The sequence below is a fragment of the Microbacterium azadirachtae genome (assembly GCF_000956505.1).
Lineage (GTDB): Bacteria > Actinomycetota > Actinomycetes > Actinomycetales > Microbacteriaceae > Microbacterium > Microbacterium azadirachtae_A.
The window spans coordinates 1-55,646 of the sequence record NZ_JYIX01000021.1; the positions used below are offsets into that span (position 1 = coordinate 1).

Below are 55,646 nucleotides of genomic sequence, written 5' to 3' on the forward strand. Positions count from 1 at the left end.
CGCTGGCGCCGGTCGCGGTCACCGAAGACGGCCTCACCGCGCTCCCCGCCGCGGTCGCGGAACGACGCATCTGCGACACCGGAACCATCCCCGTCACCGTCGACACCTGTGGGAACCCCCTCGACGTCGGGCGGGAATCACGACTGTTCACCCCGAAACAACGCATCGCACTCGCTGTCAGGGACGGCGGGTGCCGGTGGACGGGGTGTGATCGCCCCGCGTCCTACTGTGAAGCGCACCACATCGATGAATGGGCCCGCGACGACGGCCGCACGGACATCGACCGCGGCATACTGCTCTGCCGGTTCCACCACATGCAACTCCACCACAGCCGACGGCACGTCACCCGCCACCGGAAGGACGACTTCATCCTGCACCACCCCGACGGGCAACGATCCGTGCTGCACCCGAGGCTCCCACTCCGCTACGCGTGGGGAAACATCGACCCACCACCCAAACGAATCCACCCCGCCGCCTGAACCCACTCCCAAAGAAGGGGCCGGGTCAGGCCGGGCCTGCGTGTCCGCAGCGCGGCGCCGTCATTCCGGAACCGCCGTCTCCGCCGTCGCCGCCGTCGCCGCCGAAGCCCCGCGAACTCAGGCCCCGGAAACGGCGTCGGGCGTATCGACCGCCCCACCGAAACGACGATCACGGGAGAGATAGACCCCGATCGCCCGCCACAGCTCCTCGCGGGAGAAGTCCGGCCACAGCGTGTCCAGGAACACCATCTCCGCATACGCCGACTGCCAGAGCAGGAAGTTCGACGTGCGCTGCTCCCCCGAGCTGCGCAGGAACAGATCCACATCCGGCATGTCCGGGATGTACAGGTGGCGACGGATCGCCTTCTCCGTGATCGCACTCGGGCGCATCCGCCCGGCCTTCACGTCCTCGGCGATCGATCGCATCGCATCGACGAGCTCGATGCGCCCGCCGTAATTGATGCACATCGTGAGCGTGAGCGTGTCGTTGCCACGCGTCAGCTCCGATGCGTACTCCAGCTCCTTGATGACGGAACCCCACAGGCGCGGCCTGCGCCCCGCCCACCGGATCCGCACACCCCACTCGTTGAGCTGGTCGCGACGACGGTGCAGCACGTCGCGGTTGTACCCCATGAGGAACCGGACCTCCTCCGGAGAGCGCGCCCAGTTCTCCGTGGAGAACGCGTACACGCTGAGGTGCTTGACACCGGCCTGGATCGCACCGGCCACGACGTCGAGCAGCACCTCCTCACCCGCCTTGTGCCCCTCGATGCGGTTGAGCCCGCGACGATTCGCCCAGCGGCCATTGCCGTCCATGACGATCGCGACGTGGTTCGGCACGGCGGGGAACGCCGGCGGCTGCACGCCGGTCCAGTCCAGCGGACGGTACGGGACGGCGTCCTTGTGCGTGTACGGCTTGGGGCTCAACGGGTTCCCTCCACGAGCGAGAGCGAGCGGATCCCCCGCTCGAGATGCCACTGGGCATAGGCGGCGATGACACCGGAAGCGGCCGCGGTATCGCGATCGGACGCGGAATCCACGCGTTCCCAGTCCCCCGCGATCAGGGCGCGGAGCACTTCGATCGCCGTCGAGGGAATGCGTGGGCTGCCCACGGGCGCGCACTCATCGCAGACGATGCCGCCCATCTGTGCGACGAACACCGAGTGCGGACCGGGCTTCGCACAGCGCGCGCAATCGTCGAACGACGGCGCCCAGCCCGAGAGCGCCATGACCCGCAGCAGATACGAGTCCAGGATGCTGCGAGCGACATGCTCACCGCGCGCGAGAGCGCGCAGCCCGCCCACCAGCAGCAGATACTGCTCGGGCGTCGCCTCGGAGTCGTTCAGCCGGTCGGCCGTCTCCACCATCGCGTTGGCTGCCGTGTAGCGGTCGTAGTGCAGCGCGATCTCGGCACCGTACGAACCCAGCGACTCGGCCTGCTGCACGATGTCGAGCGAACGCCCCTGATACAGCTGCACGTCCGCCACCATGAACGGCTCGAGCCGCGAACCGAACTTCGACGAGGTGCGGCGCACCCCCTTCGCCACAGCCCTGACCTTGCCGTGCGCGCGCGAGAGCATCGTGACGATCCGGTCGGCCTCACCGAGCTTGTGGGTGCGCAGGATCACCGCTTCGTCTCGGTAAGTGGGCATTCCTCGATCATCCCACTCCCGGGGACAATAGAGCTGTGACCGAACCGACCTTCACCATCCCGCTGTGGGCCGATCTGCTGGGCGTAGGCCTGGGCGGCGTGCAGGGTGCCATGTTCGCGAGCGGCTTCCGGGGCGAACGCCGCCTCGACCTGCTCGGCGTCGCCATCATCGGCATCATGATCGGCATGGGCGGCGGCCTCATCCGCGACATCCTCCTCGGCCAGCCGCCCGCCTCGCTGCACAGCAACTGGTACCTGCTCACCGCCGGCGGGGCTGCCCTCGTGGGCATGCTGCTCGCAGGTCTCTTCCAGCGTCTGAACGCCGTGGTCGTCGGGCTCGACGCCGTCGTGATCGGCATGTTCGGCGCGTTCGGCACGAGCAAGGCGATCGCGTTCGGCCTGCCAGAGGTGCCTGCGGTGTTCATCGGCGTCTGCGCGGCCGCCGGCGGAGGCGTGCTCCGCGACATGCTCATGGGCCTGCCGGTGTCGATCATGCACGTCGGATCCCTGTACGCGGTCGCCGCCGGCGCGGGCTGCGCATTCATCGTGATCGCGCACGGACTCGGCATGGGCATCGTGCCGGCCGCGATCATCGGCATCGTCCTGACCGCGATCATCCGCGTGCTCGCCGTGGCGTTCGACCTGTCCCTGCCGGAGCAGCGCGCGCTCTACCGTCGCCGCGTCGCCGCCGAGACCGGCATGATCCCGATCATCCGCCCCTGAAACACGTCCGCACCCCTGAAACACGTCTGCGCCTCGAGTCCGGCAGGTTCTGCCGGACTCGAGGCGCAGGCGCAGTCACGCGGACGGTTGCGCCGCGGACGGATCCTCCGCACACGGGGTGACGATGCGGAGAAGCTGGGGACAGCTCAGGCGGTGACGAGGTCCGCGTCGGCGGCGGCCCTGGCCCGGATGGAGCGGTTCACGCAGGACACGATGGCCTTGAGCGACGCCGTGGAGATGTCGCCGTCGATCCCGACGCCCCACAGCCGCTGGTCGCCGACCTGCAGTTCGACGTACGCCGCGGCCTGGGCGTCTCCGCCGGTCGAGAGCGTGTGCTCGACATAGTCGTACAGCGAGATCTCGAAGCCCCGCTCGCGCAGCACCTCGATGAACGCCGCGACCGGGCCGTTTCCACGCCCCTCGGCTTCGACGCGCTCTTCGTCATCGCGCAGCACGACATCGAGCGTGACATCTCCGGACATGTCGCTGTTCGTGCGAGTGCCGAGCAGCTCGAACCGACCCCACTTGGCGTCGTCGGCCGAGGCAGGCAGGTACTCGTCGTTGAAGATCGCCCAGATCTGCTCGCTGGTGACCTCGCCGCCCTCGGCATCGGTCTTGCCCTGCACGACTCCGGAGAACTCGATCTGGAGCTTCCGCGGCAGGTCGAGGGCGTGGTCCGTCTTCAGCAGGTACGCGACACCGCCCTTGCCGGACTGCGAGTTGACGCGGATCACGGCCTCGTAGGAGCGACCCAGATCCTTGGGGTCGACCGGCAGGTAGGGCACGCCCCACTCGATGTCGTCGACGGTGACGCCCTGCTCCTCGGCCCGCGCGGCCATCGCCTCGAAGCCCTTCTTGATCGCATCCTGGTGCGATCCGCTGAACGCCGTGAACACCAGATCGCCGGCCCACGGGCTGCGCTCCGGCACGGGCAGCTGGTTGCAGTACTCGGCCGTGCGCTTGACCTGGTCGATGTCACTGAAGTCGATCTCGGGGTCGATGCCCTGAGTGAACATGTTGATGCCCAGCGCGACGAGGTCGACGTTGCCGGTGCGCTCTCCGTTGCCGAACAGGCATCCCTCGATGCGGTCGGCGCCGGCCATGTAGCCCAGCTCCGCCGCCGCGATCGCGGTGCCCCGGTCGTTGTGCGGGTGCAGCGAGAGGATCACGTTCTCGCGGTGGTTCAGGTGACGGCTCATCCACTCGATCGAGTCGGCGTAGACGTTGGGAGTGGCCATCTCGACGGTCGCCGGCAGGTTGATGATCACCTTGCGGCCAGGGCTCGGCTGCAGGATCTCCAGCACCTCGTTGCAGACCTCGACGGCGTACTCGAGCTCGGTGCCGGTGTAGCTCTCGGGCGAGTACTCGTAGTAGACCTCGGTGTCGGGGATCCGCTTCTCGAACTCGCGGCACAGCCGCGCGCCTTCGAGCGCGATCTGCTTGACGCCCTCGCGGTCGGAGCGGAACACGACCTCGCGCTGCAGCACGCTGGTGGAGTTGTAGAAGTGCACGATGGCCTGCTTGGCACCCGCGATGGCCTCGTAGGTGCGCTCGATGAGGTGCTCACGGCACTGCGTCAGGACCTGGATCGTGACGTCATCCGGGATCAGGTCCTCTTCGATGAGCTGACGCACGAAGTCGAAGTCGGTCTGGCTCGCCGACGGGAAGCCGACCTCGATCTCCTTGTAGCCCATGCCGACGAGCAGCTCGAACATGACCCGCTTGCGCTCGGGCGACATCGGGTCGATGAGCGCCTGGTTGCCGTCGCGCAGGTCGACCGCGCACCAGCGCGGCGCCTTCGTGATCCGGGCGGAGGGCCAGGTGCGATCGGGCAGGTCGAAACGGATCTGCTCGTGGAACGGCCGGTACTTGTGGATCGGCATCGCGGAGGGGCGCTGGTTGTTCATCATGAGGGGTTGCTCTTCTCGTCGCTTCAAGTGTGGGGCGGGCCAACACGAACACCGCGACGAGTGGGGCCCTCAGAAACGGGACTCGTCGCGGCAGCTAAGAAGAAGCAGACCGCCTGCGCGCATGCGGCCATGCTAGCACGGCGTCATCCGGGCCTCGGGGCTGTGACGGACCTGCGAGAATCGATGCACGCGGATCCGCACGTCTACGAGCGGATCCGAGACGGCCGACTTTCGAGGAGCAGCTCGTGCAGTACATCTCCACCCGCGGTGGCGGGCAGCCGAAGACCTACAGCGAGGCCCTCCTGGAGGGACTGGCCGTCGACGGCGGCCTGCTCGTCCCTGAGCAGCTGCCGACGGTCGACGCCACGACCCTCGAGTCCTGGCGCGCACTCGACTACGCGCAGCTGGCGACCGAGGTGCTCGGCCTGTTCGCCACCGACATCCCGCGCGAGGATCTCGCGGCGCTCTGCGCGGCCGCCTACTCCCCCGCCGTCTTCTCGACGCCCGTGCCCCTCACTCCGATCGGCGACGGGATCACACTCGTCGGCCTCTCCGAGGGCCCGACGCTGGCGTTCAAGGACATGGCGATGCAGTTCCTCGGCCAGGCGCTCGAGTACGCGCTCGAGCGCACCGGTGGCGTGCTCAACATCGTCGGCGCCACCTCGGGCGACACCGGGTCGGCGGCAGAGCACGCGCTGCGCGGCAAGGACCGCATCAGCGTCTTCATGCTCTCCCCGCAGGGTCGGATGAGCCCGTTCCAGCGCGCGCAGATGTATTCGCTGCAGGACGCGAACGTGCACAACATCGCCGTCGACGGCGTGTTCGACGACTGCCAGAACCTGGTCAAGGACCTCGCCGGCGACCTCGACTTCAAGAACACCCAGCACCTCGGCGCGGTCAACTCGATCAACCTCGCCCGCATCACGGCGCAGGTGGTGTACTACTTCTGGGCCTGGCTGCGCGCGACCGACGACCTCGGCGCGGCAGAGCGAGAGGGCTTCGAGGTGTCTTTCGCGGTGCCGTCCGGGAACTTCGGCAACATCCTCTCCGGCTTCTTCGCCCGGGGCATGGGACTGCCGATCCGCCGGCTCGTGCTCGCCGCGAACGAGAACAACGTGCTGGACGACTTCTTCCGCACCGGCGTCTACCGCCCCCGCAGCGCCGCGCAGACGCTCGCGACGTCGAGCCCGTCGATGGACATCTCCAAGGCGTCCAACCTGGAGCGCTTCATCTACGACCTCGTGGGCCGCGACCCGCAGCGCGTCGTCGGGGCATGGGACGACCTCTCCCGCACCGGCGCCTTCGACTTCACCGCGGATCTGCCGCGCTTCGCCGAAGAGTTCGGGATCGTGAGCGGCACCAGCACGCACGCCGACCGGCTCGCCACCATCCGCGCCGTGCACGAGGCGAGCGGCACGATCATCGACCCGCACACGGCCGACGGCGTGAAGGTCGCGCGCTCGTTCGTGGAGGACGGTGTGCCGATGCTCGTGCTCGAGACCGCCAAGCCGGAGAAGTTCGGCGAGACGATCACCGAGGCGCTCGGCATCGAGCTGCCGCTGTCGGATGAGCTGCAGACCCTGCTCGCCGCCCCGCAGCGCGTCACCGAGATCCCGAACGACGAGGCCACGCTGCGCACGATCATCGAGACGAGCGCCCTGCACTGATCGACGCCTCGGCCCGCGGAGCACCAGAACGCCACGCACGGCGCAGAGGAGCTCGGCGCGAGGGCTGCGGCGGATAGTCTGGCTGGCATGACGGCTCGACTGCGCGCCCGGCTGCTCGCCCTGCTCGGCGCTCTCGCCCTCGTGCTGGCCCCGCTGCTCGCAGCCCCCGCCGCGCGCGCCGACACGAACGACTTCTCCTACGCGTCCTGGGATGCGCAGTATCAGCTCAGCCGCGACGCCGACGGCCGCGCGATGCTGGCGGTGACCGAGACACTCGTCGCGGATTTCCCCGAGTTCGACCAGAACCACGGCATCGTCCGCGGACTGCCGACCTGGTACGAGGGTGCGCCGCTGGGGCTGCACGTCGTCTCGATCACGGACGGCGCGGGCACGGTGCTGCCGTACGACGACAGCGAGACCGACGACGGCGAGCGTCAGCTGAAGATCGGCGATCCGGATGCCTACGCGCACGGGCGCACCACCTACGTGATCCGGTACACGATGCGAGACGTCGTTCACCGTCCCACCGACCGCGCGATCGACGAGTGGTACTGGAACCTGCTCCCGTTGAACTCCACGCAGCCGATCGCCCACTTCTCCGCCGAGCTGTCCTTCGCCCAGGACGTGGACGCCGCCATGATCGGCGCCCCCTCCTGCTACGCCGGTCCTGCCGGCTCCACCACTGCCTGCACGCTGTCCCCCGTCCCCGGGACCGGCGGGTTCTCCGTGACCCAGGAGAACATCCCCGCCGGATCCGGCGTCACCGTCGCCTTCCCGATGAAGGAGGGCACCTTCGCGCAGTCCCCGGCACGGCAGCCGGATCCGATGACGGATGTGGCGCCGTATCCCGTCGCGGGCTTCGCCGCGCTGCTCGCGATCGGCGGCCCGATCCTCGGAATCGGACTGCTGCGCCGGAGCGGACGCCGCAGCGGCCGGGGCATCGTGGTCGCCCAGTACGATGTGCCCGACACGCTTCCGCCCGTCCTCGCCGCCGAGATCGAGGGACGAAAGCCCGTCGCGGATTCCGCGGAGATGGTGCACCTCGCCGTCCACAAGGCGATCCGCATCTCGGACGGCGAGAGCAAGCCGATGCTCGAACTGCTCGACCCTTCCTTCGCCCCCGATGCGCTCGACGGGGAGGCGCTGCATGCGCTGTTCACCGGAGATCCGGTCGGCACGACCCTGCATCTCGAGGTGCCGAACGACGCCCTGGTCGCCCGGCTCAAAGCGCTCTCCGGCTCCGCGCACGTCGCAGCGTTCGAGCGCGGTCTGCTCGTGCGGCAGCGCTCCGTGCTCGCGGTGATCCTGAGCGTCATCGCCCTCGCCGCCGGCCTCGGCGCGGTCGCGCTCGCGGTCCCCGGCATGGCGGTGGGCCGGCCCGCCGCGATCGCGACCTTCGTGGTCGGGATCGTCGCATCGGCGATCGCGCTCGTCGCGCTCCTCGTCTCGCTGCCGCGCCGTGCAGTGCTCACACCGCAGGGCGCGGAGACGCGCGAGTACCTGCTCGGGGTGCGCGAATACATCCGGCTGGCCGAGGCCGATCGGATCCGCATGCTGCAGTCCTACCGCGGCGCGGAACGCCGCTCGGACGGCACGGCGGACGTCATCGTGCTGTACGAGCGGCTGCTGCCCTACGCGATGCTGTTCGGCATGGAGCGCGAGTGGGGCCAGGTGCTCGCCGTGCAGTACGAGCACGACGGCATCACGCCCGGCTGGTACTACGGCTACACGGGCGCGAGCTTCGCCGGATCGCTCAGCGGCATGAACAGCTCGCTCAGCCCGACCCCCACGCCGAACACATCGTCCAGTTCGAGCGGTTCCTTCGGCGGCGGATTCTCCGGCGGCGGTGGAGGAGGCGGATCCTCGGGCGGGTGGTGAGCCCGGAGTCGCGACGCCGGGCCGCTCGTCAGGGGATCAGCGCGACCTTGCCGCCGGGGTGGCCCTCGGCGAGGAAGCGAGTGGCCTCGACGGCCTCGGAGAGCGGATAGGTGCGGGCGAGGGGCACCACGAGACGTCCCTCATCGGCGAGTCGGACGAGCTCGCCGCGGATGCCATCGCGGAATGCGGTACTGGCGGGTTGCGTCCCTGCGATGGCCCCGAAGCCGTGCTCCGCGGCACGACCGGGCGCCGCGATCGTCACGATCCGTGCGCGATCCTCGATCAGGGCGAGGGACACGTCGACCGCCTCGTCCGTGCCGATCGCGTCGAGCGACGCAGCAACAGGGATGCCCGTACCGCGCACCCGGTCCAGGAGACCGTCGCCATACGCGATCGAGATCCCGCCGAACCCGCGCACGCGCTCCGCACCGGCGGCGCTCGCGGTCCCGATCACGCGGACGCCCCGCAAGGCGGCCAGCTGCAGCACCATGACGCCGACCGCACCCGAGGCGCCGTGCAGCAGGATCGTCTCCCCCGCGGCGGCGTGCACACGATCGAGCATCTCCGCCGCTGTGGTTCCGGCGAGCAGCAGGTTCGCCGCTTCGGCGTGCGACAGCGGCCCTGGTTTGCGGAACGCCTTCTCGGCGGGAATGGTGAGCGCGGTCGCATAGCCGCCTCGTACGCGGAACGCGACGACCTCGTCGCCGACCTGAACCTCGCCCGAGCCGATCCGGGTGCCGGGTCCGATCGCGAGGATCTCGCCGGAGATCTCGTAACCGATCGGCACCGGCAGCGCGACGCCGGGCCTCGGCGCGGCGACGTGCTTGTGGTCGGCCGGATTCATCCCGGCGGCGCGCACGCGGATCGTGACCTCGCCCTGCTGCGGATCCGGAGCCGTTGTGTCGGTCAGTCGCCACCGCTGCGGACCGCCCCAATCCGGGGCGATCCACTGCTGCGCGGCGACGCCCACGTCAGAACCCCAGCCGGCCGAGCTGCTTCGGGTCGCGCTGCCACTCCTTGGCGACCTTCACATGCAGGCCGAGGAACACCCGGGTGCCGAGCAGTTCCTCGATCCCCGCCCGCGCGGTCGCGCCGACCTCGCGGAGCCTGGCGCCCTTGCGTCCGATGATGATCGCCTTCTGGCTGTCCCGCTCCACGACGATCGAGGCGTGCACGTCGGTCAGGTCGGAGTCCTCGCGGGGCGAGATGTCGTCGACGACGACCGCGATCGAGTGCGGCAGCTCGTCGCGGACGCCCTCGAGCGCCGCCTCGCGGATCATCTCGGCGATGCGGTCCTCGGTGGACTCGTCCGTGACGATGTCGTCCCCGTACAGCGACGGCCCCTCCGGCATGAGGGAGAGCACCTCGTCCGCGAGCACGTCCAGCTGCACCCGCGTGAGCGCGGAGAGCGGGATCACGGCCGCCCAGTCCTCGCGCAGCGAGTCGACCTCCATGAGCCGTTCGGTGATCTCGTCGCGCTCTGCGATGTCGACCTTGGTCACGATCGCGATCTTCTTCGCCCGCGGGTACCCGTCCAGCGATGCGGCGATGCGCTTGTCGCCCGGGCCGACCTTCTCGGTCGCCGGCACGCAGAAGCCGATCACATCGACGTCGCCGAGCACCTGCCCGACGAGATCGTTCAGGCGCTCGCCCAGCAGGGTGCGCGGCCGGTGGATCCCCGGGGTGTCCACGATCACGAGCTGCCCGTCGGGGCGGTTCACGATGCCGCGGATGGCGCGCCGCGTGGTCTGCGGCTTCTCGCTGGTGATCGCGATCTTCTCGCCGACCAGCGCGTTCGTGAGAGTGGACTTGCCGACGTTCGGCCGGCCGACGAACGTCACGAACCCGCTGCGGTGCGGGGTCGGGGTCTCGGTGTCGCGCTCATCGCTCATCGTGGTTCTCCTTGTTCTGATCCCCCGCGAGCGGCTCCTCGGCCCGCTCGACGAAGACGTATTCGATGCCGCGCCCGCGGCCCCGCGAGGCGCCGCCGGTGAGGAGCAGCCCGCGCACGACGGCCGTCGCACCGGGAGTCGGGATGCGGCCGAGCTCCTTGCCCAGGAGCCCGCCGATGGAGTCGACGTCATCGTCCTCGAGCTCGACGCCGAACAGCTCGCCCACGTCCTCGAGGCTGAGCCGCCCGCTCACCCGGTAGTGTCCCGGCTCGAGCTCGACGACTTCGGCGCCGGGCCGGTCGTACTCGTCGGAGATCTCGCCGACGAGCTCCTCGATGAGATCCTCCATCGTGACGAGGCCGGCGATCCCGCCGTGCTCGTCGATCACGATGCACACGTGCACGGCCTCGCGCTTCATCTGCTGCAGGAGGGTCTCCGCGCGCATGGACTCCGGCACGAACACCGCGGGGCGAGCGAGGCGGCGCGCCGATGCGGCCCGCCAGCTGCGGTCGTCCCGATAGGCGAACTGCACCAGATCCTTGAGGTAGAGCACGCCGACGACGTCGTCGTCGGCTTCGTCGTCCACGACCGGAATGCGCGAGACGCCCCGGTCGAGGAAGAGGTCCATCGCCTCGGACGTGGTCGCTGTGGCGTCGACCGTGACCATGTCGGTGCGCGGCACCATGACGGCGCGCACGAACTGGTCGGTGAAGTCGAAGACCGAGTGGATCAGCTCGCGATCGTCCGCCTCGATGAGATCGTGCGAGGCCGCCTCGTCGACCATGCTGAGCAGCTGCGTCTCGGTCGCGAACGTGCTCCGCCCCGCCCCCGGAGTGACCCGGCTGCCGAAGACGGCGAGCCCCTGCGCGATCGGCCCGAGGATGACGCGCACCGCGCGGATCGTGGGGGCGCATGCGCGCAGCATGGCGTCGGCGTGCTGACGGCCGAAGGAACGAGGGCTCGCCCCGACGAGCACGAAGGTGATGCCCGTCATGATCACCGCGGCGGCGAGCATCGCCCACCAGATCTGATCGTCGAACAGCAGGACGAGGGCGACGGTGACGAGCACCGCCGCCGCCGTCTCCACGAACACGCGCATGAAGGCGACCGCGTTCGCGTGCGGTTCCGGATCCGCGGCGATCCTGGCGAGGGCCGGCGCATTGCGGCCCTCAGAGGCCATCTCCTCGAGATCCGCCCGGGAGGTCACCGAGAGGGCCGCATCGATCGCGGCCATGAGCCCGCCGAAGGCGACGAGGAGGATCGCGCCGGCGAGCAGCAGGAATGGAGTCATCGACCGTGGGAGCGCTCGTCCGCGGCGAAGCCGGCGATGAGCTCGCGCTGCAGACCGAACATCTCCTTCTCGTCCTCGGGCTCCGCGTGGTCGAATCCGAGCAGGTGCAGCAGTCCGTGGGTGGTGAGCAGGATCAGCTCGTCCATGAGCGTGTGCTTGGCCGCGGCGGCCTGGGTCTCCGCGACCTGAGGGCACAGTACGATGTCGCCGAGCAGTCCCGGCGGGGTGGGACGGTCGATCGTGCCGGGACGGAGCTCGTCCATCGGGAAGCTCAGCACGTCGGTGGGACCCGGCTCGTCCATCCACTGCACGTGCAGCGCCTCCATGGCGCCCTCGTCGACGAGGACGATGGCGACGTCCGCATCGGCGCTGACGTTCAGCTGGCCGAGGTTGCGCTCGGTGAGGCGCAGAAGCACCGTCTCGTCGATCGCGATCGCCGACTCATTGTTGATCTCGATCATTTCAGGCCTCGTTTCGGCATGCGGTCTCGTGGTCCGGGGCGCTGCTGCCCCGCGCGGCGCTCGGCACGGTTGGCGAACTCCGCCGCCTGCTCGCGCTCGGTGCGGGACGCGGTGCGCTGCTCGTCGTATTCGGTGTACGCATCCACGATGCGGCCGACCAGCGAGTGGCGCACGACATCGTCGCTCGTGAGCCGGGAGAAGTGGATGTCGTCGATGTCCTTCAGCACGCGGGTCACCACGCGCAGGCCCGAGGCCCCCAGAGGAAGGTCGACCTGCGTGATGTCGCCCGTGACGACCATGCGCGTGCCGAACCCGAGCCGGGTGAGGAACATCTTCATCTGCTCCGGCGTGGTGTTCTGCGCCTCGTCGAGCACGACGAACGAGTCGTTCAGCGTGCGACCGCGCATGTACGCGAGAGGAGCGACCTCGATCGTGCCGCTCGCCATCAGGCGAGGCACGATCTCCGGATCCATCATCTCGTTCAGGGCGTCGTAGAGCGGACGCAGATACGGGTCGATCTTGTCGGTGAGCGTCCCCGGCAGGAATCCGAGCCGCTCCCCCGCTTCGACGGCCGGGCGGGTCAGGATGATCCGCTCGACCTCCTTGCGCTGCAGGGCCTGCACGGCCTTCGCCATCGCGAGATACGTCTTGCCGGTGCCGGCGGGGCCAATGCCGAACACGATCGTGTTCTCGTCGATCGCGTCGACGTACTCCTTCTGGCCCAGCGTCTTCGGCCTGATCACCCGTCCGCGCGTGGACAGGATCGCCTCGCCGAGGACCTCGCTCGGGCGCACGCCCTCCCGCTCCAGCATGCGCGCGGACTGGGCGACGTCGCTGGGGGCGAGCGCATGCCCGGAGCGCGTCAGCTCGATGAGCTCGTCCACGAGCTTCTGCGCCGAGCGCACGGCGGCGGGCTCGCCGGTCAGGGTGACCTCGTTGCCGCGCACCATCACGTCGACCGCGGGATGCTCTTTCTCGAGCATGCGCAGCAGCCGGTCCTGCGGGCCGAGCAGCTGCACCATCGCGACTCCGTCCACCTCGATGCGGGCCGAGGTCATCGACTCCGCCATGTCGTCAGAAGCCAACGAGCTTGTTCTCCTCGAGATTGCCGAGCACGTGAGCGTGCACGTGGAAGACGGACTGCGCGACGCTCGCGCCGTTGTTGAAGATCAGGCGGTACTCGCCGTTCGCGTGCTCGTCCGCGATCTCCTTGGCCGCGGCGACCATCTTCGCCATGAGTCCAGGGTCGCCCGCGGCGAGCTCGGTGACATCGCGGAACTGCTCCGACTTGGGGATCACGAGCACGTGAAGCGGCGCCTGCGGGTTGATGTCGCGGATCGCGAAGACGTCATCGGTCTCCAGCAGGATCTCGCCGGGGATGTCCCCGTTCAGGATGCGCGTGAAGATCGAGGGTTCGCTCATGCGGCCCAGTCTATCGGCGCGGTGCTGCGCGACGGCGGACTACCAGCGCCCGCGCGCCACGTTCAGGACCGCGATCGCGGCAGGGCCTGCGGTCGAGGTGCGCAGCACGGTGTCGCCCAGCAGCACGCGCTCGGCACCGGCGGCGACGAGCCGCTCGATCTCCTCCGGTGCGATCCCGCCCTCCGGTCCCACGACCAGCACGAGGTCGCGCTCGTCCTGGACCAGGGCGGACAGCGCCGCAGGGGCCGTGGGATCCAGGATCAGCACGCGCTGCGTGGCCGCGCGGCGCACCAGATCCGCGGTCGTCTCGACGCCGGCGACCTCCGGGATCCAGGACCGGTGCGCCTGCTTGGCGGCCTCGCGCACGATCGTCGACCAGCGCTCCCGGCCCTTCGCCGCCTTGGCGCCCTCCCACCGGGAGACGCTGCGCGCGGCCTGCCAGGGCACGATCTCGTCGACCCCGAGTTCGCACGCCGCCTGCACCGCGAGCTCGTCGCGGTCGCCCTTCGCGAGCGCCTGCACGAGCAGGATCCGAGGGTCGGGACGGGGATCCTGCCGGCGCGAGAGGATGCGCACCTCGACGAGACCCGGTGCCGCCGAGGCGACCTCGCCCTCGAGCCAGGTGCCGGCCCCGTCGCCGAGCGTGATCGGCTCGCCGATCCGCACCCGGCGCACGACGGCCGCGTGCTTGGCCTCGGCCCCGGTGAGTGCCACGACGGATCCGGCCGTCGCCGCGGTCGCATCGTGCGTCACGAAGTGCAGGGCCATCGCGGATCAGCCCCGGAAACGGTCGCGCAGCTTGGAGAACAGCCCCTGGTGGAACTCGGCGAGCTTCGGCGCCGGCGCCTTGGTGCGCTGGGCGAAGTCCTCGATGAGCTGGCGCTCCTTGTGATCGAGCTTCGTCGGGGTGAGCACCTGCACGCCCACGCGCAGGTCGCCGCGCTGGCTGCCGCGCAGCGGCGTGACGCCGCGGCCCTTGATCGTCAGCACGTCGCCCGACTGCAGGCCCTGGCGGATCTCGAGATCCACGGATCCGTCCAGGGACTCGATCGTCGTCGTGGCGCCGAGGATCGCATCGCTCATCGCGACCTCGAGGGTCGCCAGCAGGTCATCGCCGTCGCGGCTGAACCGGGCGTGCGGAGCGACGGTGACCTCGACGTACAGGTCGCCGTTCGGGCCGCCGGCGCGGCCGACCTCACCGGATCCGGGCAGCTGCAGGCGCAGGCCGGTCTCGACGCCGGCCGGGATGTCGAGCCCGACCGTGCGACGCGAGCGCACCCTGCCCTGGCCGTTGCAGGTCTGGCACGGGAACGGGATCGTCGTGCCGAAGCCCTCGCAGGAGCCGCACGGCGCGGTCGTGATGACGTTGCCGAGCAGGCTGCGCACCTGCTGCTGGACGTGACCGGACCCTCCGCAGATGTCGCAGGTGACGGGCGAGGTGCCCTCCTGGCAGCAGGATCCCTGGCACGTCTCGCAGAGCACGGCCGTGTCCACCTCGATGTCCCGGTGCACGCCGAAGACGACGTCGCCGAGCTCGAGCGTGACGCGGACCAGGGCGTCCTGACCGCGCTCCCGGCGCGAGCGGGGACGCGCCGCGCGCGCCCCTCCGCCGCCGAAGAAGGTCTCGAAGATGTCGCCGAAACCGCCGAACCCTCCGAAGCCGCCGTTGCCGTTCTGGTCGCCGCCCATGTCGTAGCGGCGCCGCGAGTCGGCGTCACTCAGCACGTCGTAGGCGTGCGTGACGAGCTTGAACCGCTCCGCCGCATCCTCACTGGGGTTCACATCGGGGTGCAGCTGACGTGCGAGCCGCCGATAGGCCTTCTTGATCTCGTCCTCGCTCGCATCGCGCGAGACGCCGAGGACCTCGTAGTGATCCGTCACCATCGCCTTTCCGGGCCGCCAGGCGGCGGCGCGTGTGTTCTGCGGCCGCTCAGCGGCCGGACTCGTCCTCTTCGAGCAGCCTCGACAGGTAGCGGGCCACGGCCCGCGCTGCCGCGAGGTTGCTCGGGTAGTCCATCCGGGTCGGCCCCATCACGCCCACGCGTGCGGTGCCGCCGTGCGTCACGTAGTCGCTCGCCACGATCGATGCCTCGCCGAGGCCGAACGCGGCGTTCTCCGTGCCGATGCTCGCGGCGAGACCGTGCTCGTCGACGCGCATCTCGCTCATCAGCCGCAGCAGCGTCACCTGCTCCTCGATCGCCTCGAGGAGAGGGTGGATGCTGCCGCGGAAGTCGTGCTCGCGCCGGGCGAGGGTCGCCGCCCCCGCCATCACCAGGCGCTCCTGGCGGAACTCCGCGAGCTCCTCCGCGACGGCGCGCAGCACCGCGGCACGAGCGGCGTCGATCCGAGGGCCGTACGACGTCTCCGCCGCCGCCTCCACGCGCTCCGCGCCGCGGCGCACCGAGCGGCCGGTCAGCAGCTCGGTGATGACCGCGCGGAGCAGCCCCAGCTCGGCGTCGTCCAGCTCGACCGGCAGCGGCACGATCCGCTGCGAGACACCGCCCGCATCGGTGACGAGCACGATCAGCAGCCGGTTCGGGGCGAGGGCCACGAGCTCGACGTGCGTGATGTGGGCTCGGGCGAACGACGGGTACTGCGCGAGCGCGACCTGACCCGTGAGCCTCGTGAGCACGCGCACGGTGCGCACCATGAGGTCGTCGAGGTCGGCGGGATCCGCGAGGAAGGCCGTGATCGCGCTGCGCTGGGCCGCCGTGAGCGGCCGCACCTGCGCGAGGTGATCGACGAACACGCGGTAGCCCTTGTCGGTCGGCACCCGCCCTGAGGAGGTGTGCGGCGCCGCGATGAGGTCCTCGTCCTCGAGCTGGGCCATGTCGTTGCGGATCGTCGCGGCGGACACGCCGAACGCGTGCCGCTCCACGATCGACTTGCTGCCGACCGGCTCATTCGTCTCGACGTAGTCCTCGACGATGGCGCGGAGCACCTGGAGTCCGCGTTCTGAGACCATCGCTCCTCCTCACCGTTGGCACTCGTGCATCCTGAGTGCCAATCCTATCCTGCCGGGCCCTTCGACAGGCTCAGGGACCGGGGATGTCGAGGATGCGGCACTCCCTAGGATGTGGCCATGGACCAGGACATGGCGCGCACAAGGATCTCCTCCGGCGAGCTGATCGGCCGACGCAGAGACGGCATCGACCGGTATCTCGGCGTGCCGTATGCCGCCCCGCCCTTCGGCGAGGGCCGCTTCCGCTCGCCGCGGCCCGTCGAGCCCTGGTCCGCGCCGCGCGACGCCGCCGCGTTCGGGCCGACGGCTCCGCAGCTGCCCTATGCGGGAGCGACAGCCGAGATCCTCGGCAGCCTCCGCATCGACGGAGACGACATCCTCACGGCCAACGTGTGGACGCCGGCGGGCGCGGACGCCGCTCCGGTGGTGCTGTGGATCCACGGCGGCGCCCTCGAGCGCGGCACGGCGGCGTTGTCGATGTACGAGGGCACGGAGTTCGCGCGGGACGGACTCGTCTTCGTCAGCGTCAACTACCGACTGGGATCCGAGGGCTTCTCCGTGCTCGCGGATGCGCCGCGCAATCTGGGACTCCAGGATGTCGCGGCAGCCCTGCACTGGGTGCGCGACGAGATCGCGGCGTTCGGCGGCGACCCCGGCCGGATCACGCTCATGGGCGAATCCGCAGGAGGAGCACTCGTCGCCGCGCTCCTCTCCCGGCCCGACACCAGGGCGCTGGTGCGCGGCGGGATCGTGCAGTCCGGCCCGCTCGAGGCGCAGACCCCCGAGCGCGGCGGGCGCGTGACCCGCCAGCTCGCGAAGCGGCTCGGCGTCCCGGCGACGCGCGAGGCGTTCGCGGCGCTCGCCCCGGACGCCCTCCTCGAGGCGCGACGCGCCCAGGCCGCCGGATCCTCCCCGCTCGGCGGCGCCCCGGGTTTCCAGCTCGTGCGGGATCCCGAGTCGCTGCCGCAGTCGCCGCACGAGGCGCTCGTCGACGTCGATGCGCCCCTGCTGATCGGCACCAACACGGACGAGTACCGGCTCTGGTTCCCGCCGGAGGCTGTGATGGGGATCCGGCCGTCGAAGCTGCTGCTCGCGCGCCTCGCCCTTCGCATCCCCGCCGCGGCGGCCAGGGCGGTGCGCGCCGATCATCCCGGCGCGAGCACCGGGGAGGTCTTCGGCCAGCTCGCGACGGACCTGCTGCTGCGCGCGCCGGCCACCCGGGCCGCGCGCACCCGCACCGCCCCCACGTTCCTGTACGAGTTCTGCTGGCCCAGCCCTGTGCGCGATCTGCGCGCGGCGCACGCCCTCGAGCTCCCGTTCGTGTTCGACCGCCTCCACGATCCGGAGAGCGCGAAGATCGCGGGCTCCGCGCCACCCCAGGCCCTGGCCACCGCGATGCACGACGCCTGGGTGCGCTTCATCCGCGACGGCGATCCCGGCTGGCCCGCGTTCGATGCGCAGCGCACGGCGGCGCTGTTCGACGGCGCGGGTGCAGATCCCGTGGCCGGACCGCAGAGGCGGACGGCCGTCGTGGACCTGCTCCCGGCAGAGAAGGGCTGACGGCGGACGCCGCGCTCAGTCGGTCAGAGCGCGCACCACGGCATCAGCGAGCAGCCGTCCGCGGAGCGTCAGGACGAGGGTGCCGCGCAGGGCGGGCCCGGCGTCGACCAGGCCGTCCGCGATGAGCCCCGCGACCCTGGTGCGGGCGTCGGACGCGATCGCGTCGAGCGGCATCCCCTCCGACATCCGGGAGCGCAGCAGGATCCGCTCCAGCTGGGCGGCCTCGGCATCGGGGCGCTCCGTGGCCGCGGCCGGAGAGTCCCCCGCCGCGAGCCGCTGCGCGTAGGCGGCCGGATGCTTCACGTTCCACCACCGCAGGCCGGCGACGTGACTGTGGGCTCCTGGCCCGAAGCCCCACCAGTCCGTGCCGCGCCAGTACGCCATGTTGTGCCGGGAGCGCTGATCCCCGCCACCGTGATCCGCCGGGCGGCGGGCCCAGTTGCTCACCTCGTACCAGTCGAAGCCGGCCTCGCCCAGCAGGCCGTCGGCGAGCTCGTACATGTCCGCCTGCAGGTCGTCATCGGGAGCGGGCACCTCGCCGCGACGGATCTGGCGGGCGAGCTTGGTGCCGTCCTCGATGATCAGCGCGTACGCCGAGATGTGATCCGGTTCCAGGCCGATCGCGGTCGTCAGCGAGGAGCGCCAGTCCTCCAGCGACTCCCCCGGCGCGCCGTAGATGAGATCGACGCTGACAGCCAGCCCGGCGGCACGGGCCGCCTCGACGGCGGTGCGCACGTTCTCCGGCCGGTGCGTGCGGTCCAGTGCCGCCAGCACGTGCGGCACGGCCGACTGCATGCCGATCGACATGCGGGTCACGCCGGCCGCCGCGAGCTCCTCGGCGACCTCGGCCGTCACCGTGTCGGGATTGGCCTCGACGGTCACCTCGGCGCCTTCGGCGATGCCGAAAGCTCCGATCACCGCGCCGAGCATGCGGCCGAGGTCGCCCGCCGGCAGCAGCGTCGGCGTGCCGCCGCCGAAGAACACCGTGCTCAGCGGGCGCAGCGGACCGCGCTCGGCGAGCACGTCGCGCGCCAGGGCGATCTCCTGGATCAGCGTGTCGGCATAGGTGTCCTGACGCGCCCCGCGCAGTTCGGACGCGGTGTACGTGTTGAAGTCGCAGTAGCCGCAGCGCACACGGCAGAACGGCACATGCAGATAGGCGGAGAACGGGCCATCCGGGTCGATCCGCAGATCGGCGGGCAGACGGCCGTCCGCAGGAGCCGGATCTCCGAGCGGCAGGGGGCCGGCCATCAGGAGGAGACCATCAGACGGGCGTCGCGTACAGCGGGGAGATCGCGCGCAGATACCGTGCGAACAGCTCGCGCCGGCGGCGCTTCACCAGGTACGGGAAGCTGCGATACAGGAAGCTGTTCGGGCGGTCGAAGGCGCGCACGGTGAACCATACCTCGTCGGCGTCGTTCCACTCGATGTCGAACGACTCCTCGCCGCTCACGACGGATCCGGCGACCGTGCCCAGCACGAAGCCGATCCGGTGCGTCTGCTCGGTCACCGAGATCACCCGCAGTTCGGCGTCCGCGCGCATGCCCGAGACCCGTCCATGCAGCTTGAGGGTCATCCCCGGCCCCGCCCAGGGCGTGCCGTCCTCGTCGTAGCGCGGCTCGACCTCGGTATGGCTCGGGGCGATCGGAGCGCCCTCGGCGTCGAAGCTGACCCCGGCGTATCCGGGGGTCGAGGCCGGGCGCACGTCGGTGAGCTGAAGCCCTGCCGCACGCTGCGCCGTCCAGGAGAGCAGCGCGTCGCCGGCGGTGCGGAACCGCTCCTCGCCGCTGCCGAGCCGCCAGGACTCCTCCGCTGGGACGCTGCGCTCCGGCGGATACTGCATCAGGTCGGGCGCGTGGGTCGCCCCCACGGCGGCATAGTCCACCGTTCCTTCTCGGAATGTCCCGCGACGCATGACAACCAGACTACTGGCCGAGCCCGAAGGACTCATCCAGGTTCTCCTAAGGCTGGGATGCTGCTCGCGCGGGCGCGCGCGAGTCGGGCACCGGGTCGTCGGCGATCGGATCCGCCACCGGAGGTCGATCGTCGCCGAGTCGCAGCACCGAGGCCGCCGCCCCGAGCACGAGCCCGATCACGCCGGCCACGGAGAGCGGCTCCCCCAGCAGGATCAGCGCCGCGACGGCCGTGGCCGCGGGTATCACGCTGAACAGGATCGACGCCGCATCGGCGCCGACGGCGCGCACGAGCGCCGAATACAGCACGGTGCCGCCCAGGCCGATCGCGACGATCCCGCCGAGGAGCGCCCAGGATGCGAAGCCGGAAGGAGGACGCGCGGGCTCCGTCAGCGCGAGCGCGCCTGCGACGGGCGTGGAGACCACGACGCCGATCAGGGTGAACATCGCAGGATGGACCTCGCGCAGCGACCGCCCCTGCCAGAGCGCCCCCAGTGAGACCGCCACGAGCGATCCGCCCACAGCCAGGATCACCGGCCCGATCCGCGGATCGGCGAGCACGATCGGCAGGCATGCGACGATCACCGCCGCCGCTCCCAGCGCGGTCGACAGCAGAGCACGGCGCGAGGCGCGCCGACGCAGGATCAACCGGGACAGCAGCGCGGTGACGACCGGGTTCATCGCGATCACGAGAGCCGTGAACCCCGCGCCGACGCCGTGCCCGAGCGCCCAGTAGGTGCCGATGAACTGCCCCGCCTGCGACAGCAGCCCCGCGCCGGCCGCGACCGCAAGGAGACGACCCCGCGGGATGGGCGTGCGGAGCAGCGCGCACACCGCGAGCAGCACGAGCACGGAGAGCACGAAGCGCAGCAGGAGCAGCAGGAAAGGGCTCATCGTGCGCAGCGCGAGCGAGGTCAGCGCGTAGTTCACCGCGTAGAGCGTCACCATGGTGCACGCGGAGACGGCGATGGTTGTTCTGGTCATGTCGCCAGATTCGCCGCCCGCCGTGCGATTCGACGCGTCTCATCACGAATCCTGATGGATAGTGATGGGAGCTCGCCCCGGTGGCGCAGGATGGATCCATGAGCAGCATGGAGATCGCGGAGCTGCGCAGCCTCATCGCCGTCGCCGCGTTCGCGGGCGTCGGCCGGGCGGCCTCCGCGCTGCACCTCTCGCAGCCCACGGTCTCGGCGCACCTGCGCCGCCTCGAGGGGACGCTGGGCCTGCCCCTCGTCGAGCGACGCGGTCGCAGCATCGCATTCACCGTCGCCGGTGAGTCGCTCGTCCGGGACGCGCACCGCATCGTCGCTCTGCACGACGAGGCCCTCGACCGGATCGTCGGGACACCAGGGGACGACATCGTGGTCGCATCGACCGACATGGCCAACGCCTCGGTCCTGCAGACGGTGACCAGGGTGCTGTCCGTCCGCCACCCCGAGCGGCGAGTCCGGTTCCGGTTCCACCGCACCGACAGCCTGCGCCGGTTCGTCCGCGCACACACCGCCGACATCGTCCTGGGCTACGGAGACCTCGGCCCAGGGCGCATCGACATCGGCCCCGTCCCGCTCGCCTGGTTCGGTGCGGCAGGAGTCGCCGCCGACGCCGGACTCGTCGTCTTCTCACCGCCGTGCACCCTGCGCGATGCGATCCTCGCCGCCCCTGCGGGAGAGCGGCGCACGGTCGTGCGCGAGTGCCTCGACCTGTCCAGCGTGCTCGCGACCGTGCGCTCCGGTGCGGGGATCACGGCGCTGCCGGCGTTCCACCGGACCGAGTCGCAGCTCCGCGAGCTCGACCTGCCTGCTCCCCCGCCGCTCCCGCTGACGATGGTCGCCTCGGAGCGCATCCCCGCGGACACGCGGACCGCCCTCGTCGAGGAACTGCGCCGAGCCGTCGCAAGCGCCTGAGGCTGCCGCCTACTTCTTGTCCTTGCTCTCGACGTCTCCCGAGAGCGCGGCGATGAACGCCTCCTGGGGGACCTCGACGCGCCCGACCATCTTCATGCGCTTCTTGCCCTCCTTCTGCTTCTCGAGGAGCTTGCGCTTGCGGGTGATGTCGCCGCCGTAGCACTTGGCGAGAACGTCCTTGCGGATGGCGCGGATCGTCTCGCGGGCGATGATGCGGGCGCCGATCGCGGCCTGGATCGGCACCTCGAACTGCTGCCGCGGGATGAGCTTGCGCAGCCGCTCGGCCATCATCGTGCCATAGGCGTAGGCCTTGTCGCGGTGCACGATCGAGCTGAACGCGTCGACCTTGTCGCCCTGCAGCAGGATGTCGACCTTGACCAGGTCCGCCTCCTGGGAACCCGCGGGCTCGTAGTCCAGCGAGGCGTAGCCCTGCGTCTTCGACTTCAGCTGATCGAAGAAATCGAACACGATCTCGCCGAGCGGGATCATGTAGCGCAGCTCGACGCGCTCCTCGGAGAAGTACTCCATGCCCAGCAGCGATCCGCGACGGGACTGGCACAGCTCCATCACGGTGCCGACGTAGTCCTTAGGCAGCAGGATGGCCGCCTTCACCATCGGCTCGGAGACGGATCCGATCCTCCCGTCCGGGTACTCGCTGGGGTTCGTGACCGTGACCGTCTCGCCCGTGTCGGAGGTGAGGACCTCGTAGATCACGCTCGGAGCGGTCGTGATGAGGTCCAGCCCGAACTCGCGCGACAGCCGCTCGGTGATGATCTCCAGGTGCAGCAGGCCCAGGAAGCCGCAGCGGAACCCGAAGCCGAGCGCGACCGAGGTCTCCGGCTCGTACTGCAGCGACGCATCGGAGAGCTTGAGCTTGTCGAGCGCCTCGCGCAGCTCCGCGTAGTCGCTGCCGTCGATCGGGTAGATGCCGCTGAACACCATCGGCTTCGGGTCGGTGTAGCCCGCCAGCGCGTCGGTCGCAGGCTTGCGCGAGGTCGTGATCGTGTCGCCGACCTTGGACTGGCGCACGTCCTTCACGCCGGTGATGAGATAGCCGACCTCGCCGACGCCCAGGCCCTTGCCCGGCACGGGTTCAGGGCTGGAGACGCCGATCTCGAGCAGCTCGTGGTTGACCCCCGTGGACATCATCTGGATCCGCTCGCGCGGTGAGAGCTTGCCGTCCACCATGCGCACGTAGGTGACGACGCCGCGATAGGCGTCGTACACGGAGTCGAAGATCATGGCGCGGGCGGGGGCGTCCGCGTCGCCGACCGGGGCCGGGATCTCCTGCACGAGGCGGTTGAGCAGGTCCTCGACGCCGACGCCGGTCTTGCCGGAGACGCGCAGCACGTCGTCGGGGCTGCCGCCGATGAGATCGGCCAGCTCCTTCGCGTACTTCTCGGGCTCGGCCGCGGGAAGGTCGATCTTGTTGAGCACCGGGATGATCGTGAGGTCGTTCTCGAGCGCCAGGTACAGGTTCGCGAGCGTCTGCGCCTCGATGCCCTGCGCGGCGTCGACGAGGAGGATCGCGCCCTCGCAGGCGGCGAGCGAGCGGGACACCTCATACGTGAAGTCGACGTGCCCCGGTGTGTCGATCATGTTCAGCGCGAATACTTCGTCTCGCTCCGCTCGCTCAGCAACCGCCGATTTGACGGCCCACGGCATGCGCACTGCCTGGCTCTTGATCGTGATGCCGCGCTCGCGCTCGATGTCCATGCGGTCGAGATACTGGGCGCGCATATCGCGATCCGACACCACGCCGGTGATCTGGAGCATCCGGTCGGCAAGGGTCGACTTGCCGTGATCGATGTGGGCGATGATGCAGAAGTTGCGGATCTGCTGCGGGGGCGTGGCGGCCGGCAGCAGCGGAGTGAGGGCGCGAGGTGACATGGGGTCCTGAACGATGCGGGGTCCGGTGAACGGATCGGGCTGGCCCGGAGTGAACCGGGTATCCCGACGATTCTACGGGAGCGCCCGGCACGGCCGCCCCGCGCCTCCTTCGACCGCTGTCGAGGCACGCGGAGTGAGGCGTGCCTCATCCCCCATCGCGCCCGGCCGGTGATAGTCTCGCGAAGTTGCCGCGCCCCGGAACCGGGTGTCAGCGGAGACAGCACTCCGTCCCGCGCTGCGCGGGAGGGTGCACCGTGTCACCGGTTTCGGGTCGAGTTGATATGGCATCGACCCAGCGCTGCGTCGGAGATCCCGCGCGGCGTCTGTGACAAGAGAGAGAACACCATCTTGATCAAGTACCTGCTGCGCCGAGCTCTCGGCTGGCTCCTCATGATCGTGGTGGCGACCAATGTCACGTACTTCCTCGCGTGGGCCTTCCTCGATCCCCGCAGCAACTACGTCGGACGCAAGCCGCCACTCTCGCACGATCAGATCTCACGGTTGCTCGATCCCCGCAACCTCGACGACAGTTTTCCGCTCCTCCAACGCTGGTGGAGCTGGATCACTGACATCGTGTTGCACTGGAACTGGGGGGTGAGCCCAGTCGGTCAGTCCGTGAACGATCAAATCGCCTACCGCATGTGGGTCTCCGGCGAGCTCGTGCTCGGCGCGACGATCATCTCAGCCGTCCTCGGCATCGCGGTCGGCGTCTACACCGCGTCGCGGCAGTACAAGCTCGGCGACCGCGTCTGGCAGGGCATCTCGATCGTGACGATGAACGTCCCGATCATCGTGGCCGCGCTCGGTATCGTCCTGATCGCGATCGGCGTCAACAACGCGCTCGGTTTCCGCCTCTTCTACGTGACAGGGTCGAGCAGCGATGGTGTGAGCGGATTCTTCCCCTCGCTCCTCGACACTCTGCAGCACCTGGCTCTCCCTACCATCGCCCTGGTCTTCATCGGCTACGCGAGCTACCACTTCCTGCAGCGCTCTCTGCTGCTGGATAACATCAAGGCCGACTACGTGCGCACCGCCCGGGCGAAGGGGCTCACCAAGCAGCAGGCGATCCGCAAGCACGCGCTGCGAACCTCGCTGATTCCCGTCGCGACACAACTGGCGTTCAACATCCCCACGGTGTTCACCGGCGCGGTGCTGACCGAGACGATCTTCGCGTGGAACGGCATGGGCCGGTACTTCATCGACACGATCAGCAAGAACGATGTGCACGGAGTGGTCGCCATCGCCGCCTTCACCGCCGTGCTCACGGCGATCGGCGCGATCCTCGCCGACATCGCCGTGGTGGTCCTCGATCCGCGAGTGAGGGTGAGCTGACATGACTTCCGCAACCATCCAGCCCCCTGTGGGGCCCGACACCACCGCCGCGCGCATCCCGCGCAAGCGCATCGGCACGTTCCGGCTCTACTACCGCCGCTTCGTGCGCAATCGGCCGGCGGTCGCCGGGGTCTTCATCTTCGCGATCCTTGTACTGTTCGCGATCGTCGGTCCGCTCATTGCGCCTTTCACCTCGATCTACCTCGACTTCACTGCCCTCGGCACGCCGCCCGACGGCACCCACTGGTTCGGCACCGCGGCGGACGGAGGCGACCTGTTCGCTCAGACCGCCGTCGGTCTGCAGCGCTCCCTGATGATCGCCCTCACGGTCTCGATCGGCACCACGGTGATCTCCGCGATCGTCGGCACCGCCGCCGCCTACTTCGGTGGCACGACCGAGCGCATCATCCTGCTGATCATCCACTTCCTCATGGTCGTTCCCACCTTCCTGATCCTCGCGCTGATCTCCTCGAACGCGGGCGGCGACTGGCGTGTCATCTCGGTCGTGATGATCTTCATCGGATGGTTCTTCCCCGCGCGGGTCATCTGGACCATGGCGCTCTCGCTGCGCGAGCGCGAGTACGTGCACGCCGCGCGCTACATGGGCGTGCCGGGCATGAGGATCGTGGTCCGCCACCTGCTGCCGAACATCGGCTCGCTGCTGGTGATCAACTTCACGCTCGGCGTCGTCGGCGCCGTGATCTCCGAGACGGGCCTGTCCTTCATCGGCTTCGGCGTGAAGATCCCCGATGTCTCGCTCGGATCCCTCATCGGCATCGGCGCCAATTCCGTGTCCAGCGCTCCGTGGACGTTCTACTTCCCTGCGCTCGCGCTGACCATGCTGACCGTTTCGATGGCACTCATCGCCGACGGCCTGCGCGATGCGCTCGATCCCACCTCGGCGGCGGGAGGCCGCGCATGACCGCTCCTCTTCTCTCCGTCCGCGACCTGCATGTCAGCTTCGCCTCCGAGGCCGGCCGCGTCGACGCCGTCCGCGGCGTCTCCTTCGACCTCGAACCCGGTCGCACGCTCAGCATCGTGGGCGAGTCCGGCTCCGGCAAGTCCGTCACGTCGCTCGCGATCATGGGACTCCTCGACGACAATGCCAAGGTCTCCGGCTCGATCATGTTCGACGGCACCGAGCTCGTCGGCAAGAGCGACAAGGAGTTGTCCACGCTGCGCGGCAACGGGATCGCGATGATCTTCCAGGATCCGCTGACCTCGCTCACGCCGGTCTTCACGGTCGGCGACCAACTCGTCGAAGCGCTCACCGTGCACCGCAGCATGTCGCAGGCGGATGCCACCGCGCGCGCCATCGAGCTGCTGCGCATGGTCGGCATCCCGAGCCCGGAGCGGCGACTGAAGTCGTTCCCGCACGAGTTCTCGGGCGGGATGCGCCAGCGCGTCGTCATCGCGATCGCGATGGCGAACAATCCGAAGCTGATCATCGCGGACGAACCCACCACGGCGCTCGACGTCACGATCCAGGCGCAGATCCTCGATCTCATCGCCACGGCACAGCGCGAGACCGGCGCCGCGGTCATCATGATCACGCACGATATGGGCGTGGTCGCGAAGACCGCCGACGATGTGCTGGTGATGTATGCGGGCAAGCCCGTCGAGCAGGCGCCCGTGCGCGAGCTGTTCCACGAGACGCGGATGCCGTACTCGATCGGTCTCCTGGGGGCGATTCCCCGCGTGGACAAGTCGGAGAAGACCCCGCTGGTGCCGATCAAGGGCAATCCACCCCTTTTGGTGAACCTGCCGGACGAGTGCCCGTTCGTGGCACGGTGCCCGATCGCGACCGAGGCGTGCCGGGTCCGCGAGCCCGAGCTGCGTCCGATCGCGACGGCCGAGGGCGGCGCGCATCTGGTCGCCTGCGTCCGAGCGGACGAGATCGAGGACGGGATGATCGGCGGAGCGCCGGTGTACCCCGTGCCGGAGCTCCCGACGAGCGCGCTGGACCGCGTGCCCCGCGAGGACCGGCCCGTCACGCTCGACGTCCGGAACATGCAGAAGACGTTCCCGCTGACCAAGGGCGCCTTCCTCAAGCGCAAGGTCGGCGAGGTGCACGCGGTCAAGGGCCTCACCTTCGACATCCGCGAGGGCGAGACCATGGCCATCGTCGGCGAGTCCGGTTGTGGCAAGACCACGACCCTGCTGCAGATCATGGACCTCGTGAAGCAGACCGACGGCGAGATCACGATCGCGGGCACGCCCGTGTCGTCACTGCACGGCGGCAAGGCGGAGCGCGCCGTGCGCCGCGATCTGCAGATCGTGTTCCAGGACCCGATGGGCGCCCTCGACCCGCGTCTCACCGTGGCGGACGTCATCGCCGAACCGCTGCGCGCGATCGGCGTGCCTCGGGCCGAGGCCGACGCGCGGGTGGACGAGCTCATGGACCTCGTGGGCCTCGACCCGGCGCATGCGAGCAGGTTCCCTGGCGCCTTCTCCGGCGGCCAGCGCCAGCGCATCGGCATCGCCAGGGCGCTCGCGACAAACCCGAAGATCGTGGTCCTGGACGAGCCGGTGTCCGCCCTCGACGTGTCGATCCAGGCCGGCGTGATCAACCTGCTCGACGAACTCAAGGTCAAGCTCGGCCTGTCGTATCTCTTCGTCGCGCACGACCTGTCCGTGGTGCGGCACATCGCCGACCGCGTCGGCGTCATGTACCTCGGCGAGTTCGTCGAGCATGGCGACGTGGACGCGATCTTCGACGACCCCCAGCACCCGTACACGCAGGCGCTGCTGTCGGCCATCCCGGTGCCGGACCCCGACATCGAGCGCACCCGTGAGCGGATCGTGCTGCAGGGCGACCTGCCGAGCCCCACGGACCGTCGCGACGGCTGCTCGTTCACCTCGCGCTGCCCGCTGTACAAGATGCTTCCGCCGGAGCAGCAGTCGCGCTGCGAGACCGAGGCTCCGACCCTCAAGGGATCCGACGCGCACGCCAACGCATGCCACTTCCGTTGACATCGAATCAATAACGGTATCGAGCCCCTTCCGGCGAATCTGGTTCATGCCGGTTAACTGTGTCTGTCCCCAAAAGAGCCGAAAGGCAATAGAAGGAGAACCATGAAGAAGCTGCACAAGCTGTGGGGCGTTGTCGCCCTCGGCGGGGCGCTGGCGATCGCCATCAGCGGTTGCTCGGCGACCGGAGGCTCGAACAACGGCGGCGACAAGCCGGCCGAGACCAAGACCGCGGACTACAACCCGCAGCCGCGCGAGAACCTCAAGCAGGGCGGTGAGGTTCATTTCGCGATCAACGAGATCACTCCGCAGATGAACCCGTTCCAGGCCGATGCGTCGGCGGACACCACGCGTCTGGCGAACTGGTATACGCCTCAGGTTCTGTTCATCTCTCCTGACGGCAAGGTGACGCCGAACCCCGCCTACCTCGACAAGTGGGAGATCGGCGAGAAGGACGGCAACACCGTCATCACCGGCAAGATCAACGACAAGGCGGTCTGGAACGACGGCGCGCCGATCGACTGGACCGCGTTCGAAGCGACGTGGAAGGCCAACAACGGCACGAACGACGCTTACAAGGTGAGTTCCACCGACAACTACAAGAACATCGAATCCGTCGCCAAGGGCGCAACGGACAAGGACGTCATCGTGACGTTCAAGGGCAAGTTCGCCTGGCCCGAGGCCGTGTTCTCGAACATCCTGAACCCGAAGGTCAACTCGGCCGACGTGTTCAACACGGCGTACGTCGAGAACGCGAACCCCGAGTGGGGTGCCGGTCCGTACAAGCTCACCAAGTACGACTCGAAGGGGCAGAGCGCCACGTTCGAGCCCAATGAGAAGTGGTGGGGCGACAAGCCGCTGCTCGACAAGGTCACCTTCACCGGTCTCGACACGACCGCTCGTGTCAACGCGTTCAAGAACGGCGAGATCGACGCGGCCGAAACGCCGAACAAGGACACGCTCGCGCAGGTCGCCGGCATGAAGGACGTCGTGACGTACCGCGCTCAACGCACGTCCAAGACCGTCCTCATCGTCGACTCGGCGAAGCCGCAGTTCAAGGACATCAAGGTTCGTCAGGCGTTCTTCATGGGTGCCAACATCGACGAGATGAAGAAGGTCATCTGGAACGGCCTGGACTACTCCGAGCAGCCTGTCGGATCCATGAACCTGTACTCGTTCCAGGACGGCTACGCGGACTCCTTCAAGACGGCTGGCCTGAAGTTCGACGCCGCCGGCGCCAAGAAGCTCCTCGACGAGGCCGGTTGGAAGGAGGGCAAGGACGGCGTCCGCGAGAAGGACGGCGTGAAGCTCTCCGTTGTCTTCCCCAACCACAACGACTCGCCGACGACGATCGCGATGCTCAAGGCTCTGCAGCAGCAGGAGAAGGCGATCGGCATCGACGTCAAGATCGAGCAGCGCCCGTCGTCCGACTTCTCGACCGACTTCACCACCAAGAACTGGGATGCGTTCTCGCTGCAGTTCACGGATGGCGACCCGTTCGGACCGGCGTACTTCTGCCAGCTGTACTGCTCCGACAGCTCGCTGAACCTGTCGGGCACGAGCACGCCCGCGATCGACGAGAAGATCAAGAATGACGTCGAGTCGCAGACCACCGCCGAGGACTGGACCAAGGCAGCGATGAAGCTCGAGCCTGAGATCATCAAGGAGACCTGGGGCGTCATCCCGCTCTACAACGGTCCCTGGATCGTCACCGCGAAGAAGGGCCTCGCGAACCTGACCCCGGAGCCCTACGTGGGCCTGGACGGCTTCGGCGTTCAGCCCGTGCAGAACGTGGGCTGGGAGAAGTAAGCACCTGTTGTTCCGGAGCGGGGTCGGTGGTTCGCCACCGGCCCCGCTTCGTCGTCTGCGGATTCCTTTCCCGGCTAGGCGGATACCGTCCGCGCCTAGACTGACGCGCATGCGCCGCTCCCGCGATTCGGTTCCGCCGGTCTCGGTCGTGCTCGTGCACGGGATCCGCACGTCTGCGACGATGTGGCGCGCGCAGGAGGATTTCCTCACCGAGCGCGGCAACCCCGCGATCGCCGTCGATCTGCCCGGCCACGGCACGCGCAGGGACGAGCCGTTCTCGCTCGACGAGGCGATGCGCACGATCGACGCCGTGGTGCGGGATGTCGATGGGCCGGTGCTGCTGGTCGGGCACTCGATGGGCGGGCTGCTGTCGACCGCGTACGCCGGAGCGGTTCCCGCGCCGCCGATCGCCGGCTTCATCGGCGCCTCGTGCACCGCGCTCCCCCGCGGCGCGGGGCTCGCCGCCTATCGCATGCTGGCGGGCGCGCTGAACGCGATGCCGGATCGCGGGATGTGGCTGAGCCGGCAGGTGCTGGACGCGACGCTCCCCGCCTCGACGCGCGAGGACTTCGGTGCCGGCGGCTACGCCGTATCGGCGCAGGACGAGGCGCTGCGGTCGCTCGCCGAGCTGGATCTGGTCTCCGCGGTACCCCGGATCCGCGTGCCGACGTGGTTCGTGAACGGGCAGTTCGACCAGCTCCGCACGCACGAGACGCTGTACCGCCGGCTCGCGCCGGACGCCGAGTTCATCATCGTGCCCCGCACGACGCACCTCGTGACCGCGATGCGGCCCCGGGTGTTCAACGCGGTACTGCAGTTGGCGCTGGCGACGCTGGAGACGACGTCCTGACCGCGTAGGTCATCGCCGCGCCCACGACCGAGAGCACGGCTGCGGCGCCGAAGAGCAGCCAGAACCCGCCCACCAGGGCGACGAGGCCCGCCCCGAGCAGCGGCCCCAGCAGCTGCCCGAGCTGCGCGGAGACGTTGACGAGCCCGAGGTCGCGGGCGTGGTCGTCCGGATCCTTCAGCAGGTCCGTCGCGAATGCCAGGCTCACCGCCATGTACGCGCCGTAACCCGCACCCATGATCGCGGCCGCGACCGCGGTCATCTCGAACGAGGGGCTGATCAGGATCACGACGCCGGAGATCGCCTGCACGACCGCGGAGACCGCGGTGATGGTGCGGCGACGGCGCAGCGGGCTCGCCGACCCGCGATCGGAGAGGATGCCGGCGATGATCGAGGCGATCACGACGAAGACCGTGTAGATCACGATCAGGACGAGCAGGTCGTCCTGCGCCGCGGCCGACGGGACCCGGACACCGTAGAGCAGGAAGAACAGCAGCAGGGAAGTGCCGAAGGCGTTGCCGATGTTCACCACGAAGCGGCTGATGAGCAGCCACAGGAAATCGCGATCCCGCCACGACGCCGTGCGGGCGGCGTTGCGCGGAGCCGGAAGGGCGAGTTCGTGCGCCGGAGCGTCCGGCAGCAGCAGCGCGGTGCCCGACCCGATCACCGCGATGATCGCGGCGAGCAGGAAGTACGACTGCTCCACGTTGAGCCCGATCAGCACGACGGCTCCCACGCCGACCACGATGCCGACCGCCTGCGCCGAGCTCGCGGCGGCAGACGCCGCACCGCGCTGGGTGGTGAGCTGATCCGCGATCATCGCCGTGAGCGCCGCGGAGGCGACCGAGACCCCGACCGAGACCACGATCCAGGCGCCGCCGACGGCGACCGGGCCCGCCACCAGGCCCGTGAGCACGAGTCCGACGGCCGCGACCAGGGATCCGCCGATCGCCCATGGCCTCCGGCGGCCCCATCTCGAGCGGGTGCGATCGGACCAGCGGCCCGACACGGGAGCGGCGATGATGCCGACGAGGCCGCCCACCGACAGCACGACGCCCGCCCAGACGACGCCGGCGATCCAGTTTTCGCCCGGGGCGCCGGTGTCGAGCTGCAGCGGCAGCAGGAGCTGGATCGGTGTGAGCTGGACGGTCCAGATCGCGAGCCACGCGAGGGTGAACAGCGTCATCCAGAGCGGGCCGACCCTCTTCCCCGCGGTCACGGCGGGGGTGCTGGAGTGTTCGGTCACGAGCGGGCCTCCTCGATGAGCGCGCGATACCAGGCGTAGGAGGCCTTCGGAGTGCGCTCCCCCGTGGCCATGTCGACATGGACGAGCCCGAAGCGCTGCGTGTACCCGTCGGCCCACTCGAAGTTGTCCAGGAGCGACCACACCGTGTACGCGTCGATCCGCACCCCGGCGCGCATCGCCGCGAGCACCGCGGCGATGTGGCCGTGCAGATAGGAGATGCGCGCCGTGTCATCGATCGGAGCGTCCACGTGGTCGGGCTCCGGGAACGACGCGCCGTTCTCCGCGATCACGACCGGCGGCAGCGCCGCGCCGTAGCGCTCCCTCGCGTCGATGAGGAACGCGGTCAGCGCCTCCGGCACGATCGGCCACAGAGGACCGAATCCGGTGACGGGAGCGCCGGGCGTCGGGACGACCTCGAAGGGAACCGGTCCGGCGCTCGCCGCCACCGTGGTCGGGTTGTAGTAGTTCACTCCGTACAGCTCGCAGGGCGCGCTGATCAGCGCGAGATCGCCGTCCCGCACCGGCAGCGCGACGCCGAGCGGCTCCAGATCGGGATAGCGGCCGAGCAGCACGGGATCCGCGTACATCCTGTTGTGGATGAGGTCGTAGAGATACGCGGCCTGCTGGTCGGCCTCGGAGTCCGATGCGGGCAGCACCTGGGTGTGGTTGTTCACGATGCCGACGCTGGTCGCCCCGCGCGCATGCAGGATCCGCGCCGCGTACCCGTGCGCGAGCAGCTGGTGGTGCACGGTCGGCAGCGCGTCGAAGAGCAGCGCGCGCCCCGGCGCGAGCTCGCCGATCGCGTAGCCCTGGAGCGTCGTGGAGACCGGTTCGTTGATCGTGTACCACTGCCGGACCCGGTCGCCGAGGGCGTCGGCGACCACCTCGGTGTATTGCGCGAACCGCTCCGCGGTCGAGCGATTCAGCCAGCCGCCGGCCTCCTCCAGACGGGATGGCAGATCCCAGTGGTACAGCGTCGGCGTCGGCGTGATCCCGGCGTCGAGGAGGCGATCGACGAGGCGATCGTAGTAGGCGAGGCCCTGGGGACTCGGACGTCCGTCGGGGAGCACGCGCACCCACGACATCGAGAACCGGTATTCGTCGACGCCGAGCCGCGCCAGCAGCGCGACATCCTCGTCGGCGCGGTGGTAGCTGTCAGGGCCGGGATCCGCGGTGCTGCCGTCGCGCACCCGGCCGGGGGTCTCGACGAAGTCGTCCCAGATGGACCTGCCGGGTCCGTCCTCGTCCCTCGCCCCCTCGATCTGGAACGCCGCCGTCGCGGCCGAGAAGCGCAGTCGGCGCAGCAGCGCGCGGTCGAGCGGGGGCACGTCAGCGGTGACGGATTCGGGCATGGACGACTCCTTCGGGTCCTTCGCCAGCGTGCACACCTTACACCGACGCCTCACCCCGGACGCGACGCCGTGTCACGAGGAACGAGACCGCGTCCCACGATGATGCCGAACCCTCCGGGCCCGGATCCGCCGGTTCGGCATCAGGTCGGATCCCTGATAAGATCGGTGATTGGCTTGCGTGCCAGGTCCCACCCCTGCACGCTGCCGGAGGCGCCCCTCTACCGCCAGGCCGGCATGACCATCCATCACTCGAACGAAGGTTCCATCCGTGGCGAACATCAAGTCGCAGATCAAGCGCAACAAGACCAACGAGAAGGCGCACGAGCGCAACAAGGCCGTCAAGAGCGAGCTGAAGACCGCCGTCCGCAACACCCGCAAGGCCATCGCCGGTGGCGACAAGGCCGCCGCCGAGGCCGCGCTGAAGACGGCGTCGAAGAAGCTCGACAAGGCCGTCAGCAAGGGTGTCATCCACTCGAACCAGGCCGCGAACCGCAAGTCGTCGATCGCGAAGCAGGTCTCCGCTCTCTGAGCCGGATCCGACTCTGACGAAGGCTCGTTCCCTCTGGGGAGCGGGCCTTCGTCGTTCCCGGCCCCCTCGTCCGGGTCGCCGCTATCCGCGTCCCCGTCGTGCGCGTCACCGTCGTGCGCGTCATCGTCGTCCGGATTGAGCCCGTTCGGGGCGCACTTCTCCGTTTTGGGGCGCGTGCCGCCACGGACTCGTGGCGGGGCGCGCCCCAAAACGTGAGAACACGCCCCGAACCGTTCGAGGCGCCCTCCGGTGCTGCTCTCCCCTGAGCTAGAGCACTCCCCTGGGCCAGGGCGCTCCCCTGGGCTAGAGCACTCCTCTGGGCCGGAGCACTCCCCTGGGCTAGAGCACTCCTCTGGGCCAGAGCACTCCCCTGGGCCAGAGCACTCCTCTGGGCCGGAGCACTCCCCTGGGCTAGAGCACTCCTCTGGGCCGGAGCACTCCCCTGGGCCAGAGCACTCCTCTGGGCCGGAGCACTCCCCTGGGCCAGAGCACTCCCCTGGGCTAGAGCACTCCCCGCGTGAGGATCCTGCTCGGGGCTCTGGCCCTGATTCCGGAACCCCCGTTCGGGGCGCACTTCTCCGTTTTGGGGCGCATGCCGCCACCGATTCGTGACCGGGCGCGCCCCAAAACGTGAGAACGCGCCCCGAACGTGAGCAGGAGCGCGCCAGAACCGGTGAGGGCGTACCCGCGCAGGCGTCAGCGGACGGACTCGCCGTAGGGTGCACGGGTCGCGATCACGGTGATCATGCGCTCGAGCGCGAAGATCGGGTCGCGGGCCGCGCCCTTGACGTCGGCGTCCGCACGCGCGGTGGCCTGGATCGCGAGGCCCAGGCTGCGCTCATTCCATCCGCTCAGGTCGCGGCGGGCGCGGTCCACCTGCCAGTCCTTCATCCCGAGTCGGGACGCGAGAGCCGCATTGGACTCCCTGGATCCGGCCACCCGCGCCATCGACCGCAGCTTCATCGCGAACGCCGCGACCATCGGCACCGGGTCCGCGCCAGAGGCCAGCGCGTGCCGGAGCGCGATGAGCGCATCGCCCAGGCGTCCGGCGATGGCCGTGTCGGCGACGACGAAGGCGGAGACCTCGACGCGCCCCCCGTAGTAGCGCTCGACGACGTCGGGCGTGACATCTCCCTGCACGTCGTTGATGAGCTGCTGGCACGCGGCCGCGAGCTCGGTGATGTCGTCGGAGAAGGCGGAGACCAGCGCCCGCAGCGCCTGCGGCTGGATCCGGCGGCCGGCGGCGCGGAACTCCCCCGCGGCGAAGTCGGCCTTCTCGTCGTCGCGCTTGATGGCGGGGCAGGCGATCTCGATCCCGCCGCCGGTGCCCGCACGGATCGCGTCGAGCAGCTTCTTGCCGCGCACGGTCGCCCCGGTGTGCCGCAGCACGACCGTCGCCCCTTCCTGCGGGTGCTCGAGGTACGCGACGGCCTCAGCGAGGAACGCGTCGGTGCAGCGTTCGACCCCGGAGATGCGCAGCAGGCGCGGTTCGCCGAACAGCGACGGCGAAGCGAGCGCGAGCAGGCTGCCACCCTCGTAGTCATCGGCGCGCAGGTCGCTGACCTCGAGCGCCGGGTCCTCGGTGCGCAGGTAGGTGCGCACCCCCGCGATCGCGCGCTCCGCGCAGATCTCCTCCGGCCCCGACACCAGGACGATCGGCGCCGGCCGAGGCTCACGCCACGGCACCTGCGGGATGTTCGTCGCCTTGCCTCCCCGTCGTGCGGCGGAGGACGAGCGCGGTGCGGGCATGGATCCAGCGTACCGGCGGTCGCGGACGTTCGCCGTGCCTCATGGTCGGAGCAGCGCCTTTTCGGGCAGCGTCCGAAATTCCCCTTCCCTTCGACGCTCTTTTTCAGGTAGCCTGAAATTGAGGCAAGGTCGCCTCATGCCCCACACGAAGCGATGAAGCGAGAAGGAGTGCCATGACTGCTGCGGACGTCTCCGTGACCGTCGAGGATCTGCCCGGCCTTGAGGGTGCCGAGTTCGGCCCGTCCTCGTGGCGCGAGATCACCCAGGAGGAGGTGGATCTCTACGCCGCGGTGTCCGGCGACGACAACCCGATCCACATCGACGAGGATTTCGCCGCAGCCACGCCGTTCGGCACACGCATCGCCCACGGCCTGCTCACCCTGAGCCTCGTGGTCCCGCTCATGCGCCAGGTCTTCGAGGTCTCCGGCGCGAGCATGGGGATCAACTACGGCATGAACAGGGTGAGGTTCCCCGCCCCGGTGCCCGTCGGGTCCCGTATCCGTCTGCGCGGGCACGTGGCCTCCGTGACGGACATCGGCGGAGGATGGCAGCTGGAGGTGCCCGTGACGTTCGAGATCGAGGGCGGCGAGAAGCCCGCGTGCGTGGCCGAGCTGGTGCTGAGGTACTACCGATGAGCGGCGGGATCCGCTTGGACGGCAAGGTCGCGATCGTCACCGGCGCCGGTCGCAGCCTCGGGCGGGCCTATGCCCTCGCCCTGGCTGAGGCGGGGGCCGCCGTGGTCGTCAATGATGTCGATGCCGGAACGGCGGCTCAGACCGCTGCCGACATCGAGGGCGCTGGGGGACGCGCCGCGGTCGTGGTGGGGCCGGTCGGTCCCACCACGACCGCCGAAGAGCTCGTCGCCGCCGCGATCTCCTCGTTCGGGCGACTCGACATCCTCGTCGCCAACGCGGGCGTGCTGCGCGACCGGGTGCTGTGGAAGATGGACGACGACGACTTCGACGCCGTGATCGGAACGCACCTGCGCGGATCCTTCACCTGCGGACGCGCTGCCGCGGTGGCCATGCGCGAGCAGGGTTCGGGCGGGCGCATCGTGCTCATCGGCTCCCCCGCCGGGCAGTTCGGCAGCTTCGGCCAGACCAACTACGCCGCGGCGAAGGCCGGGCTGGTCGCGATGGCGCGCACGTGGTCCCTCGAACTCGCCCGCGCGGGGATCACGGTGAACGCTGTGGTCCCGACGGCCCTCTCCCCCATGACCGCGACGATCCCGGCGTACACGCAGGTGTACGAGGACTACGTCGCGGGCGGGGCGATCCCCGTCGAGTACCGGCGCGATCACGCGCTCGGCACCCCGGAGGATGTCGCCTCGCTGATCGTGTGGCTGGCCTCCGATGCGTCTGCAGAGGTCACCGGTCAGGCGATCGGGATCGGCGGCGACCGGGTGACGCTCTACGCCCACCCCGCCGCGCTGCGGACGCTCGACCACGACGGGGGCTGGACCGCCACGCAACTCGACGATGCCTGGCGCGAGGAGCTCTCCGCCGACGCCCAGCATTCCGGGCCGCCGCAGGGCTGATCGATGCGCGCCCACTACGCAGACCTCTGGCAGGCCGTCGCGCGGTCCCTGCCCGATCGCATCGCGATCCGCACCCCGCAGGACGCCTGGACCTACGAGCGCCTCGCCCGCGAGGCCGGGGCGCTCGCCGGCACTTTCGCGCGGCGGGGCCTGCGCTCCGGCGACGTCGTCGCGATCCTCCTGCACAACCGGCCGGAGTTCCTCATCACGCTCTTCGCGTGCGTCGCGGCGGGTCTCATCCCGGTGCCGCTGAACTTCCGCTTCCGCGCCGGGGAGATCGCGGCGCTCCTGGACGACTCCGGCGCCGCCGCGATGGTGCACCCGACCTCGCTCGCCTCCACCGCGCGGGACGCCGCTGCCCAGGCGGCCGGCGATGTTCTGCTGGTGAGCGTGCGGGACGACGACGGCGACGCGCCTGGACTGCCGTGGGCCGAATCGATCGCGGACGAGGTCCCCCTTCCGCCCGTAGCTCCCGAAGGCACGGAACTCTGGATCTACACCGGAGGCACGACGGGGCGGCCGAAGGCGGTGCGCTGGGCGGAGCTGGATCTCTTCGAGGGCCAGATGTTCCCGACGTACTCGATGTGCGCCATGCCCTGGCCGAGCACGAGCGAGGAGGCCCTCGATATCGCGGTCGACCCGACGACTCCGCACCCGGTCACGCTCCCCCTGGCGCCGCTCATGCACGGCACCGCGCTCACGATGTCGATGAACACCTTCACTCTGGGCGGGACGGTGCTGCTCACCTCCTCCGCGCACCTGGACGCGGAGAGCGCCCTGCGCTTCGCGGGTGAGCACGGCGCGACGCGGATCGTCGTCGCGGGGGACGCCGTCGCCCTCCCTCTCGCCGAGGCCGCGGAACGCGCCGGCGGATCCCTCGGCGCCGTGACGTCGATCATGAGCTCTGGCATGCGGTTCAGCCCCGACACCAAGCACCGGTTGCACGCCCTCGGCGAGCTCACGATCTTCGATCTGCTCGCCTCCTCGGAGGGCGGCGGCCTCGCGGTCACCGTCACAGCGGGCGTCTCCGACCTGCCGGGCCGGCCGAGACTGCTCCCCACCGCGGTCGTGCTCGACAACGAGCACGCAGAGATCCAGGATCTCCCCGGGGCACTCGGCGTCCTCGCGCAGCGCGGGGCGCTGCCGCTCGGATACCACGGCGACGAGGAGAAGACCCGGGCGGCGTTCCCCGTCATCCGCGGGGTCCGCCATGTGATCCCCGGCGACTGGGTGCGCGTCGAGGACGACCGCCACGTCGAGTTCCTCGGGCGCGGCAGCGCGGTCGTCAACACCGGCGGCGAGAAGGTCTATCCGCTCGAGGTCGAGGAGGCGCTCCTGACCCATCCCGCCGTCGCCGATGCCGTCGTGCTCGGCGCCCCCGACCCGCGGTTCGGGGAGATCGTCACCGCCGTGGTCGAGCGCTCGACCGACGTCACGGCCGAGGAACTGCTCGCGCACGTCGACGGCCTGCTGGCGGGCTACAAGCGCCCCCGGCACATCCTGTTCCGGACGTCCATGGATCGCACCCCGACGGGGAAGGTCGATCTGGTCCGCCTGCGCGAGGACATGATCCGCGATCGCGGAGAGGGGGCGTCCTCATGACGGCGCTCGAGGGCATCCGGGCGATCGACACCCACGTCCACATCCAGATCGACGACGCCGGCCGTTTCGGCGCCTCCGCGGAACAGCGCGAGGCGATGGATCGCTATTTCGGCACCACGGATCCGGCGAAGACCGTCGACGAGACCGCCTCGTACTTCCGCGAGCGCGACATGATGGCGGTCGTGTTCACAGTGGACGCGACGACGAACACCGGTCATGCTCCGAACAGCATCGACGACATCGCCTCGGGCGCCGCGCGCAACCCTGACACGCTGATCGCGTTCGGGTCCGTGGATCCGCTGCAAGGTCCGGCGGCGCTGCGCGAACTCGAACGGCAGGCCTCCCAGCTGGGCGTCCGCGGCTTCAAATTCCACCCGACTCTTCAGGGCTTCGACCCCTCGGCGGAGGAGTTCGATCCGCTCTTCGGCGCGATCGAGGATCTCGGGCTCCCCGTCGTCGTGCACACCGGGCAGACCGGCGTGGGCGCGGGAGTCCCCGGCGGACTCGGGCTGCGGCTGGGCCTGTCCAATCCGATCCTCCTGGACGACGTCGCGGCGCGGCACCCGCGCCTGCAGATCGTCATGGCCCATCCCAGCGTGCCCTGGCAGGACGAGGCGCTCTCGGTAGCGACGCACAAGGCGAACGTGTGGATCGACCTCTCGGGGTGGTCTCCGAAGTACTTCAGCGCCGGACTCGTGCGCGCGACCCGCACCTATCTGCGCCACAAGATGCTGTTCGGCTCCGACTTCCCTGCCCTGACCCCCGACCGGTGGCTGAGCGACTTCGCGGCCCTGGGGCTGCCGGAGGAGGTCGAGCGCCTCGTGCTGCGGGAGAACGCGATCCGCCTGCTCGGGCTCGACGGCGGAGCGGCCTGATGCGCGTCGCGCACGGCGACAGCGCCCCCGCCTTGCAGATCGAGGGTCTCAGCGTTCGATACGGACGATCCGTCACGGCTCTGCGCGATGTCTCGCTCACGGTCGCGGACGGCGAGGTGGTGACGCTGATGGGCCTGAACGGCGCCGGCAAGTCCACCCTTGCACGTGCGATCACCGGACTCCTGCCGGCTCAGGGCGGGTCGATCTCCGCGGGCGCGATCACGAGCTTCGGCGCGCCCCTGACCCGCCGCTCCCCCCGTGCGATCGTCCGCCACGGCGTCGCCCAGGCGCTCGAGGGGCGGCGGATCTTCGGTGCGATGACGGTCGCGGAGAACCTCGACATGGGCGGGACGACCGTGGGCGCGAACGAGCTCAAGGCCAACCGCAGCCGGATGATGGAGCTGTTCCCCCGGCTCGCCGAACGGCACGATCAGGCGGCTGGGCTGCTCTCGGGCGGAGAGCAGCAGATGCTCGCAGTGGCCCGCGCCCTCATGTCGTCGCCGCGTCTGCTCATCCTCGACGAGCCGACGCTCGGCCTCTCCCCCAAGCTCGTCACCCACGTGAGAGACACCATCCGCGCCATCCGGACCGCCGGCACGAGCGTGCTGCTCATCGAGCAGAACGCCACGATGGCCCTCGCCGTCGCCGACCGTGGCTACGTGATCGAGCACGGCCGCATCGTCCACGAGGCCACGGCCGCGGAGCTGCGCGCGGACACCGGCCTGCAGCGGCTGCTGCTCGGACTGGGATCGGAGGACGCCGCATGAGCGCCCCCGTCGCACCGCTGCTCGAGGTGCGCGACGTCGAACTCCGGATCGGCGGCCTGCACATCCTCCGCGGCGTCACCTTCGACGTACGCGAGAACGAGTTCTTCACCGTCATCGGCCCCAACGGCGCGGGGAAGACCTCGCTGCTGAACGTCCTCAGTCGCATCTACCACCCGACCGCCGGATCCGTGGCCTTCGACGGGCGATCCCTGCTGGAGGTGCGCCGCACAGGGCTGGCCGATCTGGGCATCGCGCGCACCTTCCAGAATCTCGCGCTCTTCGAGCACATGGACGTCATGGACAACGTCGTCCTGGGCCGCCAGCGCCTCATGCGCTCCGGGGTGCTGACCGGCGCGGTCTGGTGGGGCCGCGCCCGCCGCGAGGAGGCGGAGGCTCGGCAGGCGTGCGAGCCGCTCATCGACCTGCTGGGGCTCGGCGACTTCCTGAACCGCCCGATCCGCGATCTTCCCTACGGCATCAAGAAGCGGATCGAGCTCGCCCGCGCGCTCGCCGTCGAACCGCGACTGCTGCTGCTCGACGAGCCCGCCGCCGGGATGAACGACGAGGAGACAGAAGAGCTCGCGGACTGGATCCTCACCGCCAAACAGGAACTGGGTGTCACGGTCGTCATGATCGAGCACGACATGGGCATGGTCACCCGTCTCGGCGACCGCGCCCTGGTGCTCGACTTCGGAACCGTCGTCACGATCGAATCGCCCCGCGCGGCGATCGCGGACCCGCGCGTCATCAGTGCCTATCTCGGCGACGAGACCGAGGAGGCGGACGACCCCACGGCGACGGGGACCATCGCCGTGGGCATCCCTCTCGGCCAGGACCGGAAGGCGAAGCACGCATGACCGACTTCCTCCAGACGCTGACCTCCGGCATCGCGCTCGGTTCCCTGTACGCCGTGCTCGCGCTCGGCTTCGTGATCGTGGCACGGGCGTCCGGCATCCTGAACCTCGCGCAGGGCAGCTTCGTCGTGCTCGGCGCCTACCTCGCCTACGCGCTCATCCATCAGGCCGGCCTCCCGTTCTGGGCGGGTGTGATCGTCGCGATGGCGGCCGTCGCGCTGTTCGCCGTGCTCCTGGAGGCGTTCGTCCTGCACCGGGTCACCGATCACTTCGCCGCCCTTCTGGTCACGTTCGGAGTGACGATCGCCGTCGCACCCGTCATCACGGGCATCTGGCCGGGCGACTCCCTGAACCTCGGCGATCCCTGGGCGCTGAACGTCCTGCGCATCGGCGGCATCGGCATCACGGCGCGCGATGCCACCCTCATCCCGATCACCGCGATGCTTCTGCTCGGATTCTTCCTGTTCTTCCGCTACACCCGCATCGGGCTCAGCCTGCGCGCGACGGCGATCGACAGCGAGGCCGCCATGGCGCAGGGCGTCAGCACCCGGTTCGTCTACGGCGTCTCCTGGGGCATCGCCGGCGCCCTGGGCGCCTTCGGGGGCATCGTGCTCTCGACGACCGTCGGCGGCGGCGTGCGCCCCGGCCTCGAGGTGTACGCCTTCCTCGCCCTTCCCGTCATCATCCTCGGCGGTCTGGAGTCGCCGCTCGGAGCGGTCGTGGGAGGCCTCATCATCGGCGTCGTCCAGCAGTTCGCCGTCACCCTGGTCCCGGAGAGCTGGGGTTCGGGGTTCTCCGAGGTCGTGCCGTATCTCGTGATGCTCGCGATCCTGCTCATCCGCCCCGCCGGACTGTTCGGCCGACGAGAGGTGCGCCGCGCATGACCATGACCGCTCCCGGATCCGCCCTCGCACCGCGCACACGCGCACGGGCGCCGCGGCTCTTCGACACCCCGCCGAAGAAGATCCTCGCGATCGCGTTCCTCGTCGCGATCATCGCGATCCCGCTCAATGTCGCCGACAGCTACCTGCTCACCGTGCTGACGACCGCGGCCATCGCCGCGATCGCCGCGACCGGCCTGAACCTGCTGACCGGATACGCCGGGCAGATCTCCCTGGGGCACGCGTTCTTCGTCGGCGCCGGCGCGTTCTGCGGGCAGGTCCTCGGCGGCCAGCTCGGTCTGCCGTTCCTGCTCTGGCTCCCTCTGTCCGCATTGTTCGCCGGCGCACTCGGAGCGGTCGTCGCCCCCTTCGCCCTCCGGCTCAAGGGTCCGTATCTGGCGATCGTGTCGCTCGGACTCGTCTTCATCGGCATCTACGCGGCACGGAACCTGCCCGCCCTCACCGGTGGCCTCAACGGAACGGTCGTCACCGCGCCGGTCTCGATCGGCCCGCTCGACTTCGCGGCGCTCAGAGTCGGCCCGTTCCTGCTCTCCCGCGAGCAGGGCATGTTCATCCTCTGCTGGTTGCTCCTCGCGGTGATCCTCCTCGCGGTCGCCAACATCGTGCGCTCCCGGTCAGGACGGGCCATGCAGGCGTTCCGGGACCACGACCTCGCCGCCGAGGTGCTCGGGGCGCGCCGGCTGCCGACGATGATGAACGCCTTCATCGTGTCCTCGGCGCTGGGCGGCCTGTCGGGAGGGCTGCTCGGCGTCGAGCTGCAGTACATCCGGCCCGAGAACTTCGGTCTGGACCTCTCGATCCAGTACGTCGCGATCGTGGTCATCGGCGGACTCGCGAGCATCTGGGGGCCCGTGCTGGGCGCGCTCTTCATCGGCCTGGTGCCCGTGATCGCGATCCGGCTCGCCGACGTGCTGCCCTTCATCTCGAAGCCCGGCGAACAGGGCGGCGTGAGCGTGTCCGGGTTCGGGCTCATCGTCTACGGCGTCCTCATCGTCGTCTTCCTCCTCTTCCGGCGCGGCGGACTGATCTCGTTCTTCCGCCGCCCCGGTCGCCGACGCCCTGTCGCGTCGCCCCAGACGCAGGCCGCGCCCGCGGCCTCGCCACCCGACCCCGCACCGGGGATCACGACACACGAGGAAGGACACAGCCTGTGAGATATCGCACTCCTGGCGCCATCGGCATCGTCGCCGCTGCGGCGCTGCTCCTCACGTCCTGCGCCGTTCAGACCGCTCCGACCGCGCCCAGCGGCGATTCCAGCACCGCTTCGAAGACACTGGCATCGGTGCCGGGCTTCAGCCTGTCCGACGGCGTCATCCACGTCGGCGAGATGACCGCTCTCAGCGGGCCGATCGCACCCTCGGCCAACGAGCAGGTCGCCGGGCAGCAGGCGTACTACGACATCGTCAACGCGAAGGGCGGCATCGCCGGAAAGTATCCGGTGAAGGTCACCACCGCGGACAACCAGTACAACCCGCAGCTCGCCGTGCAGGAGTACCAGCGGATCAAGGACCAGGTGGTCATGCTGTCGGGCATCCTCGGCGATGCCTCGACCGAGGCGCTGCTGCCGATCCTGAAGCAGAACAAGGCCGTCGCCCTTCCGTCGACCCAGAGCTCGCGCTTCACCGCGCAGGAGAACCTGGGGATGACCTTCACGTCCTACCAGTCGAACGTGTGGAACGCGCTGTCGTACCTGTTCGAGAAGGGCAGGATCAGCAAGAGCTCCACCGTCTGCTCCATGGTCCAGGCCGACCAGTCCGGGCAGGCCCGCCAGGACGCCCTGGAGCATGCGGGGAAGGAGCTCGGCTTCACCGTGGGCCCGAAGACGGAGTTCGCGCCGACGGACACCGCGTTCACCGCGCAGATCCAGACGCTCAAGACCGCGAAGTGCGACCTCGTGGTCTTCGGTGGCGCCAACGGCAATGTGCCCAACGTCGTGGCGGCGGCGACCCAGCTCGACTACGCCCCGATCTGGGAGACCGAGTTCTTCTCGATCGCCCAGTCCTTCAAGGACACGGACATCGCGACCTACCTCAAGGACAATTTCGTGATCACGGGCCTCGCCGGCGACCTCGACGACACGTCGATCGAGGGCATCAAGCTGCTGACCGAGAAACTCGGCAAGACGCCGACGATGCAGAACGTCTACGGCTTCATGCAGGCGATCACCGCGACGACGATCCTCGAGAAGGCCGTACAACTCGGCGATCTTTCGGGTGCCGGCCTCATGAAGGCGATGGATGGGATCGAGAAGATCGAATACCTCGGCCTGAACGGCGACATGACCTACGGCCCGGTCGCGAAGCGCCTGCAGCCCGACACCTCGTCGATCTTCTCGTACGACCCGACTGCGCCCGGCAGCCTCAAGGCGCTCACCGCCCAGTACGTGGCGCCGAAGGGGCGCGGCCCCGGGTTCTGAGTCTCACGCGGATCTCGCACGAGAAGGGCCCGTCCGCGTTCACCGCGGCGGGCCCTTCTCGCGCGCCGGATGTCAGTCCATCGTGCGCAGCAGGGCGATGACGCCCTCCAAGTGGGTGCGGGTGGCCGCCTCGGCAGCATCCGGATCCTGCGCGAGGACGGCATCGATGATCGCGGTGTGCTCGGGCGCCGAGGTCGCGGCACGGCCCGGCAGGAAGCCGAGGCGGAACTGGTGCCGCGCCGACTGCGCCTGCAGCCGCTCCAGCAGCTGCGTCGCGACCTCGTGGCCGCTCAGCGCACGCAGGAGCCGGTCCAGATCCTGATTCAGGCGAGAGTATCCGACCAGGTCCCCGGTCGACACCGCGGTCTCGAGCGCGGCGCGAAGGGCACGCAGCTCCTCCGAGCCGTCCTCCGTGAGGTTCTCCGCGGCCTTGCGCGCGCACAGCGATTCCAGGCCGACGCGCACCTCGACGATCTCGATCGCCTCGCCGATGCTGATCGCGCGCACCCGCGCGCCGCGATGGGGGAGCCGCTCGATCAGTCCCTCGCCCGCGAGAGTGAGCAGCGTCGTGCGCACCGACGCCCGGGTCGCACCGAACTGCGCGCAGATGTCCGCCTCGACAAGGCGCTGATGCGGCGCGAACTCCGCGTTCAGGATCGCGTCCCGCAGCTGCGCGGTCAGGTCGGGGCGCGCGCGGGCGTTCTGCTCGGCTACCGTCATGACTCCACGCTCCTGCCCGCGCCGCCTCGGCACAGGGCGACCCGCTTCGCCCCGAAGACTATCGTCCGGGGCGAAGCGGGTACGGGCCGGGGTCAGCGTGTTCCGATGTCCTTCCGCCGACGCCGGGCCGCCTCCAGGAGGAGCAGGCCTGCGAGCACTCCGCCGCCGGCGAGGAGCGATACGAGCCACGGGCCCTCGGCTCCCGTCGCCGCCAGTCGGCCGGACGCGGCGGGGTCGCCGCCGGATCCCATCGAGCCGCCGGACGCGGGTGCCGGCGTCTGGTTCGTCGTCGGCGAGCTGCTCGGGACGGGGCTCGGCGACGAGCTCGGGGCTCCTGGGCCGCCGGGTTCGGTCGGTTCGCCGGCTGCCTTGCGCGTGATCCGCCCCTCGATCACCGGAGCCACTGGGCTCTGCGCGACGATGTAGTCGCTGAGCATCTCGGTCACGCCGGGGTACTCCGCGAGAACCGTCCCCTCGAAGCCGCTCGCGACGCCGGTCGTCGTCACGACCGTATAGCTCGCGTCCGGGTCCAGCGGCTTCCCGGCCACCTGCGCCCGATGCACCTTGGACGTCGTCCCGTTCGGATCCAGGACGACCGACAGCCCGCTCACCTGCGCGAAGGATCCCGAGGACGTCGGGAAGCTCGCGTAGAGCGAGTTCAGGAGCCGGAGCAGTTCGGCGCCGGTGAAGACCTTCTTCGTGACCGAGGTCGGAGCTCTGGACAGGGTGAGGACGTCTCCGCGAGTGATCGGCCCCGGCTCCATGCGTCCTCCGACGTATCCCGCGGGCAGGAGGGTGATCTCCGTGCCGGTGGCGGCGGTGATCGCGTCTGCGAACATGTTCCCCAGGGCGGTCTCCTGCGTGCGGACGATGTCGCGGGTGCCTTCGAGCAGCACGGAGGTGCTGCCGATCGGCACGGCGAAGTACGCATCCGACACGGTCCGGAAGGCCTCCACCGCGGCCTTGGTCTCCGGCTTCTCGGGAACGTCCGCCATCGCGGCGCGCGACACGAGCCGCGCGGCCGCGCTCGTCACCATGCCGTCCACGATGCTCAGATCCACGACGCCCAGGTTGCGCCCGAACTCGCCCGTCTGCACGATCAGGGTGCCGTTCTGCAGGCGCCCCTGAGGCAGCGCGGTGTGACTGTGCCCGTCGACGATCAGGTTCATGCCGGTGACCGCGTCGGCGACCTTCAGGCTCGTCATCGTGGGATCTTGATCGCCCAGGTGCATGAGCCCGATCACGAGATCCACGCCCTGACCGGTGACCTCGTCGACGAGGGCCTGGGTCGTGGCGATCGCATCCCGGTAGCCGACGTCCTGGGAGCCCATCGTCGCCGAGGCGGGCGCGGAGATCCCGATCACCCCCGCCTTCATTCCGTTCGGCAGCGTGACGATCGCGTATCCGGGCAGGACCGGCTGCCCCGTGGCCGAGTAGACGATGTTGCCGGCCAGCATCGGGTGGTCGAGGCGCGACGCGAGCTCCTGGAGATACGGAGAACCGTAGGAGAACTCGTGGTTGCCCGCGGCCATCGCGTCGATCCCCAGCGTGTTCACGATCGGCACGATGCTCGCGCCGCGGTCGATCGCCGTGTACTTCGATCCGGAGAACGTGTCACCGGCGTCCAGGAACAGGGTGTTCGGATTGTCCGTCCTCAGCTGGTCGACGTAGCCGCCGATCCTGGCGTAACCGATCTCGGTCGCGGTCTCGAAGACGTTGCCGTGCACGTCGTTCAGATGCGCGATCGACACGGTGCCGGTGAACCCGGACGCCGCGTACGCGGGTGACGCGAGCGCGCCGCCGGCCCCCAGACCGAGCAGGACGGTGAGCCCGATGACCAGGACTCCGTGGATTCTTCTTCTCATACGCTTCATCGCGTTCTCTTCCCCAAGGAACGGATCCTCCGCACTGAGGATCCGGGATGGTACGGACCGGGCCGCGGGATGCAGCCGGTCGCGGTTCGCTCGAACGCTGTCAGCGCTCGAGCACGACGGCGAGTCCCTGCCCGACGCCGATGCAGATCGCCGCGACGGCGACGCCGCCGCCGCGGAGGGCGAGCTCGTGCGCGGCGTGACCGATGATCCGCCCGCCCGAGGCTCCCAGCGGGTGCCCGATCGCGAGCGCGCCGCCGTGCCTGTTGACCTTCTCCGGATCCAGCTCCGGCCACCCCTGCACGCAGGCCAGCGCCTGCGAGGCGAAGGCCTCGTTGAGCTCGACCACGTCGACGTCGGCCCAGGTGCGGCCCGCCCTGGCGAGCGCCTTGTTCGCGGCCTCGATGGGCGCGATCGGGAAGTCGTCTGGATCGACCCCGTGTGCGGCCCGCGCGGCGATCCGGGCCAGGGGCTCGGCATCCAGGGCGCCTTCCGCGCCGATGAGCACGGCGGAGGCGCCGTCGTTGATGGGTGAGGAGTTGCCCGCCGTCACCGAGCCGTCCGCGGCGAAGAGCGCCCTCAGCGCCGCGAGGCGCGGCACCGAGGTGTCGTCGCGGATGCCCTCGTCCCGGCGCAGCTCCGCGCCGGGGACCTGGACGACCTCGTCCGCGTAGACGCCTTCGGCCCACGCCTGTGCCGCGAGCCGATGCGAGCGCACGGCGAAGCTGTCCTGATCCTCGCGCGAGATGCCCCGCTCACGGGCGATCTTCTCGGCGGAGGCGCCATTGGAGATCGTCCAGTGCGCGGGCAGTCCGGGGTTGACCATGCGCCAGCCGATCGCCGTGTTCCACAGCGTCTGGTTGCCGACGGCCGGCCACGCCTTCGCCGACTTCTCCATCACGAACGGCGCACGGCTCATCGACTCGACGCCGCCGGCGAGCACGATCTCAGCATCGCCGGCCTCGATGGCCCTCGACCCCTGCACGACGGCCTCCACCGACGATGCGCAGAGACGATTGACCGTCGTCCCGGTGACCGAGGTCGGAAACCCCGCGAGCAGAGCGGACATGCGTGCCACGTTCCGGTTGTCCTCACCCGCCTGGTTCGCATCGCCGAGGATCACGTCGTCGATGCGGGCGGGGTCGAGCCCGGCACGCTCCACGATCGCCCGCAGCACGACGGCGGCCAGATCGTCCGGGCGCACGCCCGACAGCGCCCCGCCGGCGCGGCCGAAAGGCGTGCGGACCGCGTCGTAGACGAAGGAGGCCGTCATCGCAGCACCAACCCGGTGATGTCGCTGAGCTCCGCTATCGTGGCACCGAACGTCTCGCGGACGACGAGACCCTCCGCGGTCACGTCGAACACCGCGTGGTCGGTGTAGATCCGGGTCACGCAGCCGACACCTGTCAGCGGGTACGTGCACCGCGCGACGAGCTTCGACTCTCCGGAGCGCGTCAGCAGATCCGTCATCACGTACACCTGCTTGGCTCCGATCGCGAGATCCATCGCGCCGCCGACGGCGGGGATGGCGTCCTCCGCGCCGGTCGACCAGTTCGCCAGGTCGCCGGTCTCGGAGACCTGGAAGGCGCCGAGCACGCACACGTCCAGATGACCGCCTCGCATCATGCCGAAGGAGTCCGCATGATGGAAGTACGCGGCGCCCGCCAGCGCCGTGACGGGCTGCTTGCCCGCGTTGATGAGGTCAGGGTCGATGCCTCCGTCGACCGGGGCCGGGCCCATGCCCAGCATCCCGTTCTCGGTGTGCAACACGACCTCCCGCCCCTCGGGGAGGAAATCGGCGACCAGGGTCGGCGCGCCGATCCCGAGGTTCACGTACGAGCCCTCGGGGATGTCGGACGCGATCCGCGCGGCCAGCTCCTCTCGGCTGATCCGGATCACGAGGCGGCCCGCCCTTCCCGATCGACCCCGCCGACGAAGACGCCATCGTCCAGCCATGCCCGCTCCCCCACGGACACCACCCGATCGACGAAGATCCCGGGGGTCACGATGCCCTCGGGATCGAGAGCCCCGAGCGGCACGATCTCGTCCACCTGGGCGATGGTCGTCGTCGCCGCCGCGGCCATCACCGGGCCGAAGTTGCGCGCGGTCCCTCGGTAGACGAGGTTCCCCCAGCGGTCGCCCTTCCGCGCCGAGACGAGGGCATAGTCGGCCCGGATCGGGTACTCGAGCACGTATTCGCGGCCGTCGATCACCCGGTGCTCCCGTCCTTCGGCGAGCTGCGTCCCCACGCCCGTCGGCGAGTAGAACGCCCCGACTCCGGCGCCTGCCGCGCGAATGCGCTCCGCCAGATTGCCCTGCGGCACGAGTTCGAGCTCGATGCGTCCTGACCGGTACAGGTCGTCGAACACCCACGAGTCGGACTGCCGCGGGAACGAGCACACGATCCGCCGTACCCGTCCGGCGGCGAGCAGCGCCGCGAGCCCGGTGTCCCCGTTGCCCGCGTTGTTGTTCACGATGGTGAGGTCGCCCGCGCCCTGCGCAATGAGGGCGTCGATCAGCTCGACCGGCTGCCCCGCGCGCCCGAAGCCGCCGATCATCACGGTCGCGCCGTCCGGGATGCCGGCGACGGCTGCAGCCGCATCCGGAACCGTCTTGTCGATCACGGCGCCTCCTCCGCGAGAACCCCTGCCGCGATGCGGAAGGCGGTGTTGGCGGCCGGCACGCCCGCGTACACGGCCGACTGCAGGATGACCTCGCGGATCTCGGCGACGGTGAGGCCGTTGCGCCGTGCGGCGCGCACGTGCATCGCGAGCTCCTCATCGTGCCCGAGGGCGATGAGACTCGACAGCACGGCGATCGAACGCGACCGGCGATCGAGCCCTGGGCGGGACCATACCTCTCCCCACGCCACCCGCGTGATGAAGTCCTGGAAGTCGGCGGTGAAATCGGTCGTGCCTGCGATCGCCCGGTCGACATGCGCGTCCGAGAGCACTTCCCGTCGCACGGCCATGCCCTGCGCGCGGCGCTCCGCGTCGGTCGTTCCGGTCATCTCGGGGTCCTCTCGGGGGTCAGGAATCCACTCAGCAGCCGGATCACCGCAGTCGGATCATCGACGGGCGCGAGGTGCGAGGCGGCGGGGATCCCGCTCGCCTGGCCAAGGCGCACGCCGTCCGCGATCTCGCGTGCCGAAGCCTCGGGCGTCACGCCATCGTGCGCGCCCCAGACCGCCAGCACCGGAGCGTCGATCTCGCGGAGGCGGTCTCGCACGTCATAGGCGGCGAGGGCCTCGCACGCCAAGGCGTAGCTCTCGTCATCGGCGTTCTGCAGCGCGTGCAGGAGCCGGCCGGCGAGCTCGGGATGCTCCGCGATCGAGTCGGGCGCGAACCAGCGCTGTGCGGATCCGATGACGAGCGAGGAGGTCGACTGGGCGCGCACCTGGGCGGCCCGGTCGTGCCATCCCTCCGGCGTGCCGATCACGGCGCCGGAGCAGAGGATCGCGGCACGGCCGACGCGCTGCGGGTGCCGCAGCAGGAGCTCGAGGCCGACGGCCCCGCCGAGCGAGACCCCCGCGTAGTCGAACCGCGCCCCGCCGAGGGCGTCGGCGAGGGCGCGCACCAGGGAATCGGCCAGATCCGCGACCTCGAAAGGTTCCCGCGCCGGCGCCGAGGCACCGTGGCCGGGCAGATCCCAGGTGATGACCCGATGGTCGAGAGCAAGGGAGGGCCACACCGCCTCCCAGAGGATGCTCGTCGTTCCGAGTGACGGACCGAGGACGAGCAGCGGCGCCTGCTCCGACCCGACGGCGGCGGACACCGCGACGTCGATCATCGGATGCCCTCATCCCGGGCAGCGCGGACGGCCTCATCGACGAGGGCGCCGGAGCGACCTGTGTACCGGGCTGGATCGAGCAGGTCGTCGACGTCCCCCTCCGCGGCCTCCGGCAGCGCACGCAGCAGCTCGGCGAGCGGGGTGCCGGCGGCAGTCCGGTCGATCACCTCCGCGAACCGGGCGGCGCCGATGCGGGGCTTCAACACGAACGCGAGGCGTTCCGACACGATCAGCCCGTCGCTCAGAGCGAGGTTCGCCCTCGCGCGCTCCGCGTCGAAGGTCAGGGCCGCGCAGAGGTTCCGCGTGCGAGCGGCCGCGCCGACCAGCAGCCGCAGCAGCTCCTGCAGCGCCGGCCATTCGGCGTGCCAGGCGCCGTCCGGGCGCTCGTCCCCGGCGAGACCCGCCGCATTGTGGAGCTGCCCGATCAGGGCCGGGGCGCGCATCGCGGCAGAGCGCACGAGCACGGCGTCGACCGGATTGCGCTTCTGCGGCATCGTGCTGGACCCACCGCCGCGCTGAACAGACGCCTCCGCGATCTCGGGGCGGGTGAGGGTCACGACATCAGTCGCGAGCGTGCCCATCGCCGCGATCGCCAGACCGGCCGCATGGGCGAGGTCCAGGATCGGGTACCGGTCGGTGTGCCAGGGCGCGGGCGGCGCCGCAAGCGCGGTGGCCGCCGCGAAGGCGGACGGCAGCCGCGCCGCGAGTTCGGATCCGAAGAGCTCGACGAACGACGCCTGGGTTCCCGCGGCCCCTCCGAGCTGCGCCGGCAGGGTCGCGGCAACGTCGAGGAGCGTGCGACGCGCCCGCACGATTGCGCGCAGCCGGCCGGCGATCCGCGCCCCGACGGTGATCGGTACGGCGTGCTGTCCGAGGGTGCGCGCGGCGGCCGGGGCGTCGCGGTGCGCGAGCGCGAGCGCGACGAGATCCGACGCCGCGACGGCGAGGTCCTCGACGGCTGCGGCGATGCCATCCTTGGCGACGAGCATGAGCGCCGTGTCGAGGATGTCCTGACTCGTCGCGCCGCGATGGATCCAGCTCGCCGCCTCCGGATCTTCGGTGCATCGCCGCAGTTCCTCGACGAGCGGCACGACCGGGTTGCCGGTCTCGAGGGCGGACGACGCGAGTGCGCGCACGTCGGGGCGGAAGCCCGGCGCGACTTCTGCCGCAAGGGCGCGGGGCAGGACGCCGAGCTCGGCGTACGCCGTCAGCAGCCCCCGTTCGGCCCGCACGAGTGCGGCGACGACGTGCGCGTCGCCGCCGATCCCCGCCCCACCGTCCGGGCGCACGCCGGCGGCGGAACCCGCGAGGACCGGATCCAGCAGGCCGAACACGCCCGACCCGAGCGCGCTGTCGATCGCGTCGTCAGTATGCAAGGAACACCGTCTCCTGATCCCCCTGCAGCCGGATGTCGTGGCGCAGACTCCCGTCCGCGTCCCGGGTCGCGACGAGGGTCGCACGCTCGTCCGAGGACAGGGACGCCAGGAACGGGTCGCCCTCGGCGCCGGGCAGGTAGATGCGGGTGTGCAGCTTGTCGGGCAGACCCCGCGCGTACACGATCGCCGCGAAGAAAGGTGCGCCGGGTCCCGAGGGTCCCGGCTCCCGGGTCCAGAACTCGTAGTGGCCGTCATCCGTCGTGAACGAGCGGCCGAAGCCCGTGAAGGTGTGGTCGTCGCGCCGGAACGCACCACGGGAGCGCGAGACCGTGCCGTCGGCGTCGGCGCCCCAGATCTCCACCATCGCGTCGGGGATGGGCGCGCCGGCCCCGTCGTAGACCGTGCCGGAGAGCACGATCGATCCGGGGCTGTGCGGGAAGGCGACCTCGTGCATCCGGTCGTATTCGGTGCCGTAAGCGAAGAACGGCCCGACGGTCTGTCCCGCCGTGGGCTCGAGAGCGGGTTCGAGAGTCACTGGTCCTCCTCCTGCTCGGACCACGTCGCATCGGGTCCGTCCACGACGATGTCCCAGCGGTAGCCCATCGAGAACTCCGGGACCGTGGCGTCGTGGTCGTACGCCGCGATCATCCGCTCACGGTCCGACGCGCGCCGGATCGAGTTGTAGATCGGGTCGAGCGCGAACAGCGGATCCCCCGGGAAGTACATCTGGGTGACGATGCGCTGGGTGAAGGCGCGGCCGAACACCGAGAAGTGGATGTGCGCCGGGCGCCAGGCGTTCACATGGTTCTTCCACGGATACGGCCCTGGCTTGATGGTCGTGAAGAGGTACTCGCCCGCATCGTTCGTGATCGCGCGTCCCGCCCCCGTGAAGTTCGGGTCGAGGGGCGCCGGATGCTGGTCGCGCTGGTGGATGTAGCGCCCCGCGGAGTTCGCCTGCCAGACCTCGATGAGCTGGTTCGCGAGCGGCCGCCCCCAGGAGTCCAGGAGCCGTCCCCGGACGGTGATGCGCTCGCCGAGCGGCTCTCCGATGTGCTGCAGGGTCAGATCGGACTCGATCGCGGCGACGTCGCGCTGGCCGAATGCGGGCGAGAGCAGTTCGATCGTCTCCGGATCGACGAGCTTCGGGTTCTTCGTCGGGTGGCGGAGGACGCTCGACCGGTATGGCGGGAAGTCGTGCATCGTGCGCGACAGGATCTCCCCCTCGGCCTCCCGCCGCGCGTACTCGGCGTGCGCGGCCTCGATCTCGGCGGTGATCTCCCCCTGCGTGAGCTGGTCGGGCGCGGCGAGCAGCGACTCTGGTGCCGCGGCGGTGTCGTACATCGTCGTCTCCTTCGACCGTTCGGGAACAGCAGAATCGTGCGTCGTGGCCGCGCCGCGTGGCCATCGATTCCCACCCAATGGGAATCCTCTCGGGACAGTGGCATCCTGGGTCCATGGCCAACTCCTCCTCCGGCGACTCGGTGACCGACCGCCTGCTCCGCGTGCTCGAGACTTTCACCCCGACCCGCACCGTGCAGACGGCCGCCGAGATCGGGCGCAGGGCCGGTCTCCCGCCTTCCACTGCGCACCGCGTGGTGGGTGAGCTCGTCGCGGCGGGCCTCCTGGAGCGCGACGAGGACCGCCGGATCCGCATCGGCATGCGGCTGTGGGAGCTTGCGACCCGCTCCTCGCACGCGCTGCGCCTGCGCCAGGCGGCGATGCCGTCGATGGAGCGGGTGCAGAGCCGCCTGCGCGAGCACACGCAGCTCGCCATCCTGGAGCAGGACGAGGCGCTCTTCCTGGAGCGCCTGTCCGGCCCGGAATCCGGCGCGAACGTCACGCGGATCGCGGGACGGCTGCCGCTGCACGCCTCGTCCTCCGGCCTCGTGCTCCTGGCCTTCGGCACGCGCGATCTGCAGGAGCGGATCCTCGCGGGGCCCCTCGCCCCCGTCACGAGGGAGACCATCACGGAGGCGGGGGCGCTGCGCCGTGCGCTCGCCGACATCCGGCGCCTCGGACACGTCGTCGCACCCGGGTACATCGAGGACGTCTCGACCGGCGTCGCCGTGCCGATCCGGGACGAGACCGGCGCCGTGATCGCCGCGCTCTCCGCCGTGCTCCCCCGCGACGCGCAGACCGACATCGCGCTCTATGAGCTGCACGCCGCGGCCCGCGACATCGAGCGGTCGCTCGGCTTCCGTCGCTGAAGTCAGAATCCCGTTCAACGGGAACTGTCGAGCGCACGTCGGGGTGCATCCGGGAGGCTATCGCCGTCGAAGGAGACCCCATGACCACCACAGTCCGCACCCGAGTCGCCATCGTCGGCGCCGGCCCTGCCGGCCTGCTGCTCTCGCACCTGCTCGCCGCCGCCGGGATCGGATCCATCGTGATCGACCGCCGTGAACGCGACGAGATCGAGCGCACCGTCCGCGCCGGCATCCTCGAGCAGGGCACGGTGGATCTCCTCGTCTCCTCCGACGCGTCGACCAGGGTGCTGGCGGACGGCCACCGCCACGACGGGATCGAGCTGCGCTTCGACGGCGCCGGCCACCGCTTCGACTTCCCCGCCCTCACCGGGCGCAGCGTCTGGCTGTACCCGCAGCACGAGGTGCTGACGGATCTCATCGCGGCGCGCCTCGCGGACGGACAGGACCTCCGTTTCGGCGTCACCGCGACGGCGGTGCGCGATGCGGCGTCGTCGCGACCCACCGTCGTCGCGGTGGACGCGGACGGCGCCGAACTCGAGATCGAGGCGGAGGTGGTCGTGGGCGCCGACGGATCGCATGGCGTCGTCCGGAAGACGGTGAGCCCGACCGGCGGTCACTTTCGCGAGTATCCGTTCGCGTGGTTCGGGATCCTCTGCGAGGCGCGGCCCAGCAACGACGTTCTCGTCTACAGCAGCGCGGATGCCGGTTTCGCCCTCATCAGCCAGCGCAGCGAGAGCGTGCAGCGGATGTACTTCCAGTGCGAGCCCGACACCGACCCCGCCGCGATGAGCGACGTGCAGATCTGGGCGGAGCTGCGCAAGCGCACCCCCGGCATGCGGCTGAACGAGGGGCCGATCATCCGACGCGACGTGCTGCGATTCCGGAGCTTCGTCGCGCATGAGCTGCGGCGCGGGCGGACGGTCCTCGTCGGCGACGCCGCGCATACCGTGCCGCCGACCGGCGCGAAGGGCATGAACCTCGCGGTCGCGGACGTCGTGCTGCTCGACCGGGCGATCCGCGCGCTCCTGCTCGACGGCGATGAGGGTCCGCTCGACCGGTTCCCCGAGGTCGCGGCCCGGCGCATCTGGAAGGCCCAGCATTTCTCCTCGTGGATGACGAACCTGCTGCACACGGCGCCAGACGCCACCGACTTCGACCGTCGGCGCCGCCAGGGCGAGCTGCACATGCTCACCGGCTCCGAGTCCGGCCGCCGCTACCTGGCCGAGGCCTACACCGGCTGGCCCTTCGACACCGCCCTCTGATCCGTCCCCCGTCTTCCTCCCTCCCTCCCTC

General features: G+C 70.0%; 51 protein-coding genes and 1 pseudogene. 23 read left to right on the top strand and 29 right to left on the bottom strand.

From position 1 onward, the window contains the following. Positions 1–479 (top strand): annotated as a pseudogene (locus RS86_RS20880) (HNH endonuclease); the annotation flags it as partial. 117 nt (positions 480–596) lie between these two features. On the opposite strand, the gene RS86_RS01675 reads toward RS86_RS20880, so the two are convergent. Both RS86_RS01675 and recO read right to left on the bottom strand, forming a co-directional pair. Beyond that, on the bottom strand, positions 597–1,406 hold the full coding sequence (locus RS86_RS01675) for an isoprenyl transferase (RefSeq protein WP_045270481.1): 810 nt from the start codon (positions 1,404–1,406) through the stop codon (positions 597–599). Next, positions 1,403–2,131, bottom strand: a complete 729-nt coding sequence (gene recO / locus RS86_RS01680; protein WP_045270482.1) for a DNA repair protein RecO — start codon at positions 2,129–2,131, stop codon at positions 1,403–1,405. Before recO ends, RS86_RS01675 begins: the two co-directional genes overlap by 4 nt. Positions 2,132–2,166: 35 nt before the next feature. Between recO and RS86_RS01685 the strand changes: the two genes are divergently transcribed. Then, entirely contained in the window at positions 2,167–2,853 is a 687-nt protein-coding gene (locus RS86_RS01685) for a trimeric intracellular cation channel family protein (protein ID WP_045270483.1), read from the top strand. 146 nt (positions 2,854–2,999) lie between these two features. Here the strand turns inward: RS86_RS01685 and leuA are convergent, their stop codons facing one another. Then, entirely contained in the window at positions 3,000–4,763 is a 1,764-nt protein-coding gene (gene leuA / locus RS86_RS01690) for a 2-isopropylmalate synthase (RefSeq protein ID WP_045270484.1), read from the bottom strand. A gap of 245 nt (positions 4,764–5,008) precedes the next feature. Between leuA and thrC the strand changes: the two genes are divergently transcribed. Further along, positions 5,009–6,430, top strand: a complete 1,422-nt coding sequence (thrC, locus tag RS86_RS01695) for a threonine synthase (RefSeq protein ID WP_045270485.1) — start codon at positions 5,009–5,011, stop codon at positions 6,428–6,430. Positions 6,431–6,517: 87 nt separating this feature from the next. Continuing rightward, positions 6,518–8,308, top strand: a complete 1,791-nt coding sequence (locus RS86_RS01700; protein WP_045270486.1) for a DUF2207 family protein — start codon at positions 6,518–6,520, stop codon at positions 8,306–8,308. Positions 8,309–8,336: 28 nt separating this feature from the next. On the opposite strand, the gene RS86_RS01705 is transcribed toward RS86_RS01700, so the two are convergent. The 9 genes from RS86_RS01705 to hrcA are packed head-to-tail and all read right to left on the bottom strand — an operon-like array spanning position 8,337 to position 16,339. After that, positions 8,337–9,278 (bottom strand): NADP-dependent oxidoreductase, encoded by a 942-nt coding sequence (locus RS86_RS01705; protein ID WP_052680007.1) that lies wholly within the window; start codon positions 9,276–9,278, stop codon positions 8,337–8,339. Between the two features lies 1 nt (position 9,279). Then, positions 9,280–10,200: a GTPase Era gene (gene era, locus RS86_RS01710; protein WP_045270487.1), complete on the bottom strand. Its 921-nt coding sequence runs from the start codon at positions 10,198–10,200 to the stop codon at positions 9,280–9,282. Beyond that, a complete protein-coding gene (locus tag RS86_RS01715; protein ID WP_045270488.1) occupies positions 10,190–11,491 on the bottom strand; it encodes a hemolysin family protein in 1,302 nt (433 codons plus the stop codon). Before RS86_RS01715 ends, era begins: the two co-directional genes overlap by 11 nt. Next, the gene (gene ybeY / locus RS86_RS01720; RefSeq protein ID WP_045270489.1) at positions 11,488–11,952 is read right to left on the bottom strand and encodes an rRNA maturation RNase YbeY; all 465 of its coding nucleotides are present in this window, start codon (positions 11,950–11,952) and stop codon (positions 11,488–11,490) included. Before ybeY ends, RS86_RS01715 begins: the two co-directional genes overlap by 4 nt. Further along, entirely contained in the window at positions 11,949–13,022 is a 1,074-nt protein-coding gene (locus RS86_RS01725) for a PhoH family protein (RefSeq protein WP_045270490.1), read from the bottom strand. The genes ybeY and RS86_RS01725 overlap by 4 nt, the downstream gene beginning before the upstream one ends. 4 nt (positions 13,023–13,026) lie before the next feature. Then, a complete protein-coding gene (locus RS86_RS01730; RefSeq protein WP_045270491.1) occupies positions 13,027–13,374 on the bottom strand; it encodes an HIT domain-containing protein in 348 nt (115 codons plus the stop codon). Between the two features lie 39 nt (positions 13,375–13,413). Further along, positions 13,414–14,142, bottom strand: a complete 729-nt coding sequence (locus RS86_RS01735; RefSeq protein WP_045270492.1) for a 16S rRNA (uracil(1498)-N(3))-methyltransferase — start codon at positions 14,140–14,142, stop codon at positions 13,414–13,416. 6 nt (positions 14,143–14,148) lie between these two features. After that, on the bottom strand, positions 14,149–15,255 hold the full coding sequence (gene dnaJ, locus RS86_RS01740; protein WP_045270529.1) for a molecular chaperone DnaJ: 1,107 nt from the start codon (positions 15,253–15,255) through the stop codon (positions 14,149–14,151). Between the two features lie 49 nt (positions 15,256–15,304). Further along, positions 15,305–16,339 (bottom strand): heat-inducible transcriptional repressor HrcA, encoded by a 1,035-nt coding sequence (gene hrcA / locus RS86_RS01745; protein WP_045270493.1) that lies wholly within the window; start codon positions 16,337–16,339, stop codon positions 15,305–15,307. Between the two features lie 117 nt (positions 16,340–16,456). On the opposite strand from hrcA, the gene RS86_RS01750 reads away from it, so the two are divergent. Continuing rightward, positions 16,457–17,896 carry a carboxylesterase/lipase family protein gene (locus tag RS86_RS01750; protein WP_045270494.1) on the top strand — a complete coding sequence of 480 codons (1,440 nt, stop codon included), beginning with the start codon at positions 16,457–16,459 and terminating at the stop codon, positions 17,894–17,896. 15 nt (positions 17,897–17,911) lie between these two features. Here the strand turns inward: RS86_RS01750 and hemW are convergent, their stop codons facing one another. Genes hemW through RS86_RS01765 form a run of 3 tightly spaced genes read right to left on the bottom strand, consistent with a single transcriptional unit; the run spans position 17,912 to position 20,793 of the window. Further along, the gene (hemW, locus tag RS86_RS01755) at positions 17,912–19,147 is read right to left on the bottom strand and encodes a radical SAM family heme chaperone HemW (protein ID WP_045270495.1); all 1,236 of its coding nucleotides are present in this window, start codon (positions 19,145–19,147) and stop codon (positions 17,912–17,914) included. Positions 19,148–19,160: 13 nt separating this feature from the next. Beyond that, positions 19,161–19,811, bottom strand: coding sequence for a DUF1990 family protein (locus tag RS86_RS01760; protein ID WP_045270496.1), 651 nt, complete (start codon positions 19,809–19,811; stop codon positions 19,161–19,163). 46 nt (positions 19,812–19,857) lie between these two features. Beyond that, positions 19,858–20,793, bottom strand: coding sequence for a DMT family transporter (locus RS86_RS01765; protein WP_045270497.1), 936 nt, complete (start codon positions 20,791–20,793; stop codon positions 19,858–19,860). Positions 20,794–20,891: 98 nt separating this feature from the next. Here RS86_RS01765 and RS86_RS01770 point away from each other — a divergent pair, with 98 nt between their 5' ends. Further along, positions 20,892–21,713, top strand: a complete 822-nt coding sequence (locus RS86_RS01770) for a LysR family transcriptional regulator (RefSeq protein ID WP_045270498.1) — start codon at positions 20,892–20,894, stop codon at positions 21,711–21,713. Between the two features lie 9 nt (positions 21,714–21,722). Here the strand turns inward: RS86_RS01770 and lepA are convergent, their stop codons facing one another. Further along, complete coding sequence (gene lepA / locus RS86_RS01775; protein WP_045270499.1) at positions 21,723–23,603, bottom strand: translation elongation factor 4; 1,881 nt, start codon at positions 23,601–23,603, stop codon at positions 21,723–21,725. A gap of 348 nt (positions 23,604–23,951) precedes the next feature. Here lepA and RS86_RS01780 point away from each other — a divergent pair, with 348 nt between their 5' ends. The 5 genes from RS86_RS01780 to RS86_RS01800 all read left to right on the top strand — a co-directional run bounded on the left by RS86_RS01780 (position 23,952) and on the right by RS86_RS01800 (position 30,564). Beyond that, entirely contained in the window at positions 23,952–24,935 is a 984-nt protein-coding gene (locus RS86_RS01780; protein ID WP_045270500.1) for an ABC transporter permease, read from the top strand. Between the two features lies 1 nt (position 24,936). Beyond that, on the top strand, positions 24,937–25,857 hold the full coding sequence (locus RS86_RS01785; protein WP_045270501.1) for an ABC transporter permease: 921 nt from the start codon (positions 24,937–24,939) through the stop codon (positions 25,855–25,857). Next, a complete protein-coding gene (locus RS86_RS01790) occupies positions 25,854–27,908 on the top strand; it encodes an ABC transporter ATP-binding protein (protein WP_045270502.1) in 2,055 nt (684 codons plus the stop codon). The genes RS86_RS01785 and RS86_RS01790 overlap by 4 nt, the downstream gene beginning before the upstream one ends. A 102-nt stretch (positions 27,909–28,010) precedes the next feature. After that, complete coding sequence (locus tag RS86_RS01795; protein WP_045270503.1) at positions 28,011–29,714, top strand: ABC transporter family substrate-binding protein; 1,704 nt, start codon at positions 28,011–28,013, stop codon at positions 29,712–29,714. A gap of 109 nt (positions 29,715–29,823) precedes the next feature. Continuing rightward, on the top strand, positions 29,824–30,564 hold the full coding sequence (locus RS86_RS01800) for an alpha/beta fold hydrolase (protein ID WP_045270504.1): 741 nt from the start codon (positions 29,824–29,826) through the stop codon (positions 30,562–30,564). On the opposite strand, the gene RS86_RS01805 is transcribed toward RS86_RS01800, so the two are convergent. Together RS86_RS01805 and RS86_RS01810 are read right to left on the bottom strand one after the other, a co-directional pair. Beyond that, entirely contained in the window at positions 30,515–31,807 is a 1,293-nt protein-coding gene (locus RS86_RS01805; protein ID WP_045270505.1) for an MFS transporter, read from the bottom strand. The two genes, RS86_RS01800 and RS86_RS01805, sit on opposite strands and share 50 nt — an antisense overlap. Then, positions 31,804–33,159 (bottom strand): GH1 family beta-glucosidase, encoded by a 1,356-nt coding sequence (locus RS86_RS01810; RefSeq protein ID WP_045270506.1) that lies wholly within the window; start codon positions 33,157–33,159, stop codon positions 31,804–31,806. Before RS86_RS01810 ends, RS86_RS01805 begins: the two co-directional genes overlap by 4 nt. A gap of 268 nt (positions 33,160–33,427) precedes the next feature. On the opposite strand from RS86_RS01810, the gene rpsT reads away from it, so the two are divergent. Further along, the gene (gene rpsT, locus RS86_RS01815; protein WP_045270507.1) at positions 33,428–33,688 is read left to right on the top strand and encodes a 30S ribosomal protein S20; all 261 of its coding nucleotides are present in this window, start codon (positions 33,428–33,430) and stop codon (positions 33,686–33,688) included. A 696-nt stretch (positions 33,689–34,384) separates the two neighbouring features. Here the strand turns inward: rpsT and holA are convergent. Continuing rightward, positions 34,385–35,437 (bottom strand): DNA polymerase III subunit delta, encoded by a 1,053-nt coding sequence (gene holA / locus RS86_RS01820; RefSeq protein ID WP_045270508.1) that lies wholly within the window; start codon positions 35,435–35,437, stop codon positions 34,385–34,387. Between the two features lie 173 nt (positions 35,438–35,610). Here holA and RS86_RS01825 point away from each other — a divergent pair, with 173 nt between their 5' ends. From RS86_RS01825 to RS86_RS01865, 9 genes are read left to right on the top strand one after another with little or no spacing between them, the layout of a single operon-like run. Continuing rightward, entirely contained in the window at positions 35,611–36,072 is a 462-nt protein-coding gene (locus tag RS86_RS01825; protein ID WP_045270509.1) for a MaoC family dehydratase, read from the top strand. Further along, complete coding sequence (locus tag RS86_RS01830; RefSeq protein ID WP_045270510.1) at positions 36,069–36,974, top strand: SDR family NAD(P)-dependent oxidoreductase; 906 nt, start codon at positions 36,069–36,071, stop codon at positions 36,972–36,974. The genes RS86_RS01825 and RS86_RS01830 overlap by 4 nt, the downstream gene beginning before the upstream one ends. Before the next feature lie 3 nt (positions 36,975–36,977). Then, complete coding sequence (locus tag RS86_RS01835) at positions 36,978–38,576, top strand: AMP-binding protein (protein ID WP_045270511.1); 1,599 nt, start codon at positions 36,978–36,980, stop codon at positions 38,574–38,576. After that, the gene (locus tag RS86_RS01840; protein ID WP_045270512.1) at positions 38,573–39,451 is read left to right on the top strand and encodes an amidohydrolase family protein; all 879 of its coding nucleotides are present in this window, start codon (positions 38,573–38,575) and stop codon (positions 39,449–39,451) included. Before RS86_RS01835 ends, RS86_RS01840 begins: the two co-directional genes overlap by 4 nt. Then, complete coding sequence (locus RS86_RS01845; RefSeq protein ID WP_045270513.1) at positions 39,451–40,218, top strand: ABC transporter ATP-binding protein; 768 nt, start codon at positions 39,451–39,453, stop codon at positions 40,216–40,218. Before RS86_RS01840 ends, RS86_RS01845 begins: the two co-directional genes overlap by 1 nt. Then, entirely contained in the window at positions 40,215–41,075 is an 861-nt protein-coding gene (locus tag RS86_RS01850) for an ABC transporter ATP-binding protein (RefSeq protein WP_045270514.1), read from the top strand. Before RS86_RS01845 ends, RS86_RS01850 begins: the two co-directional genes overlap by 4 nt. Further along, positions 41,072–41,956, top strand: a complete 885-nt coding sequence (locus tag RS86_RS01855) for a branched-chain amino acid ABC transporter permease (RefSeq protein ID WP_045270515.1) — start codon at positions 41,072–41,074, stop codon at positions 41,954–41,956. The genes RS86_RS01850 and RS86_RS01855 overlap by 4 nt, the downstream gene beginning before the upstream one ends. After that, the gene (locus RS86_RS01860) at positions 41,953–43,128 is read left to right on the top strand and encodes a branched-chain amino acid ABC transporter permease (protein WP_152642033.1); all 1,176 of its coding nucleotides are present in this window, start codon (positions 41,953–41,955) and stop codon (positions 43,126–43,128) included. Before RS86_RS01855 ends, RS86_RS01860 begins: the two co-directional genes overlap by 4 nt. Next, the gene (locus RS86_RS01865) at positions 43,125–44,390 is read left to right on the top strand and encodes an ABC transporter substrate-binding protein (protein ID WP_045270516.1); all 1,266 of its coding nucleotides are present in this window, start codon (positions 43,125–43,127) and stop codon (positions 44,388–44,390) included. The genes RS86_RS01860 and RS86_RS01865 overlap by 4 nt, the downstream gene beginning before the upstream one ends. Positions 44,391–44,462: 72 nt before the next feature. Here RS86_RS01865 and RS86_RS01870 read toward each other — a convergent pair whose 3' ends face one another. The 10 genes from RS86_RS01870 to pcaH all read right to left on the bottom strand — a co-directional run bounded on the left by RS86_RS01870 (position 44,463) and on the right by pcaH (position 53,487). After that, on the bottom strand, positions 44,463–45,110 hold the full coding sequence (locus RS86_RS01870) for a GntR family transcriptional regulator (protein ID WP_045270517.1): 648 nt from the start codon (positions 45,108–45,110) through the stop codon (positions 44,463–44,465). 92 nt (positions 45,111–45,202) lie between these two features. Continuing rightward, complete coding sequence (locus RS86_RS01875; RefSeq protein ID WP_045270518.1) at positions 45,203–46,975, bottom strand: bifunctional metallophosphatase/5'-nucleotidase; 1,773 nt, start codon at positions 46,973–46,975, stop codon at positions 45,203–45,205. Positions 46,976–47,084: 109 nt separating this feature from the next. Beyond that, positions 47,085–48,254 (bottom strand): thiolase family protein, encoded by a 1,170-nt coding sequence (locus tag RS86_RS01880; protein WP_045270519.1) that lies wholly within the window; start codon positions 48,252–48,254, stop codon positions 47,085–47,087. Further along, positions 48,251–48,880: a 3-oxoacid CoA-transferase subunit B gene (locus tag RS86_RS01885; RefSeq protein ID WP_045270520.1), complete on the bottom strand. Its 630-nt coding sequence runs from the start codon at positions 48,878–48,880 to the stop codon at positions 48,251–48,253. Before RS86_RS01885 ends, RS86_RS01880 begins: the two co-directional genes overlap by 4 nt. Beyond that, complete coding sequence (locus RS86_RS01890) at positions 48,877–49,605, bottom strand: 3-oxoacid CoA-transferase subunit A (protein WP_045270521.1); 729 nt, start codon at positions 49,603–49,605, stop codon at positions 48,877–48,879. The genes RS86_RS01885 and RS86_RS01890 overlap by 4 nt, the downstream gene beginning before the upstream one ends. Further along, positions 49,602–49,991, bottom strand: a complete 390-nt coding sequence (pcaC, locus tag RS86_RS01895; protein ID WP_045270522.1) for a 4-carboxymuconolactone decarboxylase — start codon at positions 49,989–49,991, stop codon at positions 49,602–49,604. The genes RS86_RS01890 and pcaC overlap by 4 nt, the downstream gene beginning before the upstream one ends. After that, a complete protein-coding gene (locus RS86_RS01900; protein ID WP_045270523.1) occupies positions 49,988–50,770 on the bottom strand; it encodes an alpha/beta fold hydrolase in 783 nt (260 codons plus the stop codon). The genes pcaC and RS86_RS01900 overlap by 4 nt, the downstream gene beginning before the upstream one ends. Next, positions 50,767–52,146 (bottom strand): lyase family protein, encoded by a 1,380-nt coding sequence (locus RS86_RS01905; protein WP_052680009.1) that lies wholly within the window; start codon positions 52,144–52,146, stop codon positions 50,767–50,769. The genes RS86_RS01900 and RS86_RS01905 overlap by 4 nt, the downstream gene beginning before the upstream one ends. Continuing rightward, a complete protein-coding gene (pcaG, locus tag RS86_RS01910; protein ID WP_045270524.1) occupies positions 52,136–52,681 on the bottom strand; it encodes a protocatechuate 3,4-dioxygenase subunit alpha in 546 nt (181 codons plus the stop codon). The genes RS86_RS01905 and pcaG overlap by 11 nt, the downstream gene beginning before the upstream one ends. Next, positions 52,678–53,487, bottom strand: a complete 810-nt coding sequence (pcaH, locus tag RS86_RS01915) for a protocatechuate 3,4-dioxygenase subunit beta (RefSeq protein ID WP_045270525.1) — start codon at positions 53,485–53,487, stop codon at positions 52,678–52,680. Before pcaH ends, pcaG begins: the two co-directional genes overlap by 4 nt. Before the next feature lie 113 nt (positions 53,488–53,600). Between pcaH and RS86_RS01920 the strand changes: the two genes are divergently transcribed. Together RS86_RS01920 and RS86_RS01925 are read left to right on the top strand one after the other, a co-directional pair. Then, a complete protein-coding gene (locus RS86_RS01920) occupies positions 53,601–54,353 on the top strand; it encodes an IclR family transcriptional regulator (protein ID WP_045270526.1) in 753 nt (250 codons plus the stop codon). An 80-nt stretch (positions 54,354–54,433) separates the two neighbouring features. Next, positions 54,434–55,615, top strand: a complete 1,182-nt coding sequence (locus RS86_RS01925) for a 4-hydroxybenzoate 3-monooxygenase (protein WP_045270527.1) — start codon at positions 54,434–54,436, stop codon at positions 55,613–55,615. Positions 55,616–55,646 lie beyond the last annotated feature (31 nt).

Excerpts from the sequence above, each read along its gene's own strand:
- recO (WP_045270482.1), bottom strand. The coding sequence starts at position 2,131 with ATGCCCACTTACCGAGACGAAGCGGTGATCCTGCGCACCCACAAGCTC.
- leuA (WP_045270484.1), bottom strand. The coding sequence starts at position 4,763 with ATGATGAACAACCAGCGCCCCTCCGCGATGCCGATCCACAAGTACCGG.
- RS86_RS01700 (WP_045270486.1), top strand. The coding sequence starts at position 6,518 with ATGACGGCTCGACTGCGCGCCCGGCTGCTCGCCCTGCTCGGCGCTCTC.
- era (WP_045270487.1), bottom strand. The coding sequence starts at position 10,200 with ATGAGCGATGAGCGCGACACCGAGACCCCGACCCCGCACCGCAGCGGG.
- RS86_RS01715 (WP_045270488.1), bottom strand. The coding sequence starts at position 11,491 with ATGACTCCATTCCTGCTGCTCGCCGGCGCGATCCTCCTCGTCGCCTTC.
- ybeY (WP_045270489.1), bottom strand. The coding sequence starts at position 11,952 with ATGATCGAGATCAACAATGAGTCGGCGATCGCGATCGACGAGACGGTG.
- RS86_RS01725 (WP_045270490.1), bottom strand. The coding sequence starts at position 13,022 with ATGGCGGAGTCGATGACCTCGGCCCGCATCGAGGTGGACGGAGTCGCG.
- RS86_RS01730 (WP_045270491.1), bottom strand. The coding sequence starts at position 13,374 with ATGAGCGAACCCTCGATCTTCACGCGCATCCTGAACGGGGACATCCCC.
- RS86_RS01735 (WP_045270492.1), bottom strand. The coding sequence starts at position 14,142 with ATGGCCCTGCACTTCGTGACGCACGATGCGACCGCGGCGACGGCCGGA.
- hrcA (WP_045270493.1), bottom strand. The coding sequence starts at position 16,339 with ATGGTCTCAGAACGCGGACTCCAGGTGCTCCGCGCCATCGTCGAGGAC.
- RS86_RS01750 (WP_045270494.1), top strand. The coding sequence starts at position 16,457 with ATGGACCAGGACATGGCGCGCACAAGGATCTCCTCCGGCGAGCTGATC.
- hemW (WP_045270495.1), bottom strand. The coding sequence starts at position 19,147 with ATGGCCGGCCCCCTGCCGCTCGGAGATCCGGCTCCTGCGGACGGCCGT.
- RS86_RS01760 (WP_045270496.1), bottom strand. The coding sequence starts at position 19,811 with ATGCGTCGCGGGACATTCCGAGAAGGAACGGTGGACTATGCCGCCGTG.
- RS86_RS01765 (WP_045270497.1), bottom strand. The coding sequence starts at position 20,793 with ATGACCAGAACAACCATCGCCGTCTCCGCGTGCACCATGGTGACGCTC.
- RS86_RS01770 (WP_045270498.1), top strand. The coding sequence starts at position 20,892 with ATGAGCAGCATGGAGATCGCGGAGCTGCGCAGCCTCATCGCCGTCGCC.
- lepA (WP_045270499.1), bottom strand. The coding sequence starts at position 23,603 with ATGTCACCTCGCGCCCTCACTCCGCTGCTGCCGGCCGCCACGCCCCCG.
- RS86_RS01785 (WP_045270501.1), top strand. The coding sequence starts at position 24,937 with ATGACTTCCGCAACCATCCAGCCCCCTGTGGGGCCCGACACCACCGCC.
- RS86_RS01790 (WP_045270502.1), top strand. The coding sequence starts at position 25,854 with ATGACCGCTCCTCTTCTCTCCGTCCGCGACCTGCATGTCAGCTTCGCC.
- RS86_RS01795 (WP_045270503.1), top strand. The coding sequence starts at position 28,011 with ATGAAGAAGCTGCACAAGCTGTGGGGCGTTGTCGCCCTCGGCGGGGCG.
- RS86_RS01800 (WP_045270504.1), top strand. The coding sequence starts at position 29,824 with ATGCGCCGCTCCCGCGATTCGGTTCCGCCGGTCTCGGTCGTGCTCGTG.
- RS86_RS01810 (WP_045270506.1), bottom strand. The coding sequence starts at position 33,159 with ATGCCCGAATCCGTCACCGCTGACGTGCCCCCGCTCGACCGCGCGCTG.
- holA (WP_045270508.1), bottom strand. The coding sequence starts at position 35,437 with ATGCCCGCACCGCGCTCGTCCTCCGCCGCACGACGGGGAGGCAAGGCG.
- RS86_RS01825 (WP_045270509.1), top strand. The coding sequence starts at position 35,611 with ATGACTGCTGCGGACGTCTCCGTGACCGTCGAGGATCTGCCCGGCCTT.
- RS86_RS01830 (WP_045270510.1), top strand. The coding sequence starts at position 36,069 with ATGAGCGGCGGGATCCGCTTGGACGGCAAGGTCGCGATCGTCACCGGC.
- RS86_RS01835 (WP_045270511.1), top strand. The coding sequence starts at position 36,978 with ATGCGCGCCCACTACGCAGACCTCTGGCAGGCCGTCGCGCGGTCCCTG.
- RS86_RS01840 (WP_045270512.1), top strand. The coding sequence starts at position 38,573 with ATGACGGCGCTCGAGGGCATCCGGGCGATCGACACCCACGTCCACATC.
- RS86_RS01845 (WP_045270513.1), top strand. The coding sequence starts at position 39,451 with ATGCGCGTCGCGCACGGCGACAGCGCCCCCGCCTTGCAGATCGAGGGT.
- RS86_RS01850 (WP_045270514.1), top strand. The coding sequence starts at position 40,215 with ATGAGCGCCCCCGTCGCACCGCTGCTCGAGGTGCGCGACGTCGAACTC.
- RS86_RS01855 (WP_045270515.1), top strand. The coding sequence starts at position 41,072 with ATGACCGACTTCCTCCAGACGCTGACCTCCGGCATCGCGCTCGGTTCC.
- RS86_RS01860 (WP_152642033.1), top strand. The coding sequence starts at position 41,953 with ATGACCATGACCGCTCCCGGATCCGCCCTCGCACCGCGCACACGCGCA.
- RS86_RS01870 (WP_045270517.1), bottom strand. The coding sequence starts at position 45,110 with ATGACGGTAGCCGAGCAGAACGCCCGCGCGCGCCCCGACCTGACCGCG.
- RS86_RS01875 (WP_045270518.1), bottom strand. The coding sequence starts at position 46,975 with ATGAGAAGAAGAATCCACGGAGTCCTGGTCATCGGGCTCACCGTCCTG.
- RS86_RS01880 (WP_045270519.1), bottom strand. The coding sequence starts at position 48,254 with ATGACGGCCTCCTTCGTCTACGACGCGGTCCGCACGCCTTTCGGCCGC.
- pcaC (WP_045270522.1), bottom strand. The coding sequence starts at position 49,991 with ATGACCGGAACGACCGACGCGGAGCGCCGCGCGCAGGGCATGGCCGTG.
- RS86_RS01900 (WP_045270523.1), bottom strand. The coding sequence starts at position 50,770 with ATGATCGACGTCGCGGTGTCCGCCGCCGTCGGGTCGGAGCAGGCGCCG.
- pcaH (WP_045270525.1), bottom strand. The coding sequence starts at position 53,487 with ATGTACGACACCGCCGCGGCACCAGAGTCGCTGCTCGCCGCGCCCGAC.
- RS86_RS01920 (WP_045270526.1), top strand. The coding sequence starts at position 53,601 with ATGGCCAACTCCTCCTCCGGCGACTCGGTGACCGACCGCCTGCTCCGC.
- RS86_RS01925 (WP_045270527.1), top strand. The coding sequence starts at position 54,434 with ATGACCACCACAGTCCGCACCCGAGTCGCCATCGTCGGCGCCGGCCCT.